Consider the following 55822-nt stretch of genomic DNA (forward strand, 5'->3'; position numbering starts at 1 on the left):
GCCCCCCGCGCCCCCCCGCCCCCCCCCCCCCCCCCCCCCGGGGGGCGCCCCCCCGCCCCCCCCGCGGGGGGGGGGGGGGGCCCCCCCCCCCCCCGGGGGCCCCCCCCCGACCACGGTAAGCATCAAGCTAGAAACATTCAAGCTCAAAATATACTGGCTTGATGGGCTCGCTAGGATGGGAGGCATGACGACGTCCCCGGAACCGCAGGCCATCGCCGTGCGACAGCTGTGTGGTCTGGTGAACGGACTGGCCCAGCAGATAGCCGATCACGTACGCGAACGCGCCGTCACCCTGGGCCTCACCGCCGCCCAGGCGACCGCGCTGCGCGAGATGACCGGGCCGATGACCATGCGGGAGCTCGCTGAACGCATGAGCTGCGAGCCCTCCAACGTCACCTTCGTCGTCGACAAGCTGGAGAAGCAGGGCCTGGTCGAGCGCCGCGCACACCCGACCGACCGCCGCGCCAGGCAACTCGTCCTCACGGCCGAGGGCAGCGCCCTCCGCGAACGGCTGCTCGAACTCCTCGCCCGGGACTCACCGCTGATCGGCCTCACTCCGGAGCAGCAGCGCGCCCTCCAGGACCTGCTGGAGCAGGCCATCATCCGCCCCTGAGGGGCCCGGCCCGGTTCACCAGGGCAGCGGGCCCGCAGCGTCGAAGTAGCCCCCGGTGGGGCCGTCCGGAGCCAGCTGCGCCATGCGCACGATGATCTCGGCGCCCTGCTCGACGGTCTGGGTGCCGGTGTTCCCGTTCAGATCGGTGCTGGTGAAGCCGGGCTCCACCGCGTTGATCCGCATCTCCGGGAACGCCTTCGCATACTGGATGGTGATCATATTGACGGCGGCCTTGGACGCCGGATACGCCACGCCCGGGTAGGCGTACCTCGGGGTGCCCGGGGTGGTGACCTCGGACAGGGAGGCCAGCCCGCTGCTGACGTTGACCACCACCGGGGCGGCGGAACGCCGCAGCAGCGGGAGGAACGCGTGGGTGACGCGCACCGTGCCGAAGACATTCGTCTCGAACGTCTTCCGCATCAGGTCGGCGGTCACCTCCGCAGCGCCGATCACGGCGTTGCCGCCTCCCCGCTCCTCGATACCGGCGTTGTTGACCAGTACGTCCAACCCTCCGTCGGCCTCGATGGCCGCTGCGGCGGCCCGTACGGACGCCTCGTCGGTGACATCGAGCTGGACCGTCCGCGCGCCCAGCCGCTCGGCGGCCCGGCGGCCGCGTTCGGCGTCCCGGCTGCCGATGTAGACGGTGTGACCTGCGGCGACGAGCCGGCGGGCGGTCTCGAAGCCGAGGCCCTTGTTCGCTCCGGTGATCAGCGTCGCTGTCGTTCCTGTCGTTCCTGTCGTTCCTGTCGTTGCCGTCATTGCCGTCGTTCCTGTCGTTCCTGTCGTTGCTGCCATGTCTCCACGATGCGGCGGAACCGCGCCCCCAGCCAGGCACCCCGCCTTCCTGGGACTGCCAGTACCAGGTAGATCCGAACGGGGCGGTGCACAGTGGTGTCATGGGGACCACGGAGTTCGGGCACACGGTGCGGCGCTGGCGCGACCGCGTCTCCCCGGAGGCGGCCGGGCTGCCCGTCGGCGGCCATCGGCGCGCGGCCGGACTGCGCCGCGAGGAACTCGCCCTGCTGGCCGGGATCTCGGTCGACTACGTCACCCGCCTCGAACAGGGCCGGGCGACCAACCCGTCGGAACAGGTCGTCGAGGCCCTGGGCCGGGCGCTGCGCCTGTCCACCGCCGAGCGCGAGCAGCTGTTCCACGTCGCCGGGCTCGTGCCACCGGGCCGAGGCACGGTGCCCGCCTACATCACGCCGAGCGTTCAGCGGCTGCTGGACCGGCTGACCGGGACGCCCGTCGCGGTCAGCGACGCGACCTGGACGCTGCTGCTGGCCAACCCGCTGTACACGGCATTGATGGGCCAGTACCACGGTAATGAGCGCAATGCGGTGTGGCGCAACTTCCTGGGCTCGGGCAGCCGCGTCCGCCACACACCGGAGTCCCGGCGGGCGCTTGAGACCGCGCAGGTCACCCAGTTGCGTGCGACGGCGCGCCGGTATCCGGCGGACCAGCGGCTGCGGCGCCTGATCGCGGAACTGCGGGCGCGCAGTGACCGGTTCACCGAGCTGTGGGACTCCGGGGCCGTGGGCCGACACGAGGCGTCGCGCAAGACCGTCGACCACCCCCAGGTGGGCGCGTTGACGTTGGACTGCGACATCCTCAGCGTGGCCGGCAGCGACCTGCGCATCATGATCTACACGGCCGAGCCCGGCACCCGGGACGCCGAACGCCTCGCGCTGCTGGCCGTCCTCGGCACCCAGACACTCGGCGCAGAGCCGCCCCGTCCGCCGGCCGGGCAGCTCGCCATGGAGGGCGGCGGCCGCTCAACCGCCGCGAACGGTGCGCTGACAGCCGGGCGGGCGGACTGAGACCGGCCCCCGCGCCCGCCCCTCCCCTCCCCGCCGCGCGGCGGGCGCGGCTGCGGGCGCGGCGGCGAGGGGTGGGCGCGGGCGGGTCAGCGGGAGGCGACGGCCATCAGCCGCTGGACGCCCCGGTACTGCCGCAGGGCCTCGGCGAAGGTGGTGGAACCCTCGGTGACCTGGATGAACGCCCGCCAGATCGGCGGCACCGTTGTCGCCCCCAGGTGGAACACCCCCGGGCGCCGCTCGAACGCCGACAGCAGTTGCTTGCCCGCCCGCATCTCCACACCGAGCCCGGCCTTGATGGCGAAGGCGTAGTTGAGCGCCTGCCGCCGGACGTCCACCGCGTCGGGCGCCTCCGAGACCCGTACCGCCCACTCCCCGGCCAGCCGGCCGGACCGCAGCGCGTACGAGATGCCCTCGCGGGTCCACGGCTCCAGCAGCCCGGCCGCGTCGCCCGCGACCAGCACCCGGCCCCGGGAGAGCGGCGAGTCCTCGGCGCGGCAGCGGGTCAGGTGGCCCGACTCCACGGCGGGCGGGAAGCCGGCCAGGCCAAGCCGCGCGATGTAGTCCGACAGGTATTGCTTGGTCCGCTCGCCCTGGCCGCGCGCGGCGATCACGCCGACGGTCAGGCTGCGGGAGGCGGTCTTGGGGAACACCCAGCCGTACGAGCCGGGCATCGGCCCCCAGTCCAGGTGGATGCGGCCGGCCCAGGCGCGGGCCACCTCCTCCGGGACCGGGATCTCGGCCTCCAGGCCCAGGTCGATCTGGTCGAAGGAGACGCCGACGTGGCGGCCGATCCGGCCCGCGCTGCCGTCGGCGCCGACCACCGCGCGGGCCAGCAGGGTGCGGCCGTCCTGGGTGGTGAGGGCCACGGTGCGGCGGTCGGGGACGTGCTCGCCGTGCTGCTCGACGCCGGTCACCGTGACGCCGGTCTCCAGCACCGCCCCGGCCTGCTGCGCCGCCTTGACCAGGCCGTGGTCGAACTCGTCCCGGTTGACCAGGCCGAACATCATCCGCCGGGAGCGGCGGGTGCGCTCCCAGCGGCCGTCCAGCGCGAAGGTGACGGCGTGCACCCGGTCCTGCAACGGCAGCGCGAAGCCCGGCGGCAGCGCGTCCCGGGACGGCCCGATGATCCCTCCCCCGCAGGTCTTGTACCGGGGGTGCTCGACCTTGTCGAGCAGCAGTACCTTGCGTCCCGTCGCGGCGGCCGCGTAAGCGGCTGATGAGCCGGCCGGCCCAGCGCCGACCACCACGACGTCCCAGACGTCCTTGAGGTTGTCCGTCACGTTGCGCAATCCTATGCGGCTCCACCGACAGGACGATCATCAGGCTCCCCCGAACGCCCGCGTCGGCCCCGCCGCCGCCCCCGGGAGCGGTGCGGGTCAGCTGCGGGAGGCGGCCGTACGGTCCCGCAGCAGCCGGGCGGCCAGCGCGTACAGCACCGCTCCGGCGGCGATCCCGGTACCGGCGCCGAAGCAGACGGTGGGGACCAGGTCGCCGGGCGCGGTCTGCGGGTGGACGGCGGTCCAGCGCGCCACCCGGTGCCCCGCGCCCACCGCCGCCGCGCCCGCGAGCAGCGCGAACACCGCCGCCCGGGTGCGGACCGGCAGCCGGCGGCCCGCTGCGGGCGCCGGGGTGGCCGGCTCGCGGGCGGCCTGCCGGACGGTACGGACCAGGTACCCGGCGAGCCAGAGCAGCGCCAGCGCCGAACTGCCGTACTGGAGCAGGTGGTGCAGGGGCTGGCCCGCCACCGTCGTGTCGAGCACCGGCAGCAGTCGCACACCGGCCCGGTCGTGGTGGGTGAAGTCGTCCCAGCCGACATGGGTGGCCGCGCCGACCGCCGCCGACAGCGCGAACCACCCGCCGTCCGCGGCGCGCGGCGGGTGGCGGCGCGGCGCCGTCAGGGTGCGCACCGCCGCCGCCCAGCGGTCCGGCAGCAGGGCGGTCAGCGGCTCGCGCAGCAGCCCGTGCCAGACCGCCACCAGCAGCGCGGCGATGGCCACGTCCAGCGTGGGGACGCCCCAGAGGCTGTGTGTGGCGGTGCCGTACCCGAAGGCGCCGTGCAGCAGCGAGTCGGCGAAGTACGGGACGTCCGGGGCCATCGACCCGGCGACCAGCGCGGAGGCGACCAGCGGGCCCCGGGCCCGGCCGCGCCGGAGGAAGGGCAGGACGGCGGCCGGATGGCTGAGGGTGAACGGCACCCCGCCATCCTGCCCCGCGCCGCCGCCCGGCCGCCAGCGGCGCCGGTCAGCCCTCGGCCATGGCCTCGGCGGCGTCCTCCCCCAGCGGCTGCCCGGCCTCCAGCGCCAGCACCTCGCCCAGCCGGCGGGCGCGCAGCGCGGCGGCGAGGCGGCGCACCCGACCGGGCGTCAGCAGCCCGGCCGCCTCGTCCAGGGTGACGAACCGCCAGGAGCGCAGTTCCTCGGCGGGCAGCCGCAGGGCGGCCCGCCCGGCCGCGTCCAGCCGGCCGCCGTCGTAGACCAGCCGGATGCCGCCGCGCCGGGGTCCGGTGTGCGGCTCCCAGTCGACCACCAGCAGGCGCAGCGCGCGCTGGTCGAGCACCACGCCCAGCTCCTCGGCGGCCTCCCGTACGCCCGCCAGGGTGGGGGCCTCGCCGCGCTCCACCACGCCGCCGGGGAACTCCCAGCCCGCTTTGTAGACCGGGTCCACCAGCAGCACCCGGTCCTGGTCGTCGAAGAGCAGCACGGCCGCGGCGACGGTGTCGGCGGTGGGTTCGGGGGTCTGGACGATCGGCCGCCGGGCCGAACCGCGCCGGACCAGGGCGGCGATCCGCTCGGCGGTGTCGCGCGGGGTGAGGACGGTGGTGTCGACCACCTCGGCGTCGGTGACCAGCCAGGGCAGGGCGGCCTGGTAGTCCGCCAGGTGCTCCAGCGACCAGCGGCTCTGCTCCGCCACCAGGGCCGGGTCGGCGGAGCCGGCGCGCTGTCGGGCGCGGCCCTCGATCCGGGCCCGCAGGATCGTTTCCTCGGTGTGCAGCAGCACATGGTGCACCGGGATGCCGCGCGAGGCGAGCGCGCCGAAGATCTCGTCCCGGTACTCCTGTCGCAGCAGGGTCATCGGCACCACCAGCGGCCCCGGCACCTCGGCCAGCAGGGCCGCCGCCACCTGCGGCACCAGCAGCCGCCACGACGGCAGGTCCTGGAAGTCCGACAGCCCCTCCATCCGCTCCGGCGGCAGCACCCCGACCAGACCCACCCCGACCTGCTCGGGGTCGTAGAGCACGCTGCCCGGCAGCAGCGCGGTGAGTTCCCGGCAGGCAGTGGTCTTGCCCGCTCCAAAGGTCCCGTTGACCCAGACGATCACGCCGCCCCCTGCTTTCCGGCCCATCCGGCCCCGGACGCCCCCCTGCGGGTCGCCCCACCGGCTCCACGCCGGATCGCGACCGAGCGCGGACCGGCGTTTCCAGGTGATCGGGAGCGGCTGTCCCGTGCCCTCCCCTGTCTCTCTACCCGCCCGCCCCCGCCTCCCACGCCTGCGCCCACCCCCCAACTCACCCGGCCCGGCACCGTCCGTCAGCGAACTACCCCCCACCCCCGCACAGCGCCGAACACACCACCCCCGCGCCCCCGAACAGCCGCCCAACCCACCCACCGACAGCAACCACCCACCACCCAGGGGCGCGAGGAACCCCGCGACCAACCCCCCACCCCCGCACAGCGCCGAACACACCACCGCCACGCTCCCCAGTGGCCGCCCGTCCGCCCCCGCCAAGCCCCGCCGGCCAGGCGCCGCCCCCGAAACGGGCCCTACCCCCGGGCCCCGGCCCCGAGGCCCAGCCCCTCGATCGCCGCCGCCGCCGCGCCGACCAGCCCGCCGTCCGTGCCCAGCTGCGCGGGCCGCACCTCCAGCCCCCGGACGAACGGCAGGGTCGCGTACTGCGCCAACCGCTCCCGCAGCGGCCCGAAGAGCACCTCGCCCGCCTGCGCCACCCCGCCCCCGACCACCGCGACGTCGATCTCGACCAGCGTCGCCGTGGCCGCGATGGCCGCCGCCAGCGCCTGCGCCGCCCTGTCGTACGAGGCCAGCGCCACCGGGTCGCCGGCCCGCGCCGCCGCCGCCACGGCCGCCGCCGAGGAGTCGCCGCCGGTCGGGCGCCAGCCGTCCCGCAGCGCGCGGCGGGCGATGGACGTACCGCTGGCGATCAGCTCGACGCAGCCCCGGCAGCCGCAGGGGCACAGCTCGCCGTCGAGTTCCACGCTGATGTGGCCGATGTGTCCGGCGTTCCCGGTCGGGCCGGGGTGCAGCGTGCCGCCGAGTACCAGACCGCCGCCGACGCCGGTGGAGACCACCATGCAGAGCGCGTTGTCGTGGCCGCGCGCCGCGCCCTGCCAGTGCTCGGCGGCGGTGATGGCGACGCCGTCCCCGATCAGCAGCACGGGGAGGCCGCCGCAGGACGGGTGGCGGCGCACCCGTTCGACCAGCGGGAAGTCCCGCCAGCCCGCGATGTTGACCGGGCTGACCGTGCCCAGGACCGCGTCGACCGGTCCGGCGCTGCCGATGCCGATGCCGCGTACCCGCTCCCAGCCCGGCGCGGCCGACAGCTCGTCCAGCACCTCGGTCACGGCGCGCATCACGGACTCGCCGGGCTCCTGGGCGGGGGTGGGCCGGCGGGAGCGGGCCAGGATCGCACCGTCGAGGTCCACCAGGGCTCCGGCGATCTTCGTACCGCCGATGTCGAGGGCGGCCACCAGGTCCCCCGTGCCGAGCGCGACCCCGTCCCCGGTCACCGCTGCGCCCGCCGCGCCGCGCGGGGCCGCCTCGGTCCCGGTGCGATCCGTCTGCATCCGCTCGCTCACTCCCTCGTCACCCGGGCCCTTGTCACGCCGGGGTGGCGTCCCCGGACCAGGCCGTTCAGCCGATATCGGCTGGGGTAATGTTCCGCATCTCTGACAACGTTGTCCAGTCATGGCGCTCCTCCCCTTCGATCCGTACCATCGACTCGCCCACCCACCCCGCCCCACGGGGCCGCCGGAAGGACCTCTGTGCCGAGCGAGCCGCAGGCAATCCCGTACGCCGCCCCACCGGCGCAGCGCCCCAGCAGCCGGCCCACCATGAAGGACGTCGCCGCGCGCGCCGGGGTGGGCCTGAAGACGGTCTCCCGGGTGGTCAACGGGGAGCCCGGGGTGACCTCGGACACCGCCGAGCGGGTGCAGGCGGCGATCAGCGCGCTCGGCTTCCGGCGCAACGACAGCGCGCGCATCCTGCGCAAGGGCCGCACCGCCAGCGTCGGCCTGGTGCTGGAGGACATCGCCGACCCGTTCTACTCGGCGCTCAGCCGGGCGGTCGAGGAGGTGTCCCGGCTGCACGGCTCGCTGCTGTTCACCGGCTCCAGCGACGAGGACCCGGAGCGCGAGGAGCAGTTGGCGCTGGCGTTCTGCGCCCGCCGGGTGGACGGGCTGGTGATCGTACCGGCGGCCGGGGCCGACCACCGCTATCTGGCGCCGGAGGTGCGGGCCGGGATCGCCACCGTCTTCATCGACCGGCCGCCGCTGGGGATCGAGGCCGACACCGTACTCACCGCCAACGCGGCCGGCGCCCGGGAGGGTACGGCCCATCTGATCGGCCGGGGGCACCGCAGGATCGCCTTCCTCGGTGACTCGCCGGACATCCACACCGCCGCCGAGCGGCTGCGCGGCTACCGCGAGGCGATGGCCGACGCGGGGCTGCCGGTGGACCCGTCGTGGATCTCGCTGGGCCCGACCTCGCCGGAGCGGGTCGGCGCGGCGCTGGCCACCGCGCTGTCGGGGCCGGAGCCGGTCACCGCGCTGTTCTGCGGCAACAACCGGGTCACCGTCGCCGCGCTGCGCCGGCTGCGGACCTTCGACCGCCCGGTGGCCGTGGTGGGCTTCGACGACCTGGAGTTCGCGGACCTGCTCTCCCCCGGTCTCACCGTGGTCGCCCAGGACCCGGCCGGCCTGGGCCGCACCGCCGCCCAACTGCTCTTCGCCCGCCTCGACGGCTACCCCGGCCCGGCCCGCCACCTGGAGCTCCCGGCCCGCCTGATACCGCGCGGCTCCGGCGAACTCCCGCCCACCTGACCGCTCCCGCCCGGCCCCCTGGCCCCGGGCGGGTGCCGGGGCTAACCTTCGGTGAGCAGCTGCTTCTTGAGGACCTTGCCCATGGCGTTGCGCGGCAGGTCGTCCACCAGCACCACCCGGCGGGGCCGTTTGTGCACCGAGAGCCGTTCCGCGACGAAGGCGGTGAGCTGGTCGCCGGTCACGCCGTCGGCCGCGATGACGTACGCCACGACGGCCTGGCCCAGGTCGGCGTCCGGGGCGCCGACCACGGCGGCGTCGGAGACGGCGGGGTGGTCGCGGAGCGCGGCCTCGACCTCACCGGCGCCGATCTTGAAGCCGCCGCTCTTGATCAGGTCCACCGAGGCGCGCCCGACGATCCGGTGGAAGCCGTCGCCGCCGACCACCGCCACGTCGCCGGTGCGGAACCAGCCGTCGGCCGTCCATGCCTCGGCGTCCGCGTCGGGGCGGCCCAGATAGCCGTCGAAGAGCGTGGCGCCCCTGACCTGGAGCTCCCCCACGGTCTCGCCGTCGTGCGGCACCGCAGCCCCGTCCTCGGCGAGCAGCCGGGTCCGCACGCCCGCCACCGGCAGCCCCACGCTACCCGGGCGGCGCTCGCCGTCGGCCCGGGTGGAGAGCGTGATCAGGGTCTCCGTCATCCCGTACCGCTCGATCGGCCGGTGCCCGCTGAGCGCCGCCAGCCGTTCGAAGACCGGGACGGGCAGCGGGGCGCTGCCGGAGACCAGCAGCCGGGCGGCGGCCAGCGCCCCGGCGGCCGGGCCGTCGGCGGCGACCCGCGACCACACGGTGGGGACGCCGAAGTAGAGACTGCCGCGCGCCGCCGCGTACGCCTGCGGGGTGGGGCGGCCGGTGTGCACCAGCCGGCTGCCGGTGCGCAGCGCGCCCAGGACGCCCAGCACCAGGCCGTGCACATGGAACAGCGGCAGGCCGTGGACCAGGGTGTCCTCGGCGGTCCAGCACCAGGCGGCGGCCAGTGCGTCCAGGTCGGCGGCGACCGCGCGCCGCCCGAGGACGGCGCCCTTGGGGGCGCCGGTGGTGCCGGAGGTGTAGAGGATCAGGGCGGGCGCGTCCGGCGCGGGTTCGGGGTGGGTGGCGGCCGAGCGGGCGGCGGGGTCGACCGGGACGACCGGGATGCCGGTGTCGTCGGGCGGCTGCTCCCCGGCGCCGACGGCCAGCAGGGCGGCGCCCGAGTCGCGCAGGATGTGGCCGCGCTCCTTGGGCCCGGCGTCGGGCGGCAGCGGTACCACCGGTACGCCCGCGAGCAGGCCGCCGACCACGGCGGTGACGGTGGCGGCGGTGGGCCGGGCGAGCACCGCGAGGGCGGGTGCGCCGGCGATCCGGTCGGCCACGGCGGTGGCTGCGGCCAGCAGTTGCTCCCGGGACAGCGCGTGTCCGTCGATCCGCAGTGCGTCCGGGGCGTCCCCGTGGCCGCCTCGCAGTGCCGTGAGCATCCCGCCCGTCCCTTCGCCCGTGCCGCTGTCCCGCTGCCCCGCTGCCCCGCTGTCCCGCTGTCCCGCTGTCCGCCCCGACCTTACGCGGCAGCGCGCGGCCGGCCCGCCACGTCGGTGGCGGGCCGGCCGGGTGGCCGCCGGGCGGCGGGGTCAGCCCTTGCGGGCCTTGACCTCGGCGGTGAGCTGCGGCAGCACCGCGAACAGGTCACCGACGACACCGAAGTCGACCAGGTCGAAGATCGGCGCCTCCGGGTCCTTGTTGACCGCGACGATGGTCTTGGAGGTCTGCATGCCCGCCCGGTGCTGGATCGCGCCGGAGATGCCCGAGGCGATGTACAGCTGCGGCGAGACCTGCTTGCCGGTCTGGCCGACCTGGTTGGCGTGCGGGTACCAGCCCGCGTCGACCGCCGCCCGGGAGGCGCCGACGGCCGCGCCGAGCGAGTCGGCCAGCTCCTCCACCACGCCGAAGCCCTCGGCCGCGCCGACGCCGCGACCGCCGGAGACCACGATGGCGGCCTCGGTCAGCTCGGGGCGGCCGGTGGACTGGCGCGGGGTGCGCGAGACGACCTTGGTGCCGGTGGCGGTGGCGGAGAACTCCACGGCGACGGGGGTGACCGCGCCGGCCGCCGGGGCGGCCTCGGGGCCGGTGGCGTTCGGCTTGACGGTGATCACCGGGATGCCGTGCGACACCCGGGAGGCCACCTGGAAGGAGGCGGCGAACACCGACTGGGTCGCCACCGGGCCGGAGTCGCCCGCCGCCAGGTCCACCGCGTCGGTGATGACGCCGGAGCCGAGCCGCAGCGCCACCCGGGCCGCGATCTCCTTGCCCTCGCCGGACGAGGTGACCAGCACCGCGGCCGCGTCGGCGGCCTCGGCGATCTGGGTCAGCGCGTCGACCTTGGGCACCACCAGGTAGTCGGCGAACTCGGCGGCGTCGGCCGTGTAGACCTTGGCCGCGCCGTACTCGGCGGCCTTGGCCGCGATCTCGGCGGCGGCGTCGCCTGCGCCGAGCACGACCGCCGACGGCTCACCGATGCGGCGGGCCAGCGTCAGCAGCTCCAGCGCCGGCTTGCGGATCTGGCCGTCCGCGTGGTCGACCAGGACGAGGACTTCACCCATTGCTCAAGTCTCCTGTGAGGGTTCGAGAGGTCCGGCCGGCGCCCTCGGGGCGCGTACGGCGGGACCGGGGTCCGTGGGGCCGCGCTGTCCGGCCGGCCCGGGGCGGGCGGCTCGGGGCGGCCGCCCGGGTGGGTCAGACGAACTTCTGCGCGGCGAGGAAGGCGGCAAGCTGCTTGCCGCCCTCGCCCTCGTCCTTGACGACGGTGCCGGCCTGGCGCGGCGGGCGGGCGGTGATGGTGTCGACGGCGGTCCAGGAGCCGGCCAGGCCGACCTCGTCGGCGTCGATGCCCAGGTCGTCCAGGTCCAGCGACTCCACCGGCTTCTTCTTGGCCGCCATGATGCCCTTGAAGGAGGGGTAGCGGGCCTCGCCGGACTGGTCGGTCACCGAGACGACGGCCGGCAGCGCGGCCTCCAGCTCCTCGGAGGCGGTGTCACCGTCCCGGCGGCCCCGCACCACGCCGCCGTCCACGGACACCTCGGAGAGCAGGGTGGCCTGCGGTACGCCCAGCCGCTCGGCCAGCAGCGCGGGCAGCACGCCCATGCCGCCGTCGGTGGAGGCCATGCCGCAGACGACCAGGTCGTAGCCGGTCTTCTCCAGGGCCTTGGCCAGGATGGCGGAGGTGCCGACCACGTCGGAGCCGTGGATGTCGTCGTCGTTCACATGGACGGCCTTGTCGGCGCCCATGGAGAGCGCCTTGCGCAGCGCGTCCTTGGCGTCGTCCGGGCCGACGGTGAGGACGGTGACCTCGGCGTCGCCGGACGCCTCGGCGATGCGCAGCGCCTGCTCCACGCCGTACTCGTCCAGCTCCGACAGCAGCCCGTCGACGGACTCCCGGTCGGTCGTGGTGTCGTCCGCGAAGCGGCGGTCGCCGGTCGCATCGGGCACGTACTTCACGCAGACAACGATCCTCAAGCTCACGGCCTGTCTCCTGATACTGGTCACGTCCGGCGGGTGCGGCGGTGCAGCGAACGGGCACGCGCGCACGTCGCCCGTTCCGGGCAGCATATTTCCTCTGCCCGTCCGGTAACTTCCGGCAGCATACTCATCGGTAGCCCACTGCTGCTACTGGCGAGTAGCTTATGCTTCGTCCCCCGACCCCTAGCCGTTTCCGACCTGGTCGAAACTGTGATGTCGGCCGTATCCGGCGCGTCCGGCCGCACCCCTCACCCGACCGTACCGACCGGGGGCGCGCACGGCCGACCCGGGGGCGCGCACGCCGCGTCAGCCGCCGGGGGCGCGTACCACCTCGCCCAGCGCGGCGATCACATCCACCTTGCGCGGCAGCCCGGCCGCCCGGCGCACCTCGCGCCCGGTGGCGTCCAGCACCAGCACGGTGGGGGTGCCGCTGATCCCCAGTCGGCGGACCAGCCCGAGGTGCGACTCCGCGTCCACCTCCACCGCCGCGACGCCCCGCACCATGGCGGCCACCTCGCCCAGCACCTGCCGGGTGGCGCGGCACGGCCGGCAGAACGCCGTGGAGAACTGCACCAGCGTCGCCCGCTCCCCCAGCGCCGCCCCCAGGTCGCCGGCGGTCAGCCGTACGCCCTCCTCACCCGCCCGCATCCGCACTCCTCCGTGCTCCGGCTCCGGCCGCGCCGCCGCAGTCCGTCCGGCTCAGGCTGCCGCATTCCGGACCGCGCGGACCGGTTCCCGGCCCGGGTGTGATGACAATCTCGCCCGGCGAGGCGCCGCACAGATGACACGGCCCGCCGGTTCGGGGGACCATCATCGCTGTACCACCCGCCGTCACCGGGTCGAGCCGCGCCTCCGGTCGGCCGCCCCCGAGCCGCGGGTACCGCCGGATCGGGCGAAGCGCCCGTGGGAAGTAGGGCTGACCGTGCCTGAGTTCGTGTACCCGCCCGTGATCGGGACCGCTCTCGCCGCCTTCCGCGCACTGGACATGCGCATCGAGGTGGAGGGCGCCCACCACGTGCCTCGGCGGGGCGGCGCGGTGCTGGTCAGCAATCACATCAGCTATCTGGACTTCCTCTTCGCCGGCCTCGGCGCCTGGAAGTCGGCCCGGCGCCACACCCGGTTCATGGCCAAGGACGACGTCTTCCGGCACAAGGTGTCCGGCCCGCTGATGCGCGGCATGCGGCACATCCCGGTGGACCGGACGGACGGTCAGCCCGCCTATGACGCGGCGGTGCGCGCGCTGCGCGCGGGCGAGGTGGTGGGGGTCTTCCCGGAGGCGACCATCAGCCGCTCCTTCACCCTGAAGAAGTTCAAGACCGGCGCCGCCCGGATGGCCGCCGACGCCGACGTCCCGCTGCTGCCGGTCATCCTCTGGGGCACCCAGCGGCTGTGGACCAAGGGCCGCCCCAAGAACCTGACCCGCCGCCACACCCCGGTCACCATCAAGATCGGCGAGCCGATCCGGCTCACCCCCGAGGACCGGCCGGTGATGGTCACCCGGCGGCTGCGCCAGGCCATGGCTGACCTGCTGGACCACGCCCAGCGCGACTACCCCGACCAGCCCGCCGGGCCCGACGACACCTGGTGGCTCCCCGCCCAGCTCGGCGGCACCGCGCCCACCCTGGAAGCCGCCGAGGCCGAGGACGAGAAGGAGTCCCAGGAGCGCGCCGCCCGCCGCGACGCCCGCCAGCCGGGCGGCTGACCCCGGGCGGTGACGGGTCCGGCCCGTGTCCATGAGGGGCGGACACGGGCCGGACGGCTGCGGGGGCGGCGGGGCCTACTGCCGGCCCATCTCCTCGGCGACGGCGGCGGCGAAGGCGTCGATGTCGTCCTCGGTGGTGTCGAAGGCGGCCATCCAGCGGACCTCGCCGGTGTGCTCGTCCCAGAAGTAGAAGCGGTAGCGCTTCTGGAGCCGCTCGCTGACCTCGCGGGGCAGCAGCGCGAAGACCGCGTTGGCCTGCACCGGGCGGACCACCTCCACCCCGTCGATGCCGCGCACCGCGGCCTCCAGCCGGCGGGCCATGGCGTTGGCGTGGGAGGCGTTGCGCAGCCACAGGTCGCCGGCCAGCAGCGCCTCGAACTGCGCGGAGACAAAGCGCATCTTGGAGGCGAGCTGCATGGACATCTTGCGCAGGTACGCCAGGTCGCGCACCCGCTCGGGGTTGAGCACCACGACGGCCTCACCGAGCAGCAGGCCGTTCTTGGTGCCGCCGAAGGAGAGCACGTCCACGCCCGCGTCGGTGGTGAAGGCGCGCAGCGGCAGCCCCAGGGTGGCGGCGGCGTTGGCCAGCCGGGAGCCGTCCACATGGACCAGCATGCCGCGCTCATGGGCGTGGTCGCAGATGGCCCGGATCTCCTCGGCGGTGTAGCAGGTGCCGAGTTCGGTGCTCTGGGTGAGCGAGACGGCGAGCGGCTGGGCGCGGTGCTCGTCGCCCCAGCCCCACGCCTGGCGGTCGATCAGCTCGGGGGTGAGCTTGCCGTCGGGGGTGGGGACGGTGAGTAGCTTGATGCCCGCGATCTTCTCGGGGGCGCCGCACTCGTCGACGTTGATGTGGGCGCTCTCGGCGGCGATGACGGCGCCCCAGCGGGGCAGCAGCGCCTGGAGGGCGACCACGTTGGCGCCGGTGCCGTTGAAGACCGGGTACGCCTGCGCGCGGTCGCCGAAGTGGCGGCGGAAGACGTCCTGGAGGTGGGCGGTGTAGTCGTCCCCGCCGTAGGCGACCTGGTGGCCGCCGTTGGCCAGTGCCAGCGCGGCCAGGATCTCCGGGTGCACGCCCGCGTAGTTGTCGCTGGCGAAGCCGCGCACGGCGGGGTCGTGGCGCCGGACCGCGTCGGTCTCGGTCGGGAAGGGTTCGGTCATCGCGGCGTCAGCCACAGGTGCTGTCCATTCAGTTCGGCTGCGGGCCGGTCCCAGAGGCCCGCGAGGGTGTCGGCGAGGTCGGCGGTGTCGGTGAAGCCCGGGAAGGCGCGGTCGGGCTGCCGGTGGCGCATGTCCGGCGTCACCAGTGCCTTGATGACCAGGATCGCGGCGGCGGCGGTGGGCGCGGCGCCGTCCTCGGGCACCTCCTTGGCGAAGGAGTCGGCCAGCGAGAGGGTCCATGCCTCGCCGGCGGCCTTGGCGGCAGCGTACGCGGCTCCGCCCGCGGTGGGCCGGTGGGCGGCGGTGGCCGAGACCATCGCGAAGCGGCCGGCCGGGCTGCGCAGCAGGGCGGGCTGGAAGGCGAGGGTGGCGTGCTGAAGGGTGCGCACCACCCGGTCGTGCAGGTAGTCCCAGTCGTCCAGGTCGGTGTCGCCGAACCGCTTGCCGCCGCGCCAGCCGCCGACCAGGTGCAGCAGTCCGTCGACGCCGCCGTGCTCGGCCTCGATGTGGTCGGCCCAGTCGTGGGCGGCCTGCGGGTCGAGCAGGTCGACGATCTGGCCGCTGGCTCGGGCACCGGGTACGGCGGCGCGGACCGCGTCCAGCGCGGAGTCCAGCCGGGCGGGGTCGGTGCCGGCGGCGACGACGGTGGCGCCGCCGGCCGCGAGGCGGCGCAGCGCGGCGCGCCCGGCCGGGCCGGTGGCTCCGGCGACGGCGACGACCTTCCCTGCGAGTGCGGTCATGCGGCGGCCTCCTGGCGGTCGGTTCCGGTGATGCCCCGGGTGGCCGCGATCACGTCGCGCAGCTTCTTGGCCAGGGCCTCGTAGAACATCGAGAGCGGGAACTCGTCGGGTAGTACGGCGTCGCAGAGTGCCTTGTTGAGGGCCTTGCCGTCCAGTCGGCCGAACGGGAGGGCGTCGGGGCCCTTGGCCCAGGTGGAGGCGGGGTGCGGGGTGAGGTAGCGGGCGACCAGCTGGTAGGCGGCGATCCAGTGGGCGGTCTTGGGCCGGTCGATGCCGTCGCGGTAGAGGGTCTCGATCTCGGCGCAGAGCGCGTTGGTGACCTCCGCGACCCGGTCCCAGTCGATCCGCAGCCGGTTGTCGGTCCAGCGCAGCGCGTCGTGCTTGTGCAGGTACGCGAAGAGCAGTTGGCCGCCGAGGCCGTCGTAGTTGCGGACGCGGTCGCCGCTGACCGGGAAGCGGAACAGCCGGTCGAAGAGGACCGCGTACTGGACCAGTCGGCCCTGCTCGTAGCCCTCGGCCTCCAGCCGGACGGCCTCCTTGAAGGCGGTGAGGTCGCAGCGCAGCTCCTCCAGGCCGTACATCCAGAACGGGCTGCGCTGTTTGATCATGAACGGGTCGAACGGCAGGTCGCCGTGGCTGTGGGTGCGGTCGTGGACCAGGTCCCAGAGCACGAAGGTCTGCTGGGCGAGCTGCTGGTCCGCGACCAGCCGGGCGGCGTCCTCGGGGATGTCCAGGCCGAGCAGCTCGACGGCGGAGCCGGTGACGGCGCGGAAGCGGGCGGCCTCGCGGTCGCAGAAGATGCCGCCCCAGGTGAAGCGCTCCGGGGCTTCGCGCACCGCGACGGTCTCGGGGAAGAGCACCGCGGAGTTGGTGTCGTACCCGGCGGTGAAGTCGGTGAAGGTGATCGGTACGAACATCGGGTTGTCGAACCGGGTGCGCTCCAGCTCGGCCAGCCAGTCGGGCCAGACCACGCGCAGCAGGACCGCTTCGAGGTTGCGGTTCGGGTTGCCGTTCTGGGTGTACATCGGGAACAGCACCAGGTGCTCCAGCCCGTCCACCCGCTGGTCGGCGGGGCGGAAGGCGAGCAGCGAGTCCAGGAAGTCGGGGACGCCGTAGCCGCCGTCGGACCAGCGGCGCAGGTCCTTGCCGACCGCCTCCAGGTACTGCGCGTCATGCGGGAAGCGCGGGGCGAGGTCACCGAGGGCGCCCAGCACCCGGTCTAGCAGGGCGTCGACGGTGGCGCGGTCGACGGCCGGGCGCTCGGGGTCGGCACCGGTGAGGTCGATCGAGCCGTCCTTGGCCTGGAACGGGCGCAGCGACTCGACGGCGTCCTTGAGCTGACGCCAGGCCGGGTCGTCGATCAGAGCGAGCTTCGGCGAAAGATTCTTCATCTCTTCCCCACCTATGACGTAAGAACTGGAGCATCCAAACGATATGCCCGAAGCTTCTCCTGTTCAAGGCGAGAGCCACCACGCCATGCACATGACAGCAAGCTCGGCGGAAAACGGCCCCGCGCGACCGGAGCGCGCGGGGCCGGGAAGGTCGGCTCGGTACCGGCTCGGTACCGGCTCGGTGACCGGATCAGTGCTGGGCGGCGTCCGCCGCAGCGGCGGGCTCGGCGGCCGGAGCGGCCGGGGCCTGGGCGGCGGGCCGGCGCAGGAAGAGGACCATGGTCGGCACCAGGTACAGCGCCCACATCGCCACCTGAAGCGCCGTCGGGTCCGGCTGGAAGTTGAACACGCCCTTCAGCAGCGTGCCGTACCAGCTGTCCGCCGGAATGGTGGAGCTGATGTCGAAGAGGACGTTCGACAGGCCGGGCAGCCAACCGGCCTCCTGGAGGTCGTGGAAGCCGTACGCCAGCACGCCCGCCGCCACCACAACCAGCATCGCGCCGGTCCAGGTGAAGAACTTCGCCAGGTTGATCCGGACCGCGCCCCGGTAGAACAGCCAGCCCAGCACCACCGCCGTCAGCAGACCCAGCACCGCGCCGATCAGCGGCTGCGCCCCGTCACCGGTGGCCTGCACCGCTGTCCAGATGAACAGCGCCGTCTCCAGCCCCTCGCGGCCCACCGCCAGGAACGCGGTGACCACCAGCGCCAGGGTGCCCATGGCCAGCGCCGCGTCCAGCTTGCCGTGCAGTTCGGCCTTGAGGTGGCGGGCGGTGCGCCGCATCCAGAAGACCATCCAGGTCACCAGGCCGACCGCGATGACCGACAGGCTGCCGCCCAGCGCCTCCTGCGCCTTGAAGGTCAGCGCGGAGGAGCCGAACTGGAGCGCCGCGCCGAAGGCCATGCTGAGCACCACGGCGGCGGCGACGCCCAGCCAGACGGGGGTCAGCCGGTCGCGGCGGCCGGTCTTGACCAGGTAGGCGATCAGGATGCAGACGACCAGGCTGGCCTCAAGGCCCTCGCGCAGGCCGATCAGGTAGTTGCCGAACACTGCTGGCTCCTGAGGGGGTGGTGGGTGGTGCGGGTGGATCGGGAGGGGGTGCGCGGGTCAGCCGAAGAGGCCCTGGCCCCACCATTCGCCGGACTTGCGGACGCCCTGCGGACAGGCGAAGTGCGCCGAACCGACGTGCTGGATGTACTCGTTCAGGGCGTCGTGCGCCGCCAGCCGCTGCTGGAGCGGGATGAAGCCCTTGCGGGTGTCGCGCTGGTAGGCCAGGAAGAACAGCCCGGCGTCCAGCCGGCCGAGGCCGTCCGTGCCGTCGGTGAAGGAGAAGCCCCGGCGCAGGATGTGCAGGCCGCCGTTGCTGTCCGGGTGGGCGAGCCGCACATGGGCGTCGACCGGCATCGCCTTGAGGTCGGGGGTGTCCCGCTCGTGCTGCCTGCCGTACGGGGCGCCCTCGCCCTTGGTGCGGCCGAAGACGTCCTCCTGCTCCTTCAGCGCGGCGCGGTCCCAGGTCTCAATGTGCATCCGGATGCGGCGGGCCACCAGGTACGAGCCGCCGGTCATCCACTCCGGGCCGTCGCCGGGCGCCGCCCAGACGTGGTCGGCCAGCGCCTTGGCGTCGGTGCCGGCGATGTTGTCGGTACCGTCCTTGAAGCCCATCAGATTGCGCGGCGTCTGGGCGTCGGGCGTGGTGGAAGAGGTCTTGCCGAAGCCCAGCTGAGACCAGCGGACCGAGACCGTACCCATCCCGATCCGGGCCAGGTTGCGGATGGCGTGCACCGCCACCTGCGGGTCGTCGGCGCACGCCTGCACGCAGAGGTCGCCGCCGCTGCGGGCCGGGTCCAGCTTGTCGCCGGGGAAGCGCGGCAGGTCGATCAGCGCGGCCGGGCGCTTGGCCCGGATGCCGAACCGGTCCTCGCCGTCCCGCTCGAAGAGCGTCGGGCCGAAGCCGATGGTGAGGGTCAGCCGGGAGGCGGGCAGCCCCAGCGCCTCGCCGGTGTCGTCCGGCGGCGCCTCGGGCAGGCCGTCGACCGCGCCGCCGCCGACCTCGCGGCCGCCGGTCATCGCGGCGGCCGCCCTGGTCCACTCCTTGAGCATCGCCACCAGCGCCGCCCGGTCGCCGGTGGTGACGTCGAACGCCGCGAAGTGCAGCCGGTCCTGGACCGGGGTGGCGATCCCCGCCTGGTGCTCCCCGTAGAAGGGGACGGCGCTGCCGGAGTCCACCGCCGCCGACCCGCCGCCTTCGCGCCTGGCGGCGGCGGCCACCGAGCCGACCCCGGCGGCGCCCAGCGCCACCCCCGCGCCCGCCCAGCCGATCACGGCACGGCGGCTGACCGGACCTGCGGCACCCTTGCGGTCCTCGGTGGCGGGTGCCTGCGGTGCGTCCATGGGGCGGAGCCCTCTCTGTGGTCGGCGGCGCGCTTCCGGCGCCGGGGCGGGCCCGGCCTGCGCCGGTCTGGTCCGGTCGGATCTGGTCCGGTCGGATCTGGTCCGGTCGGATCTGGTCCGGTCAGCGGGCGACGGCGGCGGCGAGCTTGGAGAGCGGCTCGGCCAGCGCGTTCACCGCGTCGGAGAAGGTCTTGCGCTCGGCCGGGGTCACCTTGTCGTACGAGACGTAGTCGTCGCCCTTGCGGTACTTGGCGAGCAGCGTCTGGATCGCGGCGAACTCCCGGTCCAGGGTCTGGGTCAGCGCGGCGTCCTTCTCGGCGGCGACCGGCTTGAGCAGCTCGTACGCCTGCTGGGCGCCGTCCACGTTGGCCTTGAAGTCGGAGAGGTCGGTGTGGCTGTAGCGGTCCTCCTCACCGGTGACCTTGCCGGTGGCGACCTCGTCCAGCAGCTCCTTGGCGCCATTGGCCATGCTGGTGGCGTTGATCTCGGCCTTGCCGACCCGGGCCTGCCAGTCCTTGAGGTCGGTGACCAGCTCGTCCGCGAGGGCCTTCTCCTCGGGGCCGATCTTCTTGTCCTGCCAGAGCGACTTCTCCAGCCGGTGCCAGCCGGTCCACTTCTGGCCGTCCTCCAGGCCGTCCGCGCGGGTGTCGGTCTTGGGGTCGATGTCACCGAAGCTCTCCGCAACCGGCTCGGTACGCTCCCAGCCGACCCGGGACGGGGCGAACAGCGCCTTGGCCTGCGCCAGGTCCCCGGCCTTGATCGCGTCGGCGAACTTCTGCACCGCCGGGATGGTCAGGTCGGCCTGCTCCTGGGCGTACTTGCGGTACTGGGCCACCGCGTCGTCCAGCCGGGGGTCGCCCGCCGCCGGGGCGCCCTTGCCGGTGACGGTGATCTTCTGGCGGATGCCGTCGCCCTTCATCCCCGGCTTGCAGGCGATCTCATAGCTGCCGGCCTTGATCTGCGCGGTGATGGTGGCCTTGGTGCCGGGACCGATGTTCTCCCGCTCGGTGACGATGCGGTCGCCCGGGGCGTAGACGTACACCTCGGTGACCCGGGAGCCCTTGTTGTGGATCGCCAGGTCCACCGAGCCGGCCGGGAACTCCTTGGTCGACACCTCGCAGGAGCTGTCGCCCGCCTCGATCTTGACCGCGTCGTCGGCGGAGCCGGACGCCGACTTCTCCGCGCACCCCGCGACGGTGGTGCAGAGCACTGCGAGCGAGAGCAGAGACACTGCGGTGAGGCGGCGGGCAGGCATGCGGACTCCAGGTCGAGTACGGGGGACTTCCGCCGTACGGCGGAAGATAGGCGCTCCTAAGTTATATGAGGCTTACCTGACTGGATTACCCCAGGTGCGTGATTCTTGCCACCCTTCCCGCCGAACCGAGGCGCTGCGGACCGAAGGCAGGTATACGACCCCGGCCGCCGGGCAGGCTCCGGCCCGTGCCGGACGACCCACGACAAGACCCCCAGCGGGCCGCCAAGCACTCCGGGGACGGCGAGACCCGGGGGACGGTGCTGGTCGCCCTGCTGGCCAATGTGGTGATCGCGGCCGCCAAGGTGGTCGGCGGAGTGGTCGCCGCCTCCCCCGCCCTGCTCTCCGAGGCCGCCCACTCGGTGGCCGACAGCCTCAACGAGGTCTTCCTGCTGGCCTCGCTCAGCCGCAGCCGGCGCCGCCCGGACGCCCGCCACCCGTTCGGCTACGGCAAGGAGCGCTACTTCTGGTCGATGCTCGCCGCCGTCGGCATCTTCGTCACCGGCGGCTGCTTCTCCTTCTATCAGGGCCTGCACACCCTGCTCGGCCCCGGCGGCGCGAACACCGAGGCGTACCCGGTGGTGTATGTCGTGCTGCTGGTGGCGCTGGCGGCCGAGGGCAGCTCGCTGCTGCGGGCGGCCCGCCAGGTGTACCGCCAGGCCCGGCGGCTGGGCCGCAGCTTCGGCCGCCAGCTGCGGGAGGGCGACGACCCGACGGTGCGCACCGTGGTGGCCGAGGACTCCACCGCCGTGCTGGGCGTGCTGCTGGCCATCGCCGGGGTGTGGCTGCACCAGGCCACCGGCCGGCCCGGCTGGGAGGGGGTCGCCTCGCTGGCCATCGCGCTGCTGCTGATGTACGTCGCCTACCGGCTGGGCCGGGACGCCAAGGACCTGCTGGTCGGGCAGGCCGCCGACCCGGCGCTCCAGCGGGAGGCGTACCGCTTCCTGTCCCGGCAGGCGGAGATCGACACCGTCGGCCAGCTGCTGACCATGCGGCTCGGCATGGACTCGGCGCTGCTGGCCGCCCGGGTCGACCTCTACCGGGGGCTGGACAGCGAGGACCTGGAAGAGGTGTCCGGGCGCATCAAGCGGGAGCTGCACGAGCAGTGCCCGCAGTTCGACCAGGTGTTCCTGGACATCGCGGACGCCGACCGGGAGGCCCGGCGGCGCGCCGAGCGCCACCGGGCCGAACTGGACGGGGCCGAACGGGAGCGGGCCGAACGGGAGCGGGCGGCCCGGCCGCCCGACTCCCCCGGTGCGCCGGAAGGCTGAGGCCGCTCAGCCGAGCGGCTTGACCAACCGCTCGAAGCACAGGTCCGGCCGCAGCGGCACACCGAACCGCTCGTCCTCGTACGGGAACGGCAGCGTCTCGCCGGTGCGCCGGTAGCCGCGCCGCTCGTACCAGGCGATCAGGTCCGCCCGCTGCCTGATCACCGTCAGCTCCATCCCGGTGCAGCCCCACTCCTCGCGGGCGATCCGCTCCGCCTCCGCGAGCACCGCCCGGCCGACCCCGCCGCCCTGCTGCTCCGGACGCACCGAGAACATCCCGAAGTAGGCGCTCGCCCCGCGCCGCTCCAACTGGCAGCAGGCCAGCAGCTCGCCACCGCGCTCCACGGCCACCAGGCGGCTGCCCGCCGCCGTGACCACCTCCGCCACGGCCTGCGCGTCGGTGCGCTGCCCCTCCAGCAGATGCGCCTCGGTGGTCCAGCCGCCCCGGCTGGACTCGCCCCGGTACGCGGACTCCACCAGCTCCACCACGGCGGGCACATCGCCCAGGTCGGCGGTGCGGAAGGTCAGCGGCGGGTGGGGGTCGGTGATCTCCATCGGCTCCGGAAATCCTCTCTGCGGGGTCGGCCGGACGGATGTCGGCCGAACTGCTGCGGCCGTCGGGCGGCCCGGTCGAGGCTACCCGGGCGGCGGGCTCCGCACCCAGCGCCGGACCCAGCGCCTGACCCGCCCTGCGGTACCCCCGTGCGCCCCCCTGCGCGCCCTGCTCAGGGCGGGGTCGACCGGTGGAACGTAGGAGGGCGATGACCCGCACCGGCCGGAGGGGAAGCCGATGCACGGAGCTCCTCTTCTCGGCTGGTTGCTCGCGGCGCTCACGGGCGCCGCGGGCCTCTACTGCCTGGCCCTGCTGTGCGCACCCGCACCGCGGTCAGGGTGCGCGGGGGGCGCGGAATCCGCCGCAGGCGCCCCCCGAGGCGCGGCGGCCCGGGAGTCGGACGCCGCCGAAGCGCTGATGGGTCTGGGCATGGCCGTGATGGCCGTGCCGCTCGCGGAGGCCGGCGGCGTCCCGGTGGCCGCCTGGGCGGTGGTCTTCGGCGGCACCGGGGCCTGGTTCGCGCTGGCCGCGCTGCGCGGCGGCGACGCCCGGCGGCGGGCGCACCGGCTGCACCACGCGGTCGGGGCGGGCGCGATGGTCTACATGGCGCTGGCGATGGCGGGCGGCGGAGGGCACCCGGCCGGCCCGGGGATGGCCGGGGAGCTGGGGATGGCCGACATGGCGGGGACGGCCGAAGGACCGCTGCTCACCGGGCTGCTGCTGGTCTACTTCGGCGGCCACGCGCTGTGGACGGGCAGCCGGCTGCTGCGGCCGCCGGGCGGCCCGGTGGCGCTGGCCGTCGGGGGCGGTGGCGGCTGGGCTCCGCTGCGGGTGCCGGGACTGCCGCAGGCGTGCCGGCTGGTGATGGGGCTGGGGATGTTCGCCATGCTGCTGATGGGCTGAGCCGCCGGGCGCGGCGGGCGGTCCGTGGCGTTGGTCACGCCTTTCCGGAACCCGTTCCACGGGGGTCGCCCGGCCCCTAGGTTGGAATCGCGTGCACTGTCGCGCGCCGACCGTCCCACGGGAGCCCGCTGCCATGACAGCCCTGCTCGGCCTGCTGCTGCTCTGTGTCCTGCTGTCCACCGTGATGCCCCGGCTGCTGGCACGGGCCGGCTGGCCGGAGCGCGAACCGGTGCTGGCGCTCGGCGTCTGGCAGTGCCTGGTCGCCTCGGTGCTGCTCTGCTGCACGCTGGGGCTGGCACTGGCCGCCTCCGCCGCGCTCCCCTCGGTACGGGACCTGCTCTTCGCCATGGCACCGGGCCCGGTGGTGGCCGCCTACGGCTTCCCCGGCAGCGAGCGCTGGGGCGCGCTGCTGGCCCTGCTGCTCGCGTACGGGGGTCTGCACACCGCCGTGGCACTGGCCCGGGAGGTCCGGGTCGCGCGGGCGGCCCGCAGCCGCCGCCAGGCCGAACTCGCCCTGCTGGCCCCGGAGCTGCCCCCGGCGGCCGGGGTGAGTGAGCCGTCCCGGCGGGAGCGGCTGGTGGTACTGGAGAACCTGCGGCCCGAGGCGTGGTCACTGCCCGGCCCCTCGGCCCGGCTGGTGGTGACCACCGGGGCGCTGCGGCGGCTGAGCGACCGGGAGCTGGCGGCGGTGCTGGACCACGAGCGGGGCCACGTCCGGGCCCGGCACCACTGGCTGCTCCAGGGTGCCCAGGCGCTGGCGGCGGGCTTCCCCGGGGTGGCGGTGTTCGGGGCGTTCCGCGACCAGGTCGGGCGGCTGGTGGAGCTGGCGGCGGACGACGTGGCGTCCCGGCGGCACGGGCGGCTGGCCACGGCGCTGGCCCTGGTGGAGCTGAACTCGTCGCGCGGGGTCTTCGGCGGGTGCCCGGCGCAGTTGGCCGAGGTGCCGCGGCGGGTGGACCGGCTGCTGGCCGGCGAGCCCCGGCTGTCGGTCGGCCACCGCGTACGGCTCACCGCCGCCGCCCTCACCGCCCTCACCGTCCCCGTCCTCCTCACCCTCGCCCCGGGCCTCCACGCCCTCCTCTGACCCCGCCCCCACCCGGGTAGGCACCCTCGGACGGTCGACCGGCCATGCACCGCCCAGGGGCGCGGGGAGCTGCGCGCCGCGTCACGCACCAGGGTGGGTGGTCGCGCGTGCGTTCGGCGCACCACGGGAGTGCACGGTCGCTCGCGCAGTTCCCCGCGCCCCTGCCGGGGCGAGCCTCGCCGCTGACGCCACGCCACGCAGCCAGGTGGGTGGTCGCGCGTGCGTTCGGCGCACCACGGGAGTGCACGGTCGCTCGCGCAGTTCCCCGCGCCCCTGCCGGGGCGGACCTCGCCGCTGACGCCACGCCACGCAGCCAGGTGGGTGGTCGCGCGTGCGTTCGGCGCACCACGTGGGTGCACGGTCGCTCGCGCAGCTCCCCGCGCCCCTGCCGGGGCGCGCAGCGGGGCCGGGGGCGGTGGGCGGGTTACGCTGCCGGGAAGTGTCCTCCTGCCGCACCCCGGCGGGGCCGGGAGTGCCCGGCGGCGGTCCGGGGCAGGCGATTGTGCGGGTGATTCGTCCGTGGTCGTCTTCGTACTCGGTGTCAGCGCCGCCTGCTGCCTGGGGCTGGGCTTCGTCCTCCAGCAGCACGCCGCCCAACGGGCGCCGCGCGCCGACTTCCTCTCCTGGCGGCTGCTGCTGGGTCTGATCCGGGACGCGGAGTGGCTGCTCGGCATCGCGTTCATGATCGGCGGCCAGGTGCTCAGCGCCCTGGCCCTGGACCGGGGCGAGGTCTCGCTGGTCGAACCGCTGCTGGCGACCAATCTGCTCTTCGCCATGGGCCTGGCCCGGGTGCTGACCCGTCAGTGCCTGGGCCGGTCCGGCTGGGGCGGGGTGCTGCTGCTGGCGGCCGGGGTGGCGGTGTTCATCGTGGCGGGCCGGCCGCGCGGCGGCGGGCCGGGGGCCGACCCGCTGCGGCACTGGCTGGTGCTGGGCGTGGTGGCGGGGCTGGCGCTGCTGCTGGTGGCGACGGCCCGGCGGCTGCCGCTGCTCCGGGAGGCGACCCCGCTGGCGCTGGCGGCGGGGCTGCTGTACGGGGTGCAGGACGCCCTCACCCGGACCACCGCCCAGCGGATCGGGGCGGGCGGGCTGGCGGCGGCGCTGCGCGGCTGGGAACCGTACGCGGTGCTCGCGATCGGCGTCGCGGGGCTGATCCTGGTGCAGAGCGCCTTCGGGGCGGCGCCGCTGAAGATGTCACTGCCCGCCCTGACGGCCGCTCAGCCCCTGGCCGGGATCGCCTGCGGTGTGGGCTTCCTGGGCGACCGGCTGCGGCTGACGACGACGGCGATGGCGTGGGAGGGGGTGGGCCTGCTCTGCATCGTGCTCGGCGTGGTGGTGATCGGCCGCCACCCGGCGATGCCGGACACCTGCGGCGAGGTGGCGGGGGACGCGGCGCCGCCGCAGGACCCGCTGGAGCGGGCGGTCGGCGGGCGGTAGCGGGCACCGGGGACGGCGAAGGCCCGCTCACCGATCCCCCGTGTCGGTGAGCGGGCCCTTGTGCGGGGCGATGTGGGCACTCCAGGAACGGCCCCATCGGCCCGCAGCCGTCGGCGGCGGCCCCAGTATACTGGCCGGGAGCCAACCAACGTATGGAGCACCATGTCACCTCGGCGGGCCTCGGTCAATGAGGCGATGCGCCAGCGCTCCCGCGAGCGCATCATGAAGGCGACCGCCGAGCTCGTCGACGGGCAGGGATACGCCGGGACCACGCTGGCCGACATCGCGCGGCACGCCGGAATCGCCCGGGGCCTGGTGTCGTACTACTTCAGCGGCAAGCGCCTGCTGCTCCAGTCGGCGGTGCACCGCGAGATGCATCTGCACCTGGCGGCCGAGCTGGACCGGCTGCCCGACGACGCCGCACCGGACGCGCGGCTGGCCTGCGCGGTGGACTCGATCCTGGGCTTCGCACTGGCGCATCCCCGGCTGATGCGGTCCCACCTGGCGCTCATCCTCGACCCGGACGCGGGCGGTTTCGTGCAGGACCCGGAGCAGCGCCGGCTGGGCGCGCTGCTACAGGGGGTGCTGCTGGCACGGGGTTCGACCGCCCCGGAGGCCGACCACGCGGTGCTGCGCGCCTCGCTGATGGGCGGCTGCATGGGCGTACTGCTCCCAGGGGCGGAGACGCCGCTGGTGCCGATCCGGGCCGATCTGTTCGCCCGCTACGGGCTGGCCTGGCACCTGGGCGCACCGCCGCAGCCGCAACCGTCCGGCCGGCCCGCTGCCGACCGGGGCTGAGCCCACGCCGTTCGCGCGGCGGTCAGTCCTCCTTGAGGATCGAGTTGAGCAGGTCCACCGTCTGCTCCGGCGTCAGGCTGTCGACGCAGAGCCGCTCCATGACCTGGATGTAGGAGTCCACGTCATCGCGTTTGTCCAGGTACAGGGCGCTGGTGAGCTGCTCCAGGTAGACGACGTCGGCCAGGTCCTGCTCCGGGAAGCGCAGGATGGTGAAGGCGCCGCTCTCGGCCGCGTGGCAGCCGAAGCGGAACGGCATCACCTGGACCACCACATTGGGCCGCTCGGCGATCTCGATCAGGTGCTGGACCTGGCCGCGCATCACCTGGGGGCCGCCGACCGGGCGGCGCAGCGCCGCCTCGTCGATGACGGCCCACAGCCGGGGGGAGTTCTCGGAGGTCAGCAGCTTCTGCCGGCGCATCCGCAGGCCGACCCGGCGCTCGATCTCCTCCTCGCCGATGGCAGGGCGGGCGAGGCTGAAGACGGAGCGGGCGTACTCCTCGCTCTGCAGCAGGCCGGGCACGAACTGCAACTCATAGGTGCGGATCAGCGCTGCGGCCTCCTCCAGCCCGACATAGGTCTGGAACCAGCCGGGCAGCACGTCGTTGAAGCTGTGCCACCAGCCGGACTTGTTGGCCTCGCGGACCAGTCCGAGCAGTGCCTCGCGCTCGGACTCGTCGTCGACGCCGTACAGGCTGAGGAGATCGGCCACGTCGCGCTCCTTGAAGCTGACGCGCCCCAGCTCCATGCGGCTGATCTTGGACTCGGAGGCCCGGATCGTGTATCCCGCGTCTTCGCGGGTGATGCCCTTGGCCTCGCGGAGTCTGCGCAGCTGGGAACCGAGGAGGATCCGGCGCACCATCGAGCCGCCCCCCGGCTGAACTGTGGTCATGCGGTCTAACCTCCACCCGACGAAAACAGCGCACAGTCTGCCACTACCTGGCTGCGAACGGTGCCGCCAGCGGTAGAGGGATCATCAGATTGTTGCGCATGCAGGCCCAGATGCACGTGCATACGCCCCACGCATATGCCATTCGTACACCTGCACGTGAATCGGCCCTTGCATCTGCGGTTGGCAGAGAGGAGCATGGTGCACGTGCACATGCACACCCACTGGCAATCTGCGGGGACCGCGTCACCTCCACGCGAGACACCGCTCACCGGCCAGGGCACGCCGCCGCGCGCCTGGCGGCGACGGTAACGCGCGCGGACGCCCCGACCGACCGAGTCGGAGGTGTCCCGCATGACCCCGGCGGGTTCCGCTGTGTCCACCCCTTTATGGGAGGAGCTGTTCATGGGCGCCGGCCCGGCACTCAAGGCCGACCCGGACGTGGTCACGTGCACGCTCATCCCCCGCTATGAAGCGGTGAAGGATGCCCGTGACTTCACTCGGAACTCGCTCCACCGCTGGGGCCTCGGTGAACTCTTCGACGATGTCGCACTGGTGGCGTCCGAGCTGGTGACCAACGCCCTCCGGCACGCGCTCAAGCTCAGAGCCGGAGAGTGCGACACGCGCATCCCGCAGCAGGGTCACCTCGGGGCCGGTGAGCAGCTGCCGATCCGGATCAGTCTGGTGCACCGCGCGCCGCAGGTGGTGTGCGCGGTGAGCGACCCGAGCAGCACCGGCCCGGTGACCCGGGACGCGGACTACATAGCCGAGTCCGGCCGGGGGCTGCACCTGGTCGACTCCTTCAGCCGCTCATGGGGCTGGCATCCGTTGGCCGGCGCGGGGAAGGTGGTCTGGGCCCTCTTCGAGGCCCACCCGACCACGCTCTCCGACAACGGCGGCGGCAGACACCGCCGGGCCTGAGCACGGCGGCCGCAGCGAGAGGGGCCGCCACCGGACGTCCGGTGGCGGCCCCTGACCGCTGTACTGCCGTCGGCCGGACCGGTGGCATCCACCGACCCGGCCGACGGTCTTCAATGGACCAGCGTCACTGGACCAGCCCTCACTGGACCAAGTGGTCGAACTCCCCGCCCTTGGCCCCGAGCAGCAGCGCCTCGATCTCCGCCCGCGTATAGATCAGCGCCGGCCCGTCGGGGAACCGGGAGTTACGCACAGCGACGTCGCCGCCCGGCAGTTTCGCCAACTCCACGCAGTTGCCCTGCGAGTTGCTGTGTTGGCTCTTCTGCCAGACCACGCCGCGGATCTCCGCGGCCGCCATGCCGTTATATGTGTGGCGCATAGAAAACTCCCGGAATGCGAGTACTGCGCGTACTGCCGTACTGCTCGGCGTCTCAGTCGTCGTGCGGCCGACAGGCTCCGTCCACCCGCGAAAGACCTGGTATCCGCCTCACTGCATGTGATGATAGCGGCTGTGCACGTGCATCCGCACAGGCACTTGCTTGTGCACAACACCGCACGTCAGGTGATGGTCCGCTTACTGGAAACGCCAATTGACGGTTTGTAAGCGGACATACGCGACCGGAACAACCCGTTCGATGACTACTCTCCGTATACAGTTGGCATCAGCAAGTTCGGCGGCCGGATTTACGGGCCTCCCGGAACGGCGCACGGTCTGTCACGGGCGGCAGTGTGAGACTGGTCACTCGGAGGTGGGCCATGCAGACAGCACGCGGCAGACGCCGGACGGTCCCGCTCGTCCTGCTCGCCGCCGGGGTGCTCGGCACCGCCGCCGGGACCGGCGCACTGCTGCTGGGCGCCCACGGCGACCCCGCCCCGGCCGCCCCAGCCCCCTCGTCCCCCGCCCCCTCCTCGCCCGCCCCCTCCACCCCCGGAGGCAGCGCCGCCGTGCCGCAGGACACCGAGGCCCGCATCCACGCCCTGCTCGGCCGGATGACCCTGGAGGACAAGGTCGGCCAGCTCTTCGTCAGCCGGGTGTACGGCGGCGACGCCGACCACCCCTCGCGCGCCGAGGCCGCCGCCAACCGCAAGGCACTCGGCGTCGACACCGCCGCCGAGGCCGTCGCCCGCTACCGGCTGGGCGGCGTCGTCTACTTCGGCTGGGCCGGCAACCTCGGCGCCCCCGAGCGGACGGCGGCCCTCTCCGCCGGGTTGCAGCACGCCGCCGGCCTGCTGCCGGTACCGGTGCCGCTGCTGGTCGCCACCGACCAGGAGCAAGGGTCCGTGGTACGGATCGGCCCGCCCGCCACCGTCTTCCCCGGCGCGATGGCGCTGGGCGCCTCCGGCCGCGCCGAGGACGCCCGCACCGCCGCCCGCACCACCGGCGCCGAACTGGCCGCGCTCGGCGTCAACCAGGACTACGCACCGGTCGCGGACGTCAACGTCGACCCGGCCAACCCGGTGATCGGCATCCGCTCCTTCGGCTCCGACCCCGGCGCCGTCGCCGCGCTGACCGCCGCCCAGGTGGACGGCTTCCACCAGTCCGGCACCGCCGCCACCGCCAAGCACTTCCCCGGCCACGGCGACACCGGCACCGACAGCCACACCGGCCTGCCGGTGATCACCCACGACCGGGCCGAGTGGGAGCGGGTGGACGCCCCGCCGTTCGCCGCCGCCATCCGGCAGGGCGTGGACTCGGTGATGACCGCGCACATCGCGATGCCCGCCCTCGACCCGTCCGGCGACCCGGCCACCCTTTCCCGGCCGATCCTCACCGGGCTGCTCCGCGAGCGCCTCCACTACGACGGCGTGGTGATCACCGACTCGCTGGACATGGCCGGCGTCCGCGAGCGCTACGGGGACGAGCGGGTACCGGTGCTCGCCCTGAAGGCGGGCGCCGACCAACTGCTCAACCCGCCCGACCTCCCACTCGCCTACCGCGCGGTGCTGCGGGCCGTCCGGTCCGGCGAACTGCCGCAGAGCCGCATCGACGCCTCAGTACTGCGGGTGCTGCGGATGAAGGCCCACCGGGGCCTGTTCGAGCAGCGGAGCGCCGACCCGGCCGCCGCCGCCCGGCTGCTGGGCACACCCGCGCACCGGGCCGCCGCCGACGCCGTCGCGGACCACAGCATCACGCTGCTGCGCGACGACGACCACGCGGTCCCGCTGGGAGCCGGCCGCCGCATCCTGGTGACCGGCTGGGAGCCGGCCGCCGGCAGCGGCGGGGTGGGCACCGCGGGCGGCCACCCGGTACGGGAGCTGGCCGACACCCTGACCGCCCTCGGCCACCCCACCCGGGCGCTGCCCACCGGGCGCGCCCCGGACGCCCGCGCGGTGGCCCGCGCCGTGGCCGCCGCCGGGGACGGCCGGGACGCGGTGCTGGTGCTCACCAGCGGGGCGCGCACCGACCCGGCCCAGCAGCGGCTGGTACGGGCGCTGCTGGCGACCGGGCGGCCGGTGCTCCAGCTCGCCGTGGGCACCCCCTACGACCTGGCCGGGCTGCCCGGCGTACGGACCGCGCTGGCCAGCTACTCCTGGCAGGACGTGTCGATGCGGGCGGTGGCGCGGGTGCTCGCCGGGCGGGTGCCGGTCGGCGGGCGGCTGCCCGTGGCGGTGCCCGGCGGCGGGGCGGGCGGCAAGGCGGCGCTGCTGCCGCTGGGCTTCGGGCTGCGGCGCTGACGGCGAGCCGATGGCGGGCGAGTGGCGGGCGAGTGGCGGGTGGGCAGCCGGATTTCGTACCTGCGGGTATGACAGCAGGTCATGGCCGGGGCGATGGGCGCCGGAGCCGATTCGGCTGTGACCGTTTCAGTACCTTTACGGTGCACTGTCCTTGTTGTCCCGGCGGACGGCACGCCGGTACCGGGAGCCCGCTGCCGCGTACTCACCCGGATGACCTACGATCGGTCGCCATGAGCTCTGCCGCCACCCCGGGCACTCCGCTGCCCGTCCGAACTCCCGGCTCCCCCGCCCGGGGCCGCCACCGTCGCCCCGAGCGTCCAGAGATACCCGCGGACGCTCCGGCACTGCTGCTCGCCGTGCCCGCCACCGCGGACCCCGAGACGCAGTCGCTCACCGACGAGATCGTCTCCATCGTGCGCGGCGAGCAGCCGGGCATCGATGTCACCGCCGCCTACCTGCCGACCGCCGACGGCGATCCCGGCCAGGCCACCGTGGCCGCGCTGCTGGCGCAGGCCGCCGAGGCGGGCGCGCCCACCCCGATCGTGGTGCCGCTGCTGCCCGGCCCGCACCCGGCCGCACTGGCCGACCTGTGGGCGGCGGCCGAGGCGACCGGCGCCGTGGTGACCGACGTCCTGGGTCCGCACCCGCTACTGGCCGAGGCGGTGCACGTACGCCTCTCGGAGGCGGATCTCGCCCGCGCCGACCGGGCCCGCCTGTTCACCATCAACACCACCGCCGACGGCGTGGTGCTGGCCGCCGCCGGCGGCGAGGAGGCGGTGCAGGCCGCAGGCATCACGGGGGTGCTGCTGGCCGCGCGGCTCGCGGTGCCGGTGGTGCCGGCCGCGCTGGACGTACCGGGCTCGGTGCAGGCCGCCGTGGCGCACCTGCGGGCGACCGGGGCGGCCCGGCCGGCGCTGGCGCCGTTCGTGATCGGCCCCGAGGTCGAGGCCGGGCTGCTGGCGTCGGTGACCGAGGAGGCGGGCTGCCCGGCGGCGGAGCCGCTGGGGGCGTACCCGGCCATCGGCAGACTGATCGTGTCGGCGTACCTGGCGGCGCTGGGTGTGGCCGAGGAGCAGCCGGGGCGGCCCGTGCCGGCGGTCTGACGGTTCCCGTTCAGCGGCCGACTCCTTCTCGGGGTCGGCCGCTGACGGGTTTTCCGGGGCGTTTGGGGGCCTGTCGGGGGTGGGTGGGGTCCGTCTGGCGGCGTGGGTGTCTGCGGGTCCTGGCGGGGTGGTCCGGGGCGCGCTTTGGTGTTGGGTGCGGGTCCGTGCGGGGTTGCCTGGCGGCGGGGCTACACGGCGGGTGTTGGGTGCGGGTCCGTGCGGGGTTGGTCGCGCAGTTCCTCGCGCCCCTGACGGTGGGGCCGCACGACGGGTGCTGAGTGCGGGGTTGCCTGGCGGGGTGGGGCTACACGGCGGGTGTTGGGTGCGGGTCCGTACGGGGTTGGTCGCGCAGTTCCTCGCGCCCCTGGTGGTGGGGCTACACGGCGGGTGTTAGGTGCGGGTCCGTGCGGGGCTGGTCGCGCAGTTCCCCGCGCCCCTGACGGGGCGGGGCTACACGGCGGGTGTTGGGTGCGGGTCCGTGCGGGGTTGGTCGCGCAGTTCCCCGCGCCCCTGACGGTGGGGCCGCATGACGGGTGCTGAGTGCGGGGTTGCCTGGCGGGGTGGGGCTACACGGCGGGTGTTGGGTGCGGGTCCGTGCGGGGTTGGGCGCGCGGTTCCCCGTGCCCCTGGCGCGGGCGGGGCGTGCCTACGCCCCGGGCGGCCGGTGGGGGGCTGCCCGGGGCGGGGGTGGGAGGGGAGGTGCGGTCAGTCGCGGCGGGGGGCGGCTGCGGTGGAGCCGCGGACCACCAGCTCCGGCTGGAACATGAACTCGGCGCGCTGCGCCGGGTTGCCGCCGACCTCTTCGAGCAGGGCGTCGACCGCGGCGGTGGCCATCGCCTCCACCGGCTGCCGGATGGTGGTGAGCGGCGGCTCGGTGAAGGCGATCAGCGGCGAGTCGTCGAAGCCGACCACCGAGACGTCCTGCGGCACCGTCAGGCCCCGCTGCCGCACCGCCCGGATGGCCCCCAGGGCCATCATGTCGCTGCCGCAGACGATGGCCGTGCAGCCCTTGTCCAGCAGCGCGCCGGCGGCCGCGTGGCCGCCCTCCACGCTGAACAGGGTGTGGTGCACCAGCTCCTCGGCCTCCCCGGCGGTACGCCCCAGCACCTCCCGCTGGGCCGCGATGAAGCCCTCGATCTTGCGCAGCACCGGGACGTACCGGCGCTGGCCGACGGCCAGGCCGATCCGCTCGTGGCCCAGCTCGACCAGGTGCTGGACCGCCATCCGCATGGCGGCCCGGTCGTCCGGGGAGACGAACGGCGCGGAGATCCGCTCGCTGTAGCCGTTGATCAGCACGAACGGCACCTGACGCCCGATCAGCTTGGCGTACCGGTCGTGGTCGGCGGTGGTGTCCGCGTGCAGGCCGGAGACGAAGACGATCCCGGAGACCCCCCGGTCCACCAGCATCTCCACCAACTCGTCCTCGGTGGACCCGCCGGGGGTCTGGGTGCAGAGCACCGGGGTGAACCCGTACCGGCTGAGCACCTGCTCGATCACCTGGGCGAGCGCCGGGAAGATCGGGTTGTTGAGCTCCGGGGTGATCAGCCCGATCAGGCCCGCGCTGCGCTGCCGCAGTCGGGTCGGCCGCTCGTAGCCGAGTACATCCAGGGCGGCGAGCACCGTCTGCCGTGTGGCAGCCGAAACACCCGCCTTGCCGTTGAGTACGCGGGAGACGGTGGCCTCGCTGACCCCCGCCTGTGCCGCGATGTCCGCCAGTCGCGCCGTAGTCACAGTCCCCGAGCCTATTGCACCCATGTCAGACGGCCCACCAGACGGTGCTGTCGGCGGGCAGCAGCAGCGATCCGTCGCGTACCTCGACCGGGACGGACGACAGCAGCACCCGGCCCTGGGCGGGGACGGCGACCGGCTCGGCGCCCGGGTTCACGGTGCAGACGAAGGAGCCCCGGTCGCCCGCGTCGCGGCGGAACGCCAGGACGCCGGCGGGCAGGTCGTCCAGCCAGTCCACCGAGGAGCCCGCACCCAGCGCGGGGTGCTCACGGCGGATCGCCAGCGCGCTGCGGTACAGCTCCAGGGTGGAGCCGGGGACGCCGGTCTGGGCGGCCACGCTCAGCCCGGCCCACTCGGCGGGCTGCGGCAGCCAGCTGGGCCCGCCGTCGGGGCCGAAGCCGTACGGGGCCTCGGTGCCGGACCACGGGATCGGCACCCGGCAGCCGTCGCGGAAGCCGTCCTGTCCCGCGGCGCGGAAGAACGCCGGGTCCTGGCGGACCTCGTCGGGCAGGTCGGTGACCTCGGGCAGGCCCAGCTCCTCGCCCTGGTAGACGTAGGCGGAGCCGGGCAGCGCCAGCATCAGCAGCGAGGCGGCGCGGGCCCGGCGCAGGCCGAGCTCCGGGTCGGCGGGGGCCAGCCGGGTGGCGTGCCGGACCACGTCGTGGTTGGAGAGCACCCAGGTGGTGGGGGCGTCGACCGGGCGCATGGCGTCCAGCGAGAGGTCGATGACCTCGCGCAGCGCGGCCGTCTCCCAGGCGGTGCCGAGGTACTGGAAGTTGAACGCCTGGTGCAGTTCGTCGGCGCGCACGTAGTTGGCGGTGCGGGCGACGGTCGGCGTCCATGCCTCCGCGACGGCGATCCGCTCGCCGGGGTACTCGTCCAGGATGGTCCGCCAGGTGCGGTAGACCTCGTGCACGCCGTCCTGGTCGAAGAACGGCAGGACGTCGTTGCCGAGCAGCTTCAGCTGGTCGTGGGTGCCCATGTCGGGCAGCCCGGCGGCCTTGACCAGGCCGTGCGCGACGTCGATCCGGAAGCCGTCGACGCCCATGTCCAGCCAGAAGCGCAGGATGGAGCGGAACTCGTCCGCGACCGCCTGGTTCTCCCAGTTGAAGTCGGGCTGCTCCGGGGCGAACAGGTGCAGGTACCAGTCGCCGGGGGTGCCGTCGGGGTTGTCCGTACGGGTCCACGCCGGGCCGCCGAAGATGGACTCCCAGTCGTTGGGCGGCAGTTCGCCGTGCTCGCCCTTGCCGGGGCGGAAGTGGTAGCGCTCCCGCAGCGCGGAGCCGGGGCCCTCGCGCAGCGCCCGCTTGAACCACTCGTGCTGGTCGGAGGAGTGGTTGGGCACCAGGTCGACGATGACCCGCAGGCCCAGCAGATGGGCGTCGTGGATCAGCGCGTCGGCGTCGTGCAGGGTGCCGAACATCGGGTCGATCGCGCGGTAGTCCGCGACGTCGTACCCGGCGTCGGCCTGCGGGGAGGCGTAGAAGGGCGACAGCCAGACCGCGTCCACGCCGAGGTCGCGCAGGTACGGCAGGCGGGCGCGGATGCCCGGCAGGTCGCCCATGCCGTCGCCGTCGGAGTCCGCGAAGCTGCGCGGGTACACCTGGTAGATCACCGCGTCCCGCCACCACCCTCTGCGGTCGCCGACGGACGCGGGGACGGCGCTCGGGGCGGCGTCGGTGGCGGTGGCTTCCCGGGCCTCCCCGACCCGCTGGCGGGCGAGGAAGGAGGACCGGGAGGCGTCGGCGAGGTCGTGGGTCATGGTTTCCCTTGAGTGCTCGGTGCCGTGCCGCCCCGGGGTGGGCCGGAGGCGGCACGCAGCGTGCGGACAGGTGCGGCGTTGGTGCGGGTCAGGACTTGGCGGCACCGGCGGTGAGGCCGGAGACCAGATGGCGCTGGACCAGGAAGAAGACGATGGTCGCCGGGATCGCGATCATCACCGAGGCGGCGGTCATGCCCGCCCAGTCGGCGCGGGTGTTGGTGGCCAGGGTGCGGATGCCGACCGCCAGGGTGTAGTGGTCGGCGCTCATGAACTGGGTGGCGTACGCGACCTCGGCCCAGGCGGTGAGGAAGGAGTAGAACGCGGTGACGGCCAGCCCCGGGCGGGCCAGCGGCAGGATCAGCCGCCAGAAGGTGCCGAACGGGGTGAGCCCGTCCACCCGGCCGGCCTCGTCGATCTCCATCGGGATGGTGTCGAAGTAGCCCTTGAGCATCCAGGCGGAGAACGGCACCGAGATGGTGCAGTAGGTGAGGATCAGCCCGAGGTAGCTGTCGATCAGGCCGAGCGAGGCCAGGATGTTGTACAGCGGGACGATCAGCACGGTCACCGGGAACATCTGGGTGACCAGGAACATCCACATCAGCTGCCGCTGCCCGGGGAAGCGCAGCCGGGAGACGGCGTAGCCGGCCGTGGCGGAGAGCAGCACGCCGAGCAGGGTGGTGCAGCCGGCGATGATCACCGAGTTGCCGAACCAGCGCGGGAAGTCGGTCTCGGTGAGCACCCGGGTGTAGTTCTTCAGGCTCAGGTGGCCGAGCACCTTGGCGGGGTCCTGCCAGGCGTCCTCGGGGCCGACCGAGATGAAGAGGATCCAGCCGACCGGGAACATGGCGACGATGCTGGCGATCAGCAGCGTGCCGTGCAGCCCGAGCGAGGCGAGCGGGCCGCGCTCCCCCCGGCCGCGGCCGCGCGGCGGGCGGGCGGCGCCGGTGGTGACGGCGGTCGCGGCGGCCGGGACCGGGCTGGTGTCGGTGGTCGCGGTCATGGAAACCTGCTCCTTGTGCTCCTGGTCTTCGCTGGGGGTGGGGGTGCTGCCGCCGTCGGGGGTGCTGCCGCCGTCGGGGGCCGTCACGCGGGGGCCGCTCACGACTTCTCCGCCTTGAGCTCGCGGCGCCGGTAGAAGGTGGAGAACACCAGCAGGATGAGCAGGATGATGATGCCGTAGGTGGCGGCGCCCGAGTAGTCGGAGACGCCGGTGAACGCCTTGTTGAAGGCGTACGTCACCAGGATGTCGGTCTCACCGGTGGTGTTCTGGCCGATCAGCAGGTAGATCACGGCGAACATGTTGAACGTCCAGATGCTGCTGATCAGGATCACCGTGCTGCTGACCGGACGCAGACCGGGCAGCGTGACGTTGAGGAACCGCTGCCACGGCGAGGCGCCGTCCATCTCGGCCGCCTCGTGCAGTTCGGCGGGGATGGACTGCATGCCGCCGAGCAGCGCGACCATCTGGAACGGCACGCCCAGCCAGACGTTGACCAGGATGACCGCGATCTTCTGGTTCAGCGGGGAGCCCAGCCAGTCCTGGGCCGGCAGCCCGAGGTGGGTCAGCATCTCGTTGAGCACGCCGTACTGGGTGTTGAGCATCAGCCGCCAGGCGAAGATGCCGATGAACCCGGGCACCGCCCAGGGCAGGATGAGCGCCATCCGGTAGAACAGCCGGAACCGCATCTTGCGGTTGAGCATGTTGGCCAGCACCAGCGCGAAGGCGAACTGGAAGACGCCGCAGGAGACCGTCCAGACGATGGTCCAGATCAGCCTCGGGTAGAAGTCGCCGTCCGCGCCGGACAGCACGTGCCAGTAGTTGTCCAGGCCCACCAGGTGGTAGGTCGCCGGGACGTGGTTGACACCGATGTCCTTGGCGACGTTCGCCTCGGTGGCGTTGGTGAGCGACAGGTAGAAGCCGCGGCACAGCGGATAGAGGACCAGGACCGCCATCACGATGACCACGGGCAGGACCATCGCCCAGCCGTACCAGTGGCGGTCGTACGAGCGCCGGACCCGGGTCAGCAGGCCGGTCCGGGGGGCGGGGGCGGCGGACTTGACCGGTCCGCCGGGGGCTTCGGTCGTGGTGGTCATCATCAGGCCTTTGCGAAGGGCTTGCAGGGGCTTGCAGACGGGCTTGCAGGAGCGCCCGGCGGGGGTCGGACCGGGCGGCGGGCGGGCCGCCCTCCACCGGGAGGGCGGCCGCGCCGTACGGGTCCGGGACCCGGAGGTGACGTCAGTTGGTGCTGAAGTCGGGCAGGAGCTTCTTGAACTCCTTGGCCGCCTCGTCGGCGCCCTGCTGCGGGGTGGCGCTGCCCTGGAGGATCTTCACGTAGGACTGCTGGAGCGGCGTGAACAGGCTGCCGACCTGGGGCAGCGCGACCCGGGGGCGGGCCGTCTGCAGGATGCCCTGGAAGCCGGCGATGGACGCGTTGGCCTTGACCTCGGCGGTGTACGCGGAGTCACGGGTCGGCAGGGTGCCGTTCTTGACCGCGATGTAAGCCTGGCTGTCGGTGGAGGTCATGAACTGGGTGAAGAGGTAGCTGGCGTCCAGGTTCTTGGAGCCCGCGTAGACGACCAGGTCGTGCCCGCCGGTCGGCGCGGCGGCCGTGCCGGTGCTGCCGGCCGGGACCGGCGCGTAGCCCAGGTTGTCCTTGTCCTTGAACGCGGCGCCCGCGTAGTCGTCGGCGGTCGACCAGGGGCCCTGGATCAGCATGGCGACCTTGCCGGTGGTGAACGCCTTCTGCATGTTGTCGTAGGCGCTGGCGAAGTCGATCTTCATCGAGGACGAGGTGTAGACGTCCTTCGCCGTGGCGAGCGCCTTGACGGCCTCGGGCGAGTTGATGGTGATCTTCTTGGCGTCGGCGTCGGCCATGTCGGCGCCCTCGCCGAACAGGAACGGCAGCAGGAAGTAGGCGTCCGGGTTCATGTACGTCCCGTAGGCGCCGGTCTTCTCCTTGATCTGGGCGGAGTCCTGCTTGAACTCGTCCCAGGTCTTCGGCGGCGCGGCGATGCCGGCCTTCTTGAAGAGGTCCTTGTTGTACAGCAGGCCCAGGGTGTCGGTGACCGACGGAACGCCGTAGGACTTGCTGTTGTACTGCGTGGTGTGCAGCGGACCGGGCAGGAAGTCCTCGGTCTTGGTGAGCGCGGCGGTGCCGTCCAGCGGGGCCAGGTAGCTCAGCGAGGCGTACTCGGGGATCAGGCCGACGTCCGCGCGCATCACGTCCGGCGCGCCCTTGCCGCTCTGCGCCGTCGCCTTGAACTTCTGCTCGATGTCGGCGAACGGGATGTTCTGGTAGTTGACCTTGATCTTCGGGTACTGCTGCTCGAACTTGGCGATCAGCTCCTTGTACGCCGGAGCCTCCTTGGTCGCGTCCGAGGTGTCCCAGTAGGTGACGGTCCCGGAAACGCCGGCGGGGTCTGCGGCAGCCTTGCCGGTGCCCGACTTGCCGCTGTCCGACTTGCCACTACCGCCGCTGCTGCAAGCCGCCATCGAGACCGCGAGGGCCGCGACAAGTGCGGTGGCCGCAATACCACGCCGCATGAAGAACTCCTTGGAGGGTGGGTGCCCGAAGTGGTGGGGACGGCGCATAATGGGCCTTCCCCGCAAGACCGACCGCACCGCGCCGAGCCCGACGTCCCGCAGGGCTCCGCCTCGGCGCGGCTCCGTCGGGCTCGGGGAGGAACGTAACAGCGCCGAAAGCCTTTCGGAAAGCTCTTGCAGCAACTTTCTGCAAGAGAATTCAGTTCGTTATCCCGGCGTGTCCGTTCGGTAGCCGTACCGGTCGGACGCGATCGACTCCGATCAGGCCCTGCCACGGCAGCTCTTCCTTGACAGGCGCCACCCGCGCCACTGTCATGAGAGCTGCCGTCCCCCACCCCGGGACCGGCAAGCCGCGAGAGTCGCTCAGGAGGCGCAGGTGGCGTACTACCGGACCGTCGGAACGGTGCCGCCCAAGAGGCACACCCAGTTCCGCCGAGACGACGGCGGGCTGTACTACGAGGAGCTGATGGGCGAGGAGGGCTTCACCTCCGACTCCTCGCTGCTCTACCACCGCCACATCCCCTCGGCCCTGGTCGACAGCCGGGTCTGGCGGCTGCCGGAGGCCAAGAGCGAGCCCAACCACCCGCTCAAGCCCTACCACCTGCGGCTGCACACCCTCTTCCCCGGCGAGAGCTGGCGGCAGGCCGACCCGGTGACCGACCGCCGGGTGGTGCTGGGCAACGCCGACGTACGGATCGCCTACGTCGCCGCCGGAGCCCCCTCCCCGCTCTACCGCAACGCCATCGGCGACGAGTGCGTGTACGTGGAGTCCGGGACCGGCCGGGTGGACACCGTCTTCGGATCGATCGAGGTCGGCACGGGCGACTACGTGGTGCTCCCCCGGGCCACCACCCACCGCTGGGTGCCCGGCGGCGACGCCCCGCTGCGGCTCTACGCCGTCGAGGCCAACAGCCACATCACCCCGCCCAGGCGCTACCTCTCCCGGTTCGGGCAGCTGCTGGAGCACGCCCCGTACTGCGAGCGCGACCTGCGCGGGCCGGTCGGACCGCTGCTGGTGGACGGGGCCGGCGACACCGATGTGTACGTCAAGCACCGCGTCCCCGGCGGCGAGGGCGTGGTCGGCACCGTGTTCACCGTGCCGCAGCACCCCTTCGACGTGGTCGGCTGGGACGGCTGCCTCTACCCGTACGCCTTCAACATCCGCGACTACGAGCCGCTCACCGGCCGCGTCCACCAGCCGCCGCCGCAACACCAGGTCTTCGAGGGCAGCGGCTTTGTGATCTGCAACTTCGTGCCCCGCAAGGTCGACTACCACCCGCTCGCCATCCCGGTGCCGTACTACCACTCCAATGTGGACAGCGACGAGGTGATGTTCTACTGCGGCGGCGACTACGAGGCCCGCAAGGGCTCCGGCATCGGCCAGGGGTCGGTCTCGCTGCACCCGGGCGGCCACACCCACGGCCCGCAGCCCGGCGCGTACGAGCGGTCGGTCGGCGCCGAGTTCTTCGACGAGCTGGCCGTCATGGTGGACACCTTCCGGCCGCTGGAGATCGCGGAGGGCGGCCGGGCCGCCGACGACGGGCGCTACGCCTGGACCTGGAGCGGGCGCGGCCCGCAGGGCCCGCTGGACGCGCCCGGCGGCGGTGCCGAATGACCGCTGCGCACTGCTGGGTGCCGGTCCCCGACGGGTCGCCCTTCCCGCTGCAGAACCTGCCGTACGGGGTGTTCAGCCCGCCGGGCGGCGCCCCCCGGGTCGGTACGGCCATCGGTGACCAGGTGCTGGACCTCTCCGCGATCTGGGCCGGCACCCCGCTCGGCGCCGACCTGGCGGGCGGCTCGCTCAACCGGTTCCTGCGGCGCGGGCCCCGGGAGTGGGCGTATGTGCGGGGGCGGCTCACCGAGCTGCTGACCGGGACGGAGCAGCGGCGGCTGGTGGAGGCCAACCTGTACCCGCTGGACCGGGTGCGGCTGCACCTGCCGTTCGAGGTCGCGGACTACGTCGACTTCTACGCGTCCGAGGCGCACGCGACCAACCTGGGCCGGATCTTCCGGCCGGACGGCGAACCGCTGCTGCCCAACTGGCGGCACCTGCCGGTCGGCTACCACGGGCGGGCCGGGACGGTGGTGGTCTCCGGTACGCGGGTGCGGCGGCCCGCCGGGCAGCGGCGCGGCCCGGACGGCGCACCCGTCTTCGGGCCCACCCGGCAGCTGGACATCGAGGCCGAGGTGGGCTTCGTGGTCGGGGTGCCGTCGGCGCCCGGCGAGCCGGTGCCGGTCGGCGCGTTCAGCGACCATGTCTTCGGCGCGGTGCTGGTCAACGACTGGAGCGCCCGGGACATCCAGGCGTGGGAGTACCAGCCGCTCGGCCCGTTCCTGGGCAAGTCCTTCGCCACCTCCGTCTCGCCCTGGGTGGTGCCGCTGGCCGCGCTGGAGCACGCCCGGATCGCGGTGCCGCCGCAGGACCCGGCGCCGCTGCCGCACCTGGCCGAGCAGCAGCCGTGGGGGCTGGACCTGGCGCTGGAGGTGCGGCTCGGCGACGCGGTGGTCTCCCGGCCGCCGTACCGGGAGACCTACTGGTCACCGGCGCAGCTGCTGGCCCATCTGACGTCGGGCGGTGCGGCGCTGCGGACCGGCGACCTGTACGCCTCGGGCACCGTCTCGGGTCGGCTGCCGGATCAGCGGGGGTCGCTGATCGAGCTGACCTGGAACGGGCGTGATCCGCTGCGACTGCCGGACGGCAGCAGCCGCGCCTTCCTGGCGGACGGCGACACGGTCACCATCACCGGCTGGGCCCCGGGGGCGGACGGCGTCCGCATCGGCTTCGGCGAGGTGACGGGGACGGTGGTGGGCTGAGCGGCGGCCCTGCGGGGCGGCGGGGGCTGGACTGGGCGGGCGCCCCGGGGGGCGGAGCGCACGTGGGGTGCAGCGCGCTACGGGAGTGCGGGGTTCCTCGCGCAGTTCCCCGCGCCCCTGACGGAGCCGACGAGCCCCATGGCGACAGCGGGGATCGGCTGGGCGGGCGCCCCGGGGAGCGGGGTGCATGTGGGGTGCAGCGCGCTACGGAGGTGGGTGGCTGGCCGCGCAGTTCCCCGCGCCCCTGCGGGGGCTTGCCAGGGGCGCGGGGAACTGCGCGAACAACCACCCAGCACGCCGCACCCCTGCCCGCAGCCCCGACCAGGCCGAAGGTGCAGGGGTCCTGGCGCTTCTGATGGGGCGTCAGGCCGGGGCGGGGCCGGTGGAGCCTCGGACGACGAGTTCGGGTTCGAAGAGGAGTTCGTCGTGGGTGACCCGGACGCCGGCGATCTCTCCGGCGAGGAGTTCGACGGCGGCCCGGCCCATGGACTCGATGGGCTGCCGCACCGTGGTCAGCGGCGGGTCGGTGCAGGTCATGAAGGAGGAGTCGTCGTAGCCGACCACCGAGACATCGGCCGGCACCGACATCCCCCGGCGCCGCACCGCCCGGACCGTACCGAGGGCGAGCGGGTCGCTGGCGCAGATGATCGCGGTGACGCCCTGCTGGAGCAGCCGGGTCGCGGCGGCCTGGCCGCCCTCCAGCGAGAACAGCGCCCGCTCCACCCAGGCGTCCGGCAGCTCGAACCCGGCCTGGGCGGCGACCGCGCGCCCGGCCGCCAGCTTGCGCCGGGACGGGACGTGGTCGGGCGGGCCGAGCACCATGCCGATCCGCCGGTGGCCCAGCGAGATCAGATGCCCCATGGCCTGCTCGACGGCCACCGCGTCGTCGCAGGACACCCGGGGGAAGTCCAGGTCGTCTATCGCGGCGTTGAGCAGCACGGTCGGCAGGCCCCGGTCGGCCAGCCGGTCGTAGTGGCCGTGCGGCGAGTCGGCCTGCGCGTACATGCCGCCGAAGAAGACGACACCGGAGACATGCTGCTGGAGCAGCAGGTCGACGTAGTCGGCCTCGGAGACGCCGCCCGCCGTCTGGGTGCAGAGCACGGGGGTGAAGCCCTGCTGGGCCAGTGCGCCGCCCACCACCTCGGCGAAGGCGGGGAAGATCGGGTTCTGCAGCTCGGGGAGGACCAGGCCGACCAGCCGGGCGCGCTCGCCGCGCAGCTGGGTGGGCCGCTCGTAGCCGAGCACGTCCAGCGCGGTCAGCACCGCCGCCCGGGTGTTGTCGGAGACTCCGGGTTTGTCGTTGAGCACACGGCTGACCGTCGCCTCGCTCACCCCGACCTTCTTGGCCACTTCGGCAAGTCGTCGCGTCATGTTCGCAAGTATACGTCATCACATGCAAGTCACTTGCACTTTTCTTGCAGCAGTTTGTCGGGTACCCCGACATCCCACCTGACGTCCCACCCGGCGCCTACGCTGGCGCCATGACGACTCAGGGCAGCATCCCCGCCCGGCCGGGCGACGGCAAGTACCTGCTGCTGACCACGTTCAAACGGGACGGCAGCGCGATCCCCACGCCGGTGTGGGTGGTCCGGGACGGCGAAGCGCTCGGGGTGTGGACGACGGCCGACTCCGGCAAGGTCAAGCGCATCCGCAACCGGGCGGACGTCCTGGTGGCCCCCTGCGACCTCCGGGGCAACCCCGGGGGCGCGGCGGTGCCCGGCAGCGCGGAGATCCTGGACCCGGCCGCCACCGAGCGCTACCGGGCGCTGCTGGCCCGCAAGTACGGCCTGGTGGGGCGGCTCACCCTGCTGGGCAGCCGGCTGCGCCGGGGCCGCGCCGGCACCGTGGGCGTCCGGATCACCCTGCGGGACCCGGCTCAGTCCGGCTGACGCTCCGCCAGCGCCCGCTGCACCACCTCGGCCAGGTGCAGCGCCCGGCGGCCGCCGCCCAGCTGGGCGATCTGGGTGCGGCAGCTGAAGCCGTCCGCCAGCACCAGCGTCTCCGGGGCGGCGGCGCGGATCTCCGGCAGCAGCACCCGCTCGGCGGCCGCCCGGGAGACCTCGTAGTGGCCGCGCTCGAAGCCGAAGTTCCCGGCCAGGCCGCAGCAGCCGGAGTCCAGCACCCGGTTGTCCAGCCCCAGGCGCGCGGTGACCCGCCGGTCGGCGTCGGTGCCCAGCGCGGCGTGCTGGTGGCAGTGCACCTGGGTGATCGCGCTGCCCGGCAGGGTCGGCAGCGCGGCGGCGTGCGCGTCCACCACCTCGGCGAAGGTGCGGACCCGGCCGGCCACCGCGCGGGCGGCGGCGCCGTCCCGGGGGTCGCGGCCGAGCAGGGCGGGCAGTTCGTCGCGGAGCGCGGTGGTGCAGCTGGGCTCCAGGCCGACGACGGGGATGTCCGGCGGCAGGGTGCGTACGGTGCGGCGCAGCACCCGGCGGGCGGTGCCGAGCTGCCCGGTGGAGATCCAGGTGAGGCCGCAGCAGACCGCCCGGTCGGGGAGTTCGACGGCGTAGCCGAGGTGTTCCAGCACCGCCACGGCGGCCCGCGCGACCTGCGGTTCCAGGTGTTCGGAGAAGGTGTCGGGCCAGAGCAGCAGCCGGGGCGCGCCGGGGTCGGCGGGGTGTGCGGCGCGGTGGCGGCGGAACCAGCGGCTGAAGGTCTCGGCGGGCAGGGCGGGCAGGTCCCGTTCGGGGGCGATGCCCGCGATCCGCTTGAGGGCCGCGGCCAGCGGCGGTGAGCGGCGTACCCGGTCGGCGGCGCCCGGGGCCAGGGCGGCGGCGCGCAGCCAGAGCGGCAGCCAGCCCATGGAGTAGTGCGCGGCGGGGCGCGGCCGGTGGCGGTAGTGGTGGTACAGGAACTCCGCCTTGTAGGTCGCCATGTCGACGTGGACCGGGCAGTCGCTTGCGCAGCCCTTGCAGGCCAGGCAGAGGTCCAGCGCCTCGCGTACCTCGGGTGAGCGCCAGCCGTCCGGGATGGCGTCGCCGCGCAGCATCTCGGCGAGCAGCCGGGCGCGGCCCCGGGTGGAGTGCCGCTCCTCGCCGGTCGCCATGTAGCTGGGGCACATCACGCCGGTGGTGGTGTCGACGCACTTGGCGACGCCGACGCAGCGGTGCACGGCCTTGGCGAGGCTGCCGTCGTCGTCCTGGTACGGGAAGACCAGCGGCAGCCGCCGCTCGGGCAGGCCGTCCAGCCGCAGGTCGCGGTCGAGCGGTCGGGGGTCGACCAGGTTGCCGGGGTTGAGCAGGTTCTCCGGGTCCCAGATCGCCTTGAAGCGGGCGAACAGCTCGATCAGCTGCGGCGGGTACATCCGGGGCAGCAGTTCGGCGCGGGCCTGGCCGTCGCCGTGCTCGCCGGAGAGCGAGCCGCCGTGCGCGACGACCAGGTCGGCGGCGTCCTCCAGGAAGCGGCGGAAGGCGGCCCGCCCGTCGGTCCGGGCGAGCGGGAAGTCGATCCGCAGATGGACGCAGCCCTCACCGAAGTGCCCGTACGGGACGCCCTTGAGGTGGTGCGCGGCCAGCAGGGCGCGCAGTTCGCGCAGATAGCCGCCGAGCCGCTGCGGCGGTACGGCGGAGTCCTCCCAGCCGGGCCAGGCTTCACCGCCGCCGGGCAGCCGGGTGACGATGCCCGCCCCGGCCTCGCGGACGCCCCACAGCTGCCGCTGCTCGCCGGGGTCGGTCACCACCGCTGCGGCGGCGCCGTCGCGGCGGACGGCGCCGGCCAGGGTGCGGGCGGCGTCCTCGGCGGCGGCCGGGGTGTCGCCGCCGACCTCCATGAAGAGCCAGCCCTGCCCGGCGGGCAGCCGGTCGAGCGCGGGCGGGCGGGGGCCGGCGGCGAGCAGCGCGGCGATCAGGTCGGCGCCCATGCCCTCCATGGTGAGCGGCCGGTGCGGGAGCAGCGCGGGCACCGCGTCGGCGGCGGCGGTCTCGTCGGGGTAGCCGGCCACCACCAGCGCGCGGGCGGCGGGTGCGGCGACCAGCCGTACGGTGGCGCCGAGCAGTACGGCGCAGGTGCCCTCGGTGCCGGTGAGGGCTCGGGCGAGGTCATGGCCGCGTTCGGGCAGCAGCGCGTCCAGGGCGTAGCCGGAGACGCGGCGGGGCAGTTCGGGGAAGCCCTGGCGGAGCAGCGCGAGGTGGTCGGCGGCCAGGTCCTGGAGGGCGCGGTGCAGTTCGCCGGCCCGGCCGGGCAGTCGGCGCAGCCGGGCGCGCTCCTCGGGTCCGGTCGGGCCGCCGACGGTGAGTTCGGTGCCGTCGGCCAGCAGCAGGTCCAGGGAGTCCACATTGTCGGCGGTGCGGCCCCAGGCGAGGGAGTGGGAGCCGCAGGAGTCGTTGCCGATCATGCCGCCGAGGGTGCAGCGGCTGTGGGTGGAGGGGTCGGGTCCGAAGGTGAGGCCGTGCGGGCGGGCGGCGGCGCGCAGGGTGTCCAGGACGGCGCCGGGCTGGACGCGGGCGGTGCGGCGGTCGGGGTCCAGCGCCGTGACGCGGTCCAGGTGGCGGCGGAAGTCGAGGACCACCGCGCCGGGGCCGATGGCCTGGCCGCCGATGCTGGTGCCGGCGCCCCGGGGCACCAGGGGCACGCCGTGTTCGCGGCAGAGGGCGACGGTCGCCCGGACGTCGTCCGGGTCGGCGGGTTTGACCACTCCGGCCGGGAGGTGGCGGTAGTTGGAGGCGTCGTGGCTGTAGACGGTGCGTTCGGCCGTGCCGAACCGCACCTCGCCGCTGATCGCGGCGGTGAGCGCCGCCGCGAGGTCGGGGTGCCGGTCGGGGGTGTGCCGGTCGGGGACGCGCCGGGCGGGGGTCGGGGGTCTGCTGGTCGCCACGGTGACTGCCTCCCCGCGCCGGGTGCCGGTCATGCCGGTCGGCCCCGGGCGGCGGTGTGCGCCGCCCGGGGCCGACCGGAGAGGTTTCCGTAAGGCTGGGCCCAGTAGCGCCGGGCCCAGTAGCGTCGGGCCCAGTAGCGTCGGGCTCGGTAGGACCGGGCTCGGTAGGACCGGGCTCAGTAGGGCTGGACGAGGTAGTGGTTGGCGCCCGGGATGCCGATCTTGAGGAGTTCGTCGTCCTCGGGCGTGGTGGGCTGGCCGGTCTCCTGGCGGAGCACGGCGCGGGAGAGGTTCTGCACCCACAGGGCGCGGGGCCGGCGGCGGGCCTCCCAGGCGGCGAGCGCCTCGGGGAGGGTGTCGGCCCGGTCCAGCTCCTGGGCGAGGACCAGCGCGTCCTCCACCGCCATGGCGCCGCCCTGGGCGAGGTGCGGGGTGGAGGCGTGGGCGGCGTCGCCCGCGATGACCACCCGGCCCCGGTGCCAGGGGGCGTCCACGGTGACCTGGGAGATCCGGGAGTAGACGACGCCCTCGGGGCCGGTGACGTGCTCCAGCGCGGCGGCGACCGGACCGCCGAAGCCGGTCAGCCGCTCCTTGAACTGCTCATGGGCCCGCTCCGGGTCGGGCCGGAAGTCCGGCGCCTCGGCGTTGACCGAGGCGATGTACATCAGGTCCTGGGAGATCGGGGTGAGCAGCGCCTTCCTGGCGTCGCGGGCGGTGCTCATCAGCACGCCCCGCACCTCGGGGGCGCGCGGGACGGTGACCCGCCAGTTGGCGAAGCCGGTGTACTCCGGCTCGTACGCGTCGCCGTACAGCCGGCGGCGCAGCGGCGAGCCGATGCCGTCGAAGCCGACGACCAGGTCCCAGCGGCCCTCGGTGCCGTCGGCCAGGGTGGCGTCCACGCCGTCGCCGTCGTCGGCCAGGTCGGTGATGGTGGTGCCGCGCCGGATGCGGGCGCCGGCCTTCTCGGCAGCCCGGGTGAGCACCTCGGCCAGGGCGGGGCGCGGGATGCCGTTGCAGGCCGGGGCGCCGTCCATCCGGGGGTGCGGGATGGTGGCGAGCACGTCGCCGTCGGGGGAGCAGACGGTGAGCGCGTCGCTCTCGAAGCCGACGGCCAGGCAGTCCTCCAGGGCGCCGATCTCCCGCATGACGTGCAGGGCGTTGGAGGGCTGGATGATGCCGACGCCGAGTGCCCCGTCACCCTCGCGCAGCTCGACGACGTCCACCTCCGCACCCCGGCTGCCGAGGGCGGCGGCGAGGGCGAGCCCGCCGATACCTCCGCCGTGGACGAGGACGCGCTCTGCAAGGGCCATGGGTGTACTTCCTCCGGTGTGTGTGGTGCGGGGTTCGGGGTGGCGCGCCGGTCAGCCGACCGGCTCGGGGACCTCGGTCCGCAGGGTCATCAGGTGGTCGACCAGGGCGAGCAGCAGGTCGCGGGCGTCGGAGCGCTGCCGTACGTCGGCCATCAGCAGCGGCACCCCGGGGTCGAGGTCGAGGGCCTCGCGGATCTCGGCCACGCTGCGGTCGCGTACGCCGTGGAAGCAGTTGACGCCGACGACGAAGGGGATGCCCCGGCTCTCGAAGAAGTCGATCGACGCGAAGCTGCTCTCCAGTCGTCTGGTGTCGGCCAGGACGACCGCGCCGAGCGCGCCGTTGACCAGGTCGTTCCACATGAACCAGAAGCGTTCCTGGCCGGGCGTGCCGAACAGGTACACCACCAGGTCGTGGCTGATCGTGATGCGGCCGAAGTCGAGCGCGACCGTGGTGGTGGACTTGCCGCCCACCCCTTCGAGGCTGTCGACCCCGACGCTGGCCCGGGTCATCACCTCTTCGGTGCGCAGCGGCGCCACCTCGCTGACCGCGCCCACCATGGTGGTCTTGCCGACGCCGAATCCGCCCGCGATCAGTACCTTGACCGCCGCGGGTGCACCGCCGGCGACCGCTCCGTTGTCAGAGTCTGCGGAGCCCATCCCTCACCGCCCGAAGAATCGTTATGTCCACGCCGCCCTGGGCTATCGCCAGCGGCGGTCGGGCCGTCACCCGGCCCTGTGCGACCAGGTCGCCGATCAGGATCTTCGTCACCGAGACCGGAAGGTCCAGTTCGGCTGCGACCTCCGCCACTGCTGCGGGCCGCCGGCACTGCTCGATGATCGTCCGGTGCTCGGGCTGGAGTGCCCGAGCAGCGCCCACCGGCACGATGTCCGGGTCCAGGGTGGTGATCACCGTGATCAGTGTCAGGTCGTCCCGCTCGGACGCGGTGCGTCCGCGAGTGATCGTGTACGGCCTGACGAGCGACTCGTCGCCGTCATCGGCCTCTAGGTCGTCCGTCCAGTGGTTCACCCACGTCCACCTCCATCGGCGGCGCCGATCTCGCTCCGCACCTCGGTACCAAGCTTCTGGCCGACCTGCTGGATCAGGGTGTGCATGGCGACCGCCATCACCTCGGCGTCGACGTCCTGGGACGCGATCACCGCGAGGTGGCTGCCCCGGCCGGCGCTGGTGATGAACAGCCAGAGGTCGGACATCTCCACGATGACCTGGTGCACCGGCCCGCCGCCGAACAGGTCGCCGACGCCTCTGGCGAGGCTCTGCTGCCCGGTGGCCACCGCGGCCAGCCGTTCGGCGTCGAAACGTTCGATGGAGCGGGACTGGCTGATCACCAGGCCGTCGTCGGACAGCACGACCGCGTGCCGGCTGCCTGCAACCTGGTCGATCAGGCCGTCCAGCAGCCAGTCCAGGTCGTGGTCGGTGGCGGTGGTTCTCGTGGTCATCCTCGGTCTTCCGTCGTGGGCCGCTTGCCTTCCGGCGTGGTTGTGCCGGTCGCGTTCTGGTCGTCGGGCCCGGTGAGTCGGGCGATGCGGGACTGCCGCTGGAAGGCGCCGATGGCGGAGCCGATGCGGGCGGGTTCCGGGCGCGGGGACCGAGTGTCCCGGGGGTCGGCCGACCGGCGGGCGGCCGGCGGCTCCTTCAGCTCGTCCACCAGGCTGGCCTGGCGCACCCGCTTGGGCAGCGGCCGGGTGTTGGCGGCGGGGGTGGGCTGGTTCTCGAACCCGCCGGGGGTCACCTCGGACATCGCCCGGCCCCGGGCGCGGGCCGGCAGGCCGGGGACCTGCTGCTCCGGGGCGCCGGTCCTGGGCGGCGCGATGGTCTCCCCGGTCCGGCGGGTGAAGGCGTCGAGCGTGGTGCTCACCAGTCGGCTGAGGTCCTCGCGGTCGCCGTGGCCGCGGCCGTTGCTGTACGGGTCGCCGCCGTCGTACGGGTCCGGCTGCCAGGACAGCGTGGTGTCCGCCCCGTCGGTGGCCGGGCCGTGCGTGGCCACCAGGTCGTCGGCCAAATCATCGGCCAGGTCATCGGCCAGGTCGTCGAAGTCCGCGAACTCCGGGGTGACGAAGTCCGCCTCGTCCGGCTCCGGGCGCGGTACGGCGGCCAGGTGGCGCCCCTCGTCGTCGCGCTCGGGCGCGGCGTCGGGGTTCTGCGCGACCAGGTCGGCCGGGATGAGCACGATGACCCGGGTGCCGCCGAACGCGGACGCCCGGAACTCCACCTTGACATCCAGGCTGGCGGCCAGCCGGGCCACCACGTACAGGCCGAGCCGGGCGTCGTCGGCCCGGGTCATGACGTCCATCCGGGGCGGGTCGGCCATCATGGCGTTGGCGGCGTCGTACTGCGCCTCGTCCATGCCCAGGCCGCGGTCCTCGATCTCGACCGCGATGCCGCGTCCGACCAGTCCGGCGCGCACCTCGACGGGGGTGGGCGGCTTGGAGAACGTCACGGCGTTCTCCATCACCTCGGCGAGCACGTGCACGATCGGGCCGACCGCGCGCTCGGCCACCCAGGGGCGGCCCTCGACCTCGATCTGCACCCGGCGGTAGTCCTGCACCTCGCCCTGTGCGGCGCGCAGCACGTCCAGCAGCCGGACGGGCTTGCGCCAGCGGCGCTGCGGCTGGCCGCCGCCGAGGATCACCAGGTTCTCCTCGTAGCGGCGCAGCCGGGCGGTGAGGTGGTCGAGGTCGAAGAGACCCTCCAGCACCTCGGGGTCCTCGTGCTTGCGCTCCATCTCGTTGAGCTTCTTGAGCTGGAGGCCGATCAGCAGCTGGGTGCGGCGGGCGATGCGCTGGAGCAGCCGCTCGAAGCCCCGGTGCTGCTCCGCCTGGCGGACGGCGGTCTCCATGGCGGTGCGGCTGGCCTGCTGGAGGGCGTCCTCCAGCTGGGCCAGTTCGTCGGTGCTCCGGCGGCCGGCCCGGCTGTCCTCGCCGAGGTCGACGACCTCGCCCGCGGCGAGCCGGTCGACCATCGCGGGCAGCCTGGTCTGCACGTCGAGGGCTTCGTCGCGCAGCGAGAAGACCCGCTTGCGCAGGGTGCCGGTGAGCCGCCAGCTGATCAGCACCACCAGCAGCACGCCGACCAGGCCGACGACACTGGTGGTGACCAGGCGGACCAGCAGGCTGTGCACGGTGGTGTCGCCCAGCGCGCTGACGTTCATGGTGCGGGTCTGGAGCAGCTGCTGGAACTGCGGGTCGATCTGCGCGACGCTCTGCTGCCACTGGGTGCGGATGCCGCCCGGCAGCGTCACCTCGTTGCCGTCCGTGCCGCCCTTGCTGCCGGCGCGCACCAGCGAGTCCTCGACCGCGTTCTTGCCCTGCCAGGCGGTGCTCTCGATGAGCGTGGTGTACAGCTTCAGCTCGTCGGGCGCCAGGTAGGGCGCGACCTTGCTCTCCAGCGCGAACTTCTGGGCGCCGATCCAGCCGGTGAGCTGGAGGTGGTCCTGGACGCTCAGGGTGCGGCCGGACCAGGCGCGGGCCAGCATCGCGTCCTCGCGGGCGAGCATCTCCTTGGCCCAGAAGGTGTCCACCAGGGCGCGGGACACATAGCCGACCTGGCCGTTGTCGGCGTCGCTGAGCGCGTTGAACAGCCGCAGGTCGGTCTCGACCAGGTTGGTGTAGTACGCGAAGATCTGCTGCTGGGTGGTGCTGCGGTGGTCCACGCTGTCGCGGTACACCCGCAGCTGGCCCAGTTCCTTGCGTGCCTTGGCGAGGGCGTCGCGCAGTTCGCGGGGTGCGTCGCCGGACTCGATGTCGGAGAGCGACTGGAAGGCCCCGACGGCCTGGTCGGTGCGCTGCCGCTGGGCGGCGAGCGCCTCCCTGGCCTCCTTGGACTCCTTGGGGCCGGCCAGCGCGTCCGCGCTGAGCCGGCGCTCCGCCTGGAGGTTGAAGTACACCAGGTTGGACGGGAATCCGGCCCGGTAGGCGAGGGTGTTCTGCGCCTTCTGGGTACGCCAGTCCGCGTACAGCCGTACCGAGCTCACCGACCAGAGGGCGACCACGGCGATGCTGGGGACCAGGGCCAGTATCAGCAGGACCATCTTGAGCGAGCCGAGCCGCGAGGGGCCCGACTTCTTCTTCCGGGCATGCCGATCCGACGCACGCCTACGCTGTGCCATGTCTCCCCTGCGCGGTCATGTTGACAGGGACCGTCCTGATGGACGGCCAGATGACATGGCGATATTAGTCATACAAGATGTCGACGGCGAAACATTCGTCTGAGACGCCAGAGTCCGCTATTCGGACGGAAGTTGATCACCCCTCACCGCGAGCGACAGCCCGAACCGCTCCTCCGGGTCCGTCCACCAGTGCGCCAGCGCCAGCCCGGCGGCGGCCAGTTCGGCCGCCACACCCCGGCGGCGGAACTTCGCCGACATCTCGGTCCGCAGCTCCTCCCCCGCCTCGAACGAGACGACCAGATCCAGCGCGCGGATCTTCACGCTCTGCTCCGCACGGGAGCGCAACCGCATCTCGATCCACTCCGACTCCGCGTTCCAGCAGGCCACATGGTCGAAGGCGGCCAGGTCGAAGTCGGCGTCCAACTCCCGGTTGAGCACGCTCAGCACATTCTTGTCGAACGCCGCCGTGACCCCGGCGGCGTCGTCGTACGCGGCCACCAGCACCGCCGGGTCCTTCACCAGGTCGGTACCGAGCAGCAGCGCGTCGCCCGGCTCCAGCTGCGCCCGCAGCGCGGCCAGGAAACCGGCCCGCTCGGCGGGCAGCAGATTGCCGAGGGTGCCGCCGAGGAAGGCGACCAGGCGCGGCCCCTCCGAGGGCGGCAGATCCAGCGTCGCGGTGAAGTCGGAGACCACCGCGTGCACCTCAAGGCCCGGGTACTCGGCGGTGAGCGCCCGCCCGGCGTCCAGCAGCGCGCTGTCGCTGACGTCCACCGGGAGGTAGCTGCGCAGCGTGCCCAGGTCGCCCAGCGCGTCCAGCAGCAGCCGGGTCTTCTCCGAGGAGCCGGAGCCCAGCTCGACCAGCGTCCGGGCACCGGTGGCGGCGGCGATCTCGGCGGCGCGGGCGGTGAGGATCGCCCGCTCGGCCCGGGTCGGGTAGTACTCGGGCAGCCGGGTGATCTCCTCGAACAGCTCACTGCCCCGCGCGTCGTAGAACCATTTGGGGGGCAGCCACTTGGGTTCGGAGGTGAGCCCGTGGCGCACATCGTGCCGCAGCGCGGCGCTGACGTGGTCGGCGGGCAGCTGGCGGGTCAGGTCGAAGGCGGTGGCCATGGCGGAACGTCCTCTCACACGGGGGGAACGGGGGTGCCGTCGGCGTGCGTCGCGCACGCCCGTCAGTCGGGCGGTCCCGCCAGCGGGCGGACGGTGACCGCGTCGGCGGTGGCGAGCAGCAGCGAGCCGTCCGGGACCGGCGTCCAGCCGGGCCGGTCGTCCCCCGGCTCCGAGGCGACCAGCACGCAGCGCCCCGGCTCCAGACGGTGGAACAGGGTGTCCCCCCAGGTGGTGGCGGCGATCACATCGCCATCGGTGAGCAGCAGGTTCAGCCGGGCCTCGCCGCACTCCGCGACCTGGCGCACGGTGTCGGCCAGCGCCTGCCCCGGCCCGGCGCCGTCCCGCAGCCGCCGCAGCACCAGCGCCCAGACCAGCGCCGAGTCGCAGCGCGCCTCCAGCGCCAGCAGGTCGGCGGGCGGCAGGCCCGCCGCGAGGCCGGCGAACGCCGCCGGCCAGCCCGGCAGCGCCCCGTTGTGGCTGAACAGCCAGCGGTCGGCGGCGTACGGGGCGGCCGCCGCCTCGCCGGGCGCGCAGCCGTCGGTGGCGGAGCGTACGGCGGCCAGCAGCGCCCGGGTGCGCACCACCCGGGCCAGGTCGGTGAAGGAGGCGTCGGCCCACATCGGCCCGGAGCGGCGGTAGCGGGCGGGCACCGGATCGCCGTCCGCGTACCAGCCGACGCCGAAGCCGTCCGCGTTGACGGTGCCGTACTTCTGGAGCCGGGGCGCCCAGGCCTGCTGGTGCAGCCCGTACGGCGGGTCGGTGACCAGCTCCCGCACGGCGCACGGGGGGCCCACATAGGCCAGGTGGCGGCACATCAGGCACCGCCGGGGTGGCGCGGCTCGGCGTCGCGGGCGGTGCGGAAGCCGGCGAAGATCTGCCGCCGCACCGGGTGGTCCCAGTTGCGGAAGGTGCCCCGGCAGGCGATCGGCGCCACCCCGAAGGAGCCGCCGCGCAGCACCTTGTAGCGGTCGCCGAAGAACACCTCGGAGTACTCCCGGTACGGCCAGGCGCTGAAGCCGGGGTAGGGCCGGAAGTCGCTGGCGGTCCACTCCCAGACGTCGCCCATCAGCTGCCGCACCCCCTGCGGGGAGGCACCCGCCGGGTAGCTGCCCGCCGGGGCCGGGCGCAGATGCCGCTGGCCGAGGTTGGCGTGGGCGGGCGTCGGGTCGGCGTCGCCCCACGGGTAGCGGCGGGAGCGGCCGGTGGCCGGGTCGTGGCGGGCGGCCTTCTCCCACTCGGCCTCGGTGGGCAGCCGCCGCCCGGCCCAGCGGGCGTAGGCGTCGGCCTCGTACCAGCTGACGTGCAGCACCGGTTCGTCGTCCGGCACCGGCTCGGTGCTGCCGAAGCGGCGGCGCAGCCACCCGGTGCCCTCCCGGCTCCAGAACAGCGGCGCCTCCAGACCGGCCCGCCGCCGGTGCTCCCAGCCCTCCGGCGTCCACCACCGGGGGTCCTGGTAGCCGCCGTCGGTGATGAACCGCTGGTACGCGCCGTTGGTGACCGGGGTGGTGTCCAGCAGGAAGCCGGGGACGTGCACCTGGTGGGCGGGCCGCTCGTTGTCCAGTGCCCAGGGCTCGCCGCTGGTGCCCATGGTGAACGGGCCGCCGGGCACCAGCACCTCGGCCGGCAGCGCGGCGGCGTCGGCGGGCGCGGGCGGCGGGGGCGGGTCGGCCAGCACCGGGGGGCCCTGGCGGAGCTGATGGGTGATCAACATGGTCTCGTCATGCTGCTGCTCGTGCTGGGCGATCATGCCGAAGACGAAGCCGCCGCGCAGCAGCGGGGGGCCGTCCAGCGCGGTGGTCTCCAGCAGGTCCAGCACCCGGCCGCGCACCTCGTGGGCGTAGCCGCGCGCCTCGGCGGGCGGCAGCAGCGGCAGGCTGGGGCGCTCGGAGCGGGGGTGTTCGAAGGCGTCGTACAGCGGGTCGATCTCGGGGTGCATCGGGTCGCGGCCGCCGACGCCGCGCAGCAGCCACAGCTCCTCCTGGTTGCCGATGTGGGCCAGGTCCCAGACCAGCGGCGACATCAGCGGGGAGTGCTGGGCGGTGAGGTCGCGGTCGTCCACCGAGCCGGTGAGGACGGCGGTGCGCTCGCGGGCGGCCAGCAGTTCGGCGGCGATCCGCTCGCGGAGCGGGGCCGGCGAGGTGGGCGCGGGGGACGCGGGCTCGGGCTGGGCGGACGGCTCGGGCTGGGCGGACGGCTCGGTGTTCAGCACGGTGCGGCCTCCTGCGTGGTGAGGTCGGGCCCGGCGTCCGGCCGGCCGCGGCCGGCCAGGGCGTCCAGCTGGTCGTCCGCCGGGCAGCGACCGGCGGCGGGGTAGCGCTCCGCGAAGGAGGCGACCGCGCGGCGCAGCGACTCGGGCGCGCCGAGCCGGGGCAGCGCCGCGTCGGCGGCGGCGA

At 73.9% G+C, this 55822-nt stretch carries 49 protein-coding genes (1 of these 49 cut by a window edge); 15 read left to right on the top strand and 34 right to left on the bottom strand.

Annotation, left to right across the window (positions count from 1 at the left end; translation table 11 throughout):
- Window positions 1-184 precede the first annotated feature (184 nt).
- Window positions 185-613: a MarR family winged helix-turn-helix transcriptional regulator gene (locus tag ACIQGZ_RS21955; protein ID WP_402604205.1), complete on the top strand. Its 429-nt coding sequence runs from the start codon at window positions 185-187 to the stop codon at window positions 611-613.
- A 15-nt stretch (window positions 614-628) separates the two neighbouring features.
- Here the strand turns inward: ACIQGZ_RS21955 and ACIQGZ_RS21960 are convergent, their stop codons facing one another.
- A complete protein-coding gene (locus ACIQGZ_RS21960) occupies window positions 629-1372 on the bottom strand; it encodes an SDR family NAD(P)-dependent oxidoreductase (protein WP_402604207.1) in 744 nt (247 codons plus the stop codon).
- 137 nt (window positions 1373-1509) lie between these two features.
- Between ACIQGZ_RS21960 and ACIQGZ_RS21965 the strand changes: the two genes are divergently transcribed.
- Window positions 1510-2433: a helix-turn-helix transcriptional regulator gene (locus tag ACIQGZ_RS21965; protein ID WP_402604210.1), complete on the top strand. Its 924-nt coding sequence runs from the start codon at window positions 1510-1512 to the stop codon at window positions 2431-2433.
- A gap of 86 nt (window positions 2434-2519) precedes the next feature.
- Here the strand turns inward: ACIQGZ_RS21965 and ACIQGZ_RS21970 are convergent, their stop codons facing one another.
- The 4 genes from ACIQGZ_RS21970 to ACIQGZ_RS21985 form a co-directional block, all read right to left on the bottom strand.
- Complete coding sequence (locus ACIQGZ_RS21970; RefSeq protein ID WP_402604212.1) at window positions 2520-3713, bottom strand: geranylgeranyl reductase family protein; 1194 nt, start codon at window positions 3711-3713, stop codon at window positions 2520-2522.
- A gap of 96 nt (window positions 3714-3809) precedes the next feature.
- Window positions 3810-4628 (bottom strand): DUF4184 family protein, encoded by an 819-nt coding sequence (locus ACIQGZ_RS21975; RefSeq protein ID WP_402604214.1) that lies wholly within the window; start codon window positions 4626-4628, stop codon window positions 3810-3812.
- A gap of 46 nt (window positions 4629-4674) precedes the next feature.
- The gene (locus ACIQGZ_RS21980; protein ID WP_402604217.1) at window positions 4675-5751 is read right to left on the bottom strand and encodes an NUDIX domain-containing protein; all 1077 of its coding nucleotides are present in this window, start codon (window positions 5749-5751) and stop codon (window positions 4675-4677) included.
- A 443-nt stretch (window positions 5752-6194) separates the two neighbouring features.
- The gene (locus ACIQGZ_RS21985; protein WP_402604220.1) at window positions 6195-7232 is read right to left on the bottom strand and encodes an ROK family protein; all 1038 of its coding nucleotides are present in this window, start codon (window positions 7230-7232) and stop codon (window positions 6195-6197) included.
- 267 nt (window positions 7233-7499) lie between these two features.
- On the opposite strand from ACIQGZ_RS21985, the gene ACIQGZ_RS21990 reads away from it, so the two are divergent.
- Window positions 7500-8486 (top strand): LacI family DNA-binding transcriptional regulator, encoded by a 987-nt coding sequence (locus ACIQGZ_RS21990; protein ID WP_402604223.1) that lies wholly within the window; start codon window positions 7500-7502, stop codon window positions 8484-8486.
- Between the two features lie 41 nt (window positions 8487-8527).
- Here ACIQGZ_RS21990 and ACIQGZ_RS21995 read toward each other — a convergent pair whose 3' ends face one another.
- The 4 genes from ACIQGZ_RS21995 to ACIQGZ_RS22010 all read right to left on the bottom strand — a co-directional run bounded on the left by ACIQGZ_RS21995 (window position 8528) and on the right by ACIQGZ_RS22010 (window position 12617).
- Window positions 8528-9934, bottom strand: a complete 1407-nt coding sequence (locus tag ACIQGZ_RS21995; protein WP_402604226.1) for an acyl-CoA synthetase — start codon at window positions 9932-9934, stop codon at window positions 8528-8530.
- 150 nt (window positions 9935-10084) lie between these two features.
- Entirely contained in the window at window positions 10085-11053 is a 969-nt protein-coding gene (locus ACIQGZ_RS22000; protein WP_402604228.1) for an electron transfer flavoprotein subunit alpha/FixB family protein, read from the bottom strand.
- Between the two features lie 133 nt (window positions 11054-11186).
- Entirely contained in the window at window positions 11187-11972 is a 786-nt protein-coding gene (locus ACIQGZ_RS22005; RefSeq protein ID WP_402604230.1) for an electron transfer flavoprotein subunit beta/FixA family protein, read from the bottom strand.
- A gap of 303 nt (window positions 11973-12275) precedes the next feature.
- On the bottom strand, window positions 12276-12617 hold the full coding sequence (locus tag ACIQGZ_RS22010) for a TlpA family protein disulfide reductase (RefSeq protein WP_402604232.1): 342 nt from the start codon (window positions 12615-12617) through the stop codon (window positions 12276-12278).
- Window positions 12618-12891: 274 nt separating this feature from the next.
- Between ACIQGZ_RS22010 and ACIQGZ_RS22015 the strand changes: the two genes are divergently transcribed.
- A complete protein-coding gene (locus ACIQGZ_RS22015) occupies window positions 12892-13671 on the top strand; it encodes a lysophospholipid acyltransferase family protein (RefSeq protein WP_402604234.1) in 780 nt (259 codons plus the stop codon).
- Window positions 13672-13746: 75 nt separating this feature from the next.
- Here ACIQGZ_RS22015 and ACIQGZ_RS22020 read toward each other — a convergent pair whose 3' ends face one another.
- From ACIQGZ_RS22020 to efeO, 6 genes are all read right to left on the bottom strand, one after another.
- Complete coding sequence (locus ACIQGZ_RS22020) at window positions 13747-14829, bottom strand: threonine aldolase family protein (RefSeq protein WP_402604439.1); 1083 nt, start codon at window positions 14827-14829, stop codon at window positions 13747-13749.
- Window positions 14826-15569: an SDR family NAD(P)-dependent oxidoreductase gene (locus tag ACIQGZ_RS22025; RefSeq protein ID WP_402604237.1), complete on the bottom strand. Its 744-nt coding sequence runs from the start codon at window positions 15567-15569 to the stop codon at window positions 14826-14828. Before ACIQGZ_RS22025 ends, ACIQGZ_RS22020 begins: the two co-directional genes overlap by 4 nt.
- Complete coding sequence (locus ACIQGZ_RS22030; protein ID WP_402604239.1) at window positions 15566-16960, bottom strand: DUF6421 family protein; 1395 nt, start codon at window positions 16958-16960, stop codon at window positions 15566-15568. The genes ACIQGZ_RS22025 and ACIQGZ_RS22030 overlap by 4 nt, the downstream gene beginning before the upstream one ends.
- A gap of 190 nt (window positions 16961-17150) precedes the next feature.
- Window positions 17151-18008, bottom strand: a complete 858-nt coding sequence (gene efeU, locus ACIQGZ_RS22035; RefSeq protein WP_402604241.1) for an iron uptake transporter permease EfeU — start codon at window positions 18006-18008, stop codon at window positions 17151-17153.
- Window positions 18009-18065: 57 nt separating this feature from the next.
- Window positions 18066-19349 (bottom strand): iron uptake transporter deferrochelatase/peroxidase subunit, encoded by a 1284-nt coding sequence (gene efeB / locus ACIQGZ_RS22040; RefSeq protein WP_402604243.1) that lies wholly within the window; start codon window positions 19347-19349, stop codon window positions 18066-18068.
- 121 nt (window positions 19350-19470) lie between these two features.
- Window positions 19471-20604 carry an iron uptake system protein EfeO gene (efeO, locus tag ACIQGZ_RS22045; RefSeq protein WP_402604244.1) on the bottom strand — a complete coding sequence of 378 codons (1134 nt, stop codon included), beginning with the start codon at window positions 20602-20604 and terminating at the stop codon, window positions 19471-19473.
- Window positions 20605-20789: 185 nt separating this feature from the next.
- On the opposite strand from efeO, the gene ACIQGZ_RS22050 reads away from it, so the two are divergent.
- A complete protein-coding gene (locus ACIQGZ_RS22050) occupies window positions 20790-21872 on the top strand; it encodes a cation diffusion facilitator family transporter (protein ID WP_402604247.1) in 1083 nt (360 codons plus the stop codon).
- A 6-nt stretch (window positions 21873-21878) separates the two neighbouring features.
- Here the strand turns inward: ACIQGZ_RS22050 and ACIQGZ_RS22055 are convergent, their stop codons facing one another.
- Window positions 21879-22424 carry a GNAT family N-acetyltransferase gene (locus ACIQGZ_RS22055; protein ID WP_402604249.1) on the bottom strand — a complete coding sequence of 182 codons (546 nt, stop codon included), beginning with the start codon at window positions 22422-22424 and terminating at the stop codon, window positions 21879-21881.
- A gap of 235 nt (window positions 22425-22659) precedes the next feature.
- Between ACIQGZ_RS22055 and ACIQGZ_RS22060 the strand changes: the two genes are divergently transcribed.
- From ACIQGZ_RS22060 to ACIQGZ_RS22075, 4 genes are all read left to right on the top strand, one after another.
- Window positions 22660-23325, top strand: coding sequence for a DUF5134 domain-containing protein (locus ACIQGZ_RS22060; RefSeq protein ID WP_402604251.1), 666 nt, complete (start codon window positions 22660-22662; stop codon window positions 23323-23325).
- Window positions 23326-23458: 133 nt separating this feature from the next.
- A complete protein-coding gene (locus ACIQGZ_RS22065; protein ID WP_402604253.1) occupies window positions 23459-24409 on the top strand; it encodes a M56 family metallopeptidase in 951 nt (316 codons plus the stop codon).
- 519 nt (window positions 24410-24928) lie between these two features.
- Complete coding sequence (locus tag ACIQGZ_RS22070; protein ID WP_402604256.1) at window positions 24929-25843, top strand: DMT family transporter; 915 nt, start codon at window positions 24929-24931, stop codon at window positions 25841-25843.
- 162 nt (window positions 25844-26005) lie between these two features.
- Window positions 26006-26641 (top strand): TetR/AcrR family transcriptional regulator, encoded by a 636-nt coding sequence (locus ACIQGZ_RS22075; protein ID WP_402604258.1) that lies wholly within the window; start codon window positions 26006-26008, stop codon window positions 26639-26641.
- A 22-nt stretch (window positions 26642-26663) separates the two neighbouring features.
- Here ACIQGZ_RS22075 and ACIQGZ_RS22080 read toward each other — a convergent pair whose 3' ends face one another.
- Window positions 26664-27530, bottom strand: coding sequence for a helix-turn-helix domain-containing protein (locus tag ACIQGZ_RS22080; protein WP_402604260.1), 867 nt, complete (start codon window positions 27528-27530; stop codon window positions 26664-26666).
- 351 nt (window positions 27531-27881) lie between these two features.
- Between ACIQGZ_RS22080 and ACIQGZ_RS22085 the strand changes: the two genes are divergently transcribed.
- The gene (locus ACIQGZ_RS22085; RefSeq protein WP_402604263.1) at window positions 27882-28448 is read left to right on the top strand and encodes an ATP-binding protein; all 567 of its coding nucleotides are present in this window, start codon (window positions 27882-27884) and stop codon (window positions 28446-28448) included.
- A 139-nt stretch (window positions 28449-28587) separates the two neighbouring features.
- Here the strand turns inward: ACIQGZ_RS22085 and ACIQGZ_RS22090 are convergent, their stop codons facing one another.
- Entirely contained in the window at window positions 28588-28824 is a 237-nt protein-coding gene (locus tag ACIQGZ_RS22090) for a DUF397 domain-containing protein (RefSeq protein ID WP_402604265.1), read from the bottom strand.
- A gap of 377 nt (window positions 28825-29201) precedes the next feature.
- Here ACIQGZ_RS22090 and ACIQGZ_RS22095 point away from each other — a divergent pair, with 377 nt between their 5' ends.
- Window positions 29202-31121 (top strand): glycoside hydrolase family 3 protein, encoded by a 1920-nt coding sequence (locus ACIQGZ_RS22095; protein ID WP_402604267.1) that lies wholly within the window; start codon window positions 29202-29204, stop codon window positions 31119-31121.
- Window positions 31122-31351: 230 nt separating this feature from the next.
- Window positions 31352-32224: a sirohydrochlorin chelatase gene (locus ACIQGZ_RS22100; protein ID WP_402604270.1), complete on the top strand. Its 873-nt coding sequence runs from the start codon at window positions 31352-31354 to the stop codon at window positions 32222-32224.
- Window positions 32225-32929: 705 nt separating this feature from the next.
- Here ACIQGZ_RS22100 and ACIQGZ_RS22105 read toward each other — a convergent pair.
- From ACIQGZ_RS22105 to ACIQGZ_RS22125, 5 genes are all read right to left on the bottom strand, one after another.
- Window positions 32930-33979: a LacI family DNA-binding transcriptional regulator gene (locus ACIQGZ_RS22105; protein WP_402604272.1), complete on the bottom strand. Its 1050-nt coding sequence runs from the start codon at window positions 33977-33979 to the stop codon at window positions 32930-32932.
- 1 nt (window position 33980) lies between these two features.
- Window positions 33981-35714 carry a glycoside hydrolase family 13 protein gene (locus ACIQGZ_RS22110; RefSeq protein ID WP_402604274.1) on the bottom strand — a complete coding sequence of 578 codons (1734 nt, stop codon included), beginning with the start codon at window positions 35712-35714 and terminating at the stop codon, window positions 33981-33983.
- A gap of 88 nt (window positions 35715-35802) precedes the next feature.
- Window positions 35803-36714 (bottom strand): sugar ABC transporter permease, encoded by a 912-nt coding sequence (locus tag ACIQGZ_RS22115; RefSeq protein WP_402604442.1) that lies wholly within the window; start codon window positions 36712-36714, stop codon window positions 35803-35805.
- A gap of 98 nt (window positions 36715-36812) precedes the next feature.
- The gene (locus ACIQGZ_RS22120) at window positions 36813-37808 is read right to left on the bottom strand and encodes a carbohydrate ABC transporter permease (protein WP_402604277.1); all 996 of its coding nucleotides are present in this window, start codon (window positions 37806-37808) and stop codon (window positions 36813-36815) included.
- A 142-nt stretch (window positions 37809-37950) separates the two neighbouring features.
- Complete coding sequence (locus ACIQGZ_RS22125; protein WP_402604280.1) at window positions 37951-39258, bottom strand: extracellular solute-binding protein; 1308 nt, start codon at window positions 39256-39258, stop codon at window positions 37951-37953.
- A 376-nt stretch (window positions 39259-39634) separates the two neighbouring features.
- Here ACIQGZ_RS22125 and ACIQGZ_RS22130 point away from each other — a divergent pair, with 376 nt between their 5' ends.
- Entirely contained in the window at window positions 39635-40873 is a 1239-nt protein-coding gene (locus ACIQGZ_RS22130) for a homogentisate 1,2-dioxygenase (RefSeq protein ID WP_402604282.1), read from the top strand.
- Window positions 40870-42072 (top strand): fumarylacetoacetase, encoded by a 1203-nt coding sequence (fahA, locus tag ACIQGZ_RS22135; RefSeq protein WP_402604285.1) that lies wholly within the window; start codon window positions 40870-40872, stop codon window positions 42070-42072. The genes ACIQGZ_RS22130 and fahA overlap by 4 nt, the downstream gene beginning before the upstream one ends.
- Before the next feature lie 363 nt (window positions 42073-42435).
- Here the strand turns inward: fahA and ACIQGZ_RS22140 are convergent, their stop codons facing one another.
- Window positions 42436-43443 carry a LacI family DNA-binding transcriptional regulator gene (locus ACIQGZ_RS22140; protein WP_402604288.1) on the bottom strand — a complete coding sequence of 336 codons (1008 nt, stop codon included), beginning with the start codon at window positions 43441-43443 and terminating at the stop codon, window positions 42436-42438.
- 110 nt (window positions 43444-43553) lie between these two features.
- Between ACIQGZ_RS22140 and ACIQGZ_RS22145 the strand changes: the two genes are divergently transcribed.
- A complete protein-coding gene (locus ACIQGZ_RS22145; protein WP_402604291.1) occupies window positions 43554-43961 on the top strand; it encodes a PPOX class F420-dependent oxidoreductase in 408 nt (135 codons plus the stop codon).
- Here ACIQGZ_RS22145 and ACIQGZ_RS22150 read toward each other — a convergent pair.
- From ACIQGZ_RS22150 to egtA, 10 genes are all read right to left on the bottom strand, one after another.
- Entirely contained in the window at window positions 43949-46915 is a 2967-nt protein-coding gene (locus ACIQGZ_RS22150; protein ID WP_402604294.1) for an FAD-binding and (Fe-S)-binding domain-containing protein, read from the bottom strand. The genes ACIQGZ_RS22145 and ACIQGZ_RS22150 overlap by 13 nt on opposite strands.
- A gap of 143 nt (window positions 46916-47058) precedes the next feature.
- Window positions 47059-48192, bottom strand: coding sequence for an FAD-dependent monooxygenase (locus ACIQGZ_RS22155; RefSeq protein ID WP_402604296.1), 1134 nt, complete (start codon window positions 48190-48192; stop codon window positions 47059-47061).
- A 51-nt stretch (window positions 48193-48243) separates the two neighbouring features.
- Window positions 48244-48849: a GTP-binding protein gene (locus tag ACIQGZ_RS22160; RefSeq protein ID WP_402604298.1), complete on the bottom strand. Its 606-nt coding sequence runs from the start codon at window positions 48847-48849 to the stop codon at window positions 48244-48246.
- Entirely contained in the window at window positions 48830-49219 is a 390-nt protein-coding gene (locus ACIQGZ_RS22165) for a DUF742 domain-containing protein (RefSeq protein WP_402604299.1), read from the bottom strand. Before ACIQGZ_RS22165 ends, ACIQGZ_RS22160 begins: the two co-directional genes overlap by 20 nt.
- Window positions 49216-49650 (bottom strand): roadblock/LC7 domain-containing protein, encoded by a 435-nt coding sequence (locus tag ACIQGZ_RS22170; protein WP_402604301.1) that lies wholly within the window; start codon window positions 49648-49650, stop codon window positions 49216-49218. Before ACIQGZ_RS22170 ends, ACIQGZ_RS22165 begins: the two co-directional genes overlap by 4 nt.
- Complete coding sequence (locus tag ACIQGZ_RS22175) at window positions 49647-52319, bottom strand: nitrate- and nitrite sensing domain-containing protein (RefSeq protein ID WP_402604303.1); 2673 nt, start codon at window positions 52317-52319, stop codon at window positions 49647-49649. Before ACIQGZ_RS22175 ends, ACIQGZ_RS22170 begins: the two co-directional genes overlap by 4 nt.
- Before the next feature lie 117 nt (window positions 52320-52436).
- Complete coding sequence (egtD, locus tag ACIQGZ_RS22180; RefSeq protein ID WP_402604305.1) at window positions 52437-53429, bottom strand: L-histidine N(alpha)-methyltransferase; 993 nt, start codon at window positions 53427-53429, stop codon at window positions 52437-52439.
- 62 nt (window positions 53430-53491) lie between these two features.
- Window positions 53492-54244, bottom strand: coding sequence for an ergothioneine biosynthesis protein EgtC (gene egtC / locus ACIQGZ_RS22185; protein WP_402604307.1), 753 nt, complete (start codon window positions 54242-54244; stop codon window positions 53492-53494).
- Complete coding sequence (egtB, locus tag ACIQGZ_RS22190; RefSeq protein WP_402604444.1) at window positions 54244-55635, bottom strand: ergothioneine biosynthesis protein EgtB; 1392 nt, start codon at window positions 55633-55635, stop codon at window positions 54244-54246. The genes egtC and egtB overlap by 1 nt, the downstream gene beginning before the upstream one ends.
- Window positions 55632-55822 carry the 3' end of an ergothioneine biosynthesis glutamate--cysteine ligase EgtA gene (egtA, locus tag ACIQGZ_RS22195; RefSeq protein ID WP_402604309.1) on the bottom strand. Its footprint extends 1177 nt past the window's final position, so 191 of the gene's 1368 nt are visible here — the last part of the coding sequence; its start codon lies beyond the right edge, outside the window; its stop codon occupies window positions 55632-55634. The genes egtB and egtA overlap by 4 nt, the downstream gene beginning before the upstream one ends.

It is taken from the genome of Streptomyces sp. NPDC092296 (genome assembly GCF_044755465.1).
Taxonomy (GTDB): Bacteria; Actinomycetota; Actinomycetes; order Streptomycetales; family Streptomycetaceae; genus Peterkaempfera.

Coding starts and splice junctions, on each gene's coding strand:
- ACIQGZ_RS22025 (WP_402604237.1), bottom strand. CDS start 15,569: ATGACCGCACTCGCAGGGAAGGTCGTCGCCGTCGCCGGAGCCACCGGC.
- ACIQGZ_RS22080 (WP_402604260.1), bottom strand. CDS start 27,530: ATGACCACAGTTCAGCCGGGGGGCGGCTCGATGGTGCGCCGGATCCTC.
- ACIQGZ_RS22175 (WP_402604303.1), bottom strand. CDS start 52,319: ATGGCACAGCGTAGGCGTGCGTCGGATCGGCATGCCCGGAAGAAGAAG.
- ACIQGZ_RS22155 (WP_402604296.1), bottom strand. CDS start 48,192: ATGGCCCTTGCAGAGCGCGTCCTCGTCCACGGCGGAGGTATCGGCGGG.
- ACIQGZ_RS21955 (WP_402604205.1), top strand. CDS start 185: ATGACGACGTCCCCGGAACCGCAGGCCATCGCCGTGCGACAGCTGTGT.
- efeB (WP_402604243.1), bottom strand. CDS start 19,349: ATGGACGCACCGCAGGCACCCGCCACCGAGGACCGCAAGGGTGCCGCA.
- ACIQGZ_RS22160 (WP_402604298.1), bottom strand. CDS start 48,849: ATGGGCTCCGCAGACTCTGACAACGGAGCGGTCGCCGGCGGTGCACCC.
- ACIQGZ_RS21960 (WP_402604207.1), bottom strand. CDS start 1,372: ATGACGGCAACGACAGGAACGACAGGAACGACAGGAACGACAGCGACG.
- ACIQGZ_RS22010 (WP_402604232.1), bottom strand. CDS start 12,617: ATGCGGGCGGGTGAGGAGGGCGTACGGCTGACCGCCGGCGACCTGGGG.
- ACIQGZ_RS22060 (WP_402604251.1), top strand. CDS start 22,660: ATGCACGGAGCTCCTCTTCTCGGCTGGTTGCTCGCGGCGCTCACGGGC.
- ACIQGZ_RS22120 (WP_402604277.1), bottom strand. CDS start 37,808: ATGACCACCACGACCGAAGCCCCCGGCGGACCGGTCAAGTCCGCCGCC.
- ACIQGZ_RS22075 (WP_402604258.1), top strand. CDS start 26,006: ATGTCACCTCGGCGGGCCTCGGTCAATGAGGCGATGCGCCAGCGCTCC.
- ACIQGZ_RS22115 (WP_402604442.1), bottom strand. CDS start 36,714: ATGACCGCGACCACCGACACCAGCCCGGTCCCGGCCGCCGCGACCGCC.
- ACIQGZ_RS21990 (WP_402604223.1), top strand. CDS start 7,500: ATGAAGGACGTCGCCGCGCGCGCCGGGGTGGGCCTGAAGACGGTCTCC.
- ACIQGZ_RS22100 (WP_402604270.1), top strand. CDS start 31,352: ATGAGCTCTGCCGCCACCCCGGGCACTCCGCTGCCCGTCCGAACTCCC.
- ACIQGZ_RS22055 (WP_402604249.1), bottom strand. CDS start 22,424: ATGGAGATCACCGACCCCCACCCGCCGCTGACCTTCCGCACCGCCGAC.
- ACIQGZ_RS22085 (WP_402604263.1), top strand. CDS start 27,882: ATGACCCCGGCGGGTTCCGCTGTGTCCACCCCTTTATGGGAGGAGCTG.
- ACIQGZ_RS22065 (WP_402604253.1), top strand. CDS start 23,459: ATGACAGCCCTGCTCGGCCTGCTGCTGCTCTGTGTCCTGCTGTCCACC.
- egtD (WP_402604305.1), bottom strand. CDS start 53,429: ATGGCCACCGCCTTCGACCTGACCCGCCAGCTGCCCGCCGACCACGTC.
- ACIQGZ_RS22125 (WP_402604280.1), bottom strand. CDS start 39,258: ATGCGGCGTGGTATTGCGGCCACCGCACTTGTCGCGGCCCTCGCGGTC.
- ACIQGZ_RS21985 (WP_402604220.1), bottom strand. CDS start 7,232: ATGCAGACGGATCGCACCGGGACCGAGGCGGCCCCGCGCGGCGCGGCG.
- ACIQGZ_RS22145 (WP_402604291.1), top strand. CDS start 43,554: ATGACGACTCAGGGCAGCATCCCCGCCCGGCCGGGCGACGGCAAGTAC.
- ACIQGZ_RS22105 (WP_402604272.1), bottom strand. CDS start 33,979: ATGGGTGCAATAGGCTCGGGGACTGTGACTACGGCGCGACTGGCGGAC.
- ACIQGZ_RS21995 (WP_402604226.1), bottom strand. CDS start 9,934: ATGCTCACGGCACTGCGAGGCGGCCACGGGGACGCCCCGGACGCACTG.
- ACIQGZ_RS22030 (WP_402604239.1), bottom strand. CDS start 16,960: ATGAAGAATCTTTCGCCGAAGCTCGCTCTGATCGACGACCCGGCCTGG.
- ACIQGZ_RS22095 (WP_402604267.1), top strand. CDS start 29,202: ATGCAGACAGCACGCGGCAGACGCCGGACGGTCCCGCTCGTCCTGCTC.
- ACIQGZ_RS22000 (WP_402604228.1), bottom strand. CDS start 11,053: ATGGGTGAAGTCCTCGTCCTGGTCGACCACGCGGACGGCCAGATCCGC.
- ACIQGZ_RS22020 (WP_402604439.1), bottom strand. CDS start 14,829: ATGACCGAACCCTTCCCGACCGAGACCGACGCGGTCCGGCGCCACGAC.
- fahA (WP_402604285.1), top strand. CDS start 40,870: ATGACCGCTGCGCACTGCTGGGTGCCGGTCCCCGACGGGTCGCCCTTC.
- ACIQGZ_RS22150 (WP_402604294.1), bottom strand. CDS start 46,915: ATGACCGGCACCCGGCGCGGGGAGGCAGTCACCGTGGCGACCAGCAGA.
- ACIQGZ_RS22140 (WP_402604288.1), bottom strand. CDS start 43,443: ATGACGCGACGACTTGCCGAAGTGGCCAAGAAGGTCGGGGTGAGCGAG.
- efeO (WP_402604244.1), bottom strand. CDS start 20,604: ATGCCTGCCCGCCGCCTCACCGCAGTGTCTCTGCTCTCGCTCGCAGTG.
- ACIQGZ_RS22110 (WP_402604274.1), bottom strand. CDS start 35,714: ATGACCCACGACCTCGCCGACGCCTCCCGGTCCTCCTTCCTCGCCCGC.
- ACIQGZ_RS21965 (WP_402604210.1), top strand. CDS start 1,510: ATGGGGACCACGGAGTTCGGGCACACGGTGCGGCGCTGGCGCGACCGC.
- ACIQGZ_RS22090 (WP_402604265.1), bottom strand. CDS start 28,824: ATGCGCCACACATATAACGGCATGGCGGCCGCGGAGATCCGCGGCGTG.
- ACIQGZ_RS22170 (WP_402604301.1), bottom strand. CDS start 49,650: ATGACCACGAGAACCACCGCCACCGACCACGACCTGGACTGGCTGCTG.
- egtC (WP_402604307.1), bottom strand. CDS start 54,244: ATGTGCCGCCACCTGGCCTATGTGGGCCCCCCGTGCGCCGTGCGGGAG.